The following is a 56020-nucleotide window of genomic DNA, read 5'->3' as shown; positions in this document are numbered from 1 at the left end:
CCCGAGACGGACGTGGCAGGGCCGGCCTGCGGGGCGGCCGCGTACGCGGTGCCCGCGACCGGGGCGAGGAGGGCACCGGCGAGGACGGCGGTGGCGATGGAGGCACGGAGGGCGGTACGCATAACGACTCCTGGAAGCGCTGTCTTGGGAGGGTGGAGGAGAGTCGCATGCCGCGGTTTTCTCGGTCGGTGAGAGCCGGGTGAGTGTCTGGCGGGCTGCTGAGAACAAAGTTACGGATCTTGTTCGCGCGGACGATCCCGCTCCTGTCATGGGGTTGTAACGGAGAGTGGAGGTGTCGATTCCATAGCGGATCCGGGGGCGGGGGTGACAGGTCGCTACGCGCGTAGATATGCTCATCTGGTGACCATGCCCACCACCCTCACCGCATTCGCTGACGTGACGACGTCCGACAGTGCGCTGCGCCGCTTCCTGCACGGGCTGCCCGGCGTCGACACTGTCGGCCTGGAGGCCCGCGCGGCCTCCCTCGGCACCCGTTCGATCAAGACGACGGCCAAGGCGTACGCCATCGACCTGGCCATCTCGATGATCGACCTGACGACGCTGGAAGGCGCGGACACCCCGGGCAAGGTCCGGGCGCTCTCCGCCAAGGCCGTCAATCCCGATCCGACCGACCGTACGACCCCGATGACGGCCGCCGTCTGTGTCTACCCCGACATGGTGGCCACGGCGAAGGCCGCGCTGAACGGCGCCGACGTCAAGATCGCCTCCGTCGCGACCGCCTTCCCGGCCGGCCGCGCCGCCCTGCCCGTCAAGCTCGCGGACACCCGTGACGCCGTCGCCGCCGGCGCCGACGAGATCGACATGGTCATCGACCGTGGCGCCTTCCTCGCCGGCCGCTACCTGGAGACGTACGAGCTGATCAAGGTCATCAAGGCGGCCTGCGTCCGTGAGGACGGCAGCGCCGCGCGCCTGAAGGTCATCTTCGAGACCGGTGAGCTGTCGACCTACGACAACATCCGCCGCGCCTCCTGGATCGGCATGCTCGCGGGCGCCGACTTCATCAAGACGTCGACCGGCAAGGTCGGGGTCAACGCCACTCCGGCGAACACCCTGCTCATGCTCGAAGCCGTTCGCGACTTCCGCGCGCAGACTGGAATCCAGATCGGCGTGAAGCCGGCCGGCGGCATCCGCACCACCAAGGACGCGATCAAGTTCCTGGTCCTGGTCAACGAGACCGTGGGCGAGGACTGGCTGAGCAACCACTGGTTCCGCTTCGGCGCCTCCAGCCTGCTCAACGACCTGTTGATGCAGCGCCAGAAGCTGAGCACCGGCCGTTACTCCGGTCCCGACTACGTGACGGTGGACTGATCACCATGGCATCTGCATTCGAGTACGCACCGGCTCCCGAGTCCCGCTCGGTCGTCGACATCGCCCCCTCCTACGGGCTCTTCATCGACGGTGAGTTCACCGACGCCGCCGACGGCAAGGTCTTCAAGACCGTCTCGCCGAGCAGCGAGGAGGTCCTCGCCGAGGTCGCCCAGGCGGGCGCCGCCGACGTGGACCGCGCCGTCAAGGCCGCCCGCAAGGCCTTCGCCTCCTGGTCCGCGCTGCCGGGCTCCGAGCGCGCCAAGTACCTCTTCCGCATCGCCCGGATCATCCAGGAGCGCAGCCGCGAGCTCGCCGTCCTGGAGACCCTGGACAACGGCAAGCCGATCAAGGAGACCCGCGACGCGGACCTCCCGCTGGTCGCCGCGCACTTCTTCTACTACGCGGGCTGGGCCGACAAGCTCGACCACGCGGGCTACGGGCCGAACCCGCGCCCGCTCGGCGTGGCCGGCCAGGTCATCCCGTGGAACTTCCCGCTGCTGATGCTGGCCTGGAAGATCGCCCCGGCGCTCGCCACCGGCAACACCGTCGTGCTGAAGCCCGCCGAGACGACCCCCCTCTCCGCGCTGTTCTTCGCGGACATCTGCCGCCAGGCGGGCCTGCCCAAGGGCGTCGTCAACATCCTCACCGGATACGGCGACGCGGGCGCGGCCCTCGTCGAGCACCCGGACGTCAACAAGGTCGCCTTCACCGGCTCGACCGCCGTGGGCAAGAAGATCGCCCGCCACGTCGCCGGCACCGACAAGAAGGTCACCCTGGAGCTGGGCGGCAAGGGCGCCAACATCGTCTTCGACGACGCCCCCATCGACCAGGCCGTCGAGGGCATCGTCAACGGCATCTTCTTCAACCAGGGCCAGGTCTGCTGCGCGGGCTCCCGCCTGCTGGTCCAGGAGTCGATCCACGACGAGCTGCTGGACTCCCTCAAGCGCCGCCTTTCCACGCTGCGCCTGGGCGACCCGCTCGACAAGAACACCGACATCGGCGCGATCAACTCCGCCGAGCAGCTCGCCCGGATCACCGCACTCGCGGAGACCGGCGAGGCCGAGGGCGCCGAGCGCTGGTCCCCGGCGTGCGAGCTGCCGTCCTCCGGCTACTGGTTCGCCCCGACGCTCTTCACGAACGTCACCCAGGCGCACACCGTCGCCCGCGACGAGATCTTCGGCCCGGTGCTGTCCGTGCTGACCTTCCGTACGCCGGACGAGGCCGTCGCCAAGGCCAACAACAGCCAGTACGGCCTGTCCGCCGGCATCTGGACGGAGAAGGGCTCGCGCATCCTCGCGGTCGCGAACCAGCTCCGCGCCGGAGTCGTCTGGGCCAACACGTTCAACAAGTTCGACCCGACCTCGCCCTTCGGCGGCTACAAGGAGTCGGGCTTCGGCCGCGAGGGCGGCCGCCACGGCCTGGAGGGCTACCTCGATGTCTGAGTCTTCGACGCGGCTGAGCGTCTTCAAGACCTACAAGCTGTACGTGGGCGGGAAGTTCCCGCGTTCCGAGAGCGGCCGGGTGTACGAGGTGAGCGACTCCAAGGGCAAGTGGCTGGCCAACGCCCCCCTGTCCTCCCGCAAGGACGCGCGTGACGCCGTCGTCGCGGCCCGCAAGGCCTTCGGCGGCTGGTCCGGCGCGACCGCGTACAACCGCGGCCAGATCCTCTACCGCATCGCCGAGATGCTGGAGGGCCGCCGCGAGCAGTTCGTCCGCGAGGTCGGCGAGGCCGAGGGCCTGTCCAAGTCGAAGGCCGGCGCGGTCGTCGACGCGGCCATCGACCGCTGGGTCTGGTACGCGGGCTGGACCGACAAGATCGGCCAGATCGTGGGCGGGGCCAACCCGGTCGCGGGCCCGTTCTTCAACCTCTCCACCCCGGAGCCGACCGGTGTCGTCACGGTCGTCGCCCCGCAGGACTCGTCCTTCCTGGGCCTGGTCTCGGTGATCGCCCCGGTGATCGCGACGGGCAACACCGCCGTCGTCATCGCCAGCGAGAAGTCCCCGCTGCCGGCCCTCTCCCTGGGCGAGGTGCTCGCCACCTCCGACCTGCCCGGCGGCGTGGTCAACATCCTGTCCGGCAAGGCCGGCGAGATGGGCCCGCACCTGGCGTCCCACCAGGACGTCAACGCGATCGACCTCGCCGGAGCCGATACGGCGCTGGCCAAGGAGCTGGAGATCGCGGCGGCCGACAACCTCAAGCGCGTCCTGCGTCCACAGCCTGTGGACGACTGGAGCGCCGACCCGGGCACGTCGCGCATGACGGCGTTCCTGGAGACGAAGACCGTCTGGCACCCCACCGGCTCGCTGGGCGCGGGCGGCTCGTCCTACTAGTCCTCCCGGGACAGCCCCCGTACGAGACCGGCCCCGGCAGCGTCCCCCGCGCTGCCGGGGCCTTCTCGCGCCCTTCGCCGTGCCTGCTCGCCGTGCCTGCTCGCCGTGCCTACTTCTTCGGGAGCACCGGTCCGAGCAGCGAGGAGGCGGCAGCGGTCGGCAGCTCGCCGACCGAGGGCCCCTGGGTCAGGATGCCGGTGACCACCCCGGTCCCGACGGACGGGAAGTCCGCGACCTGGGTGGCGACGCCGTTGTCCAGCGGGTCCACGCCGGTGTGGGCGAGCGGGTTCACCTTGAGGTTCGCGATCGGGTCGGTGACCCCGGCCAGGGCCGCCGGGACGTCGAGTTCACCGGCCTGCGCGCCGCCCGCGGCCATCGCCAGGGCCGCACCGGCCATCGAGACGGTCAGTCCGGCGCTGCGGAGCCGGTTCGGAAGGGAAGGGGCTGCGTGACGTGCCATGGAGATCCCGCCTGAGGTTGTGGTCGCGTGCGCACGCAGCGTAGTTGAGGTGTGTTCCTGGACACCAACCGGTCACCGGGAGGATCCCCTACCCGGGGGAATGGTTCAGACTGGTGTCCCGTGAGCTCCCCCTCTACTTCGCCGACCCGAGTCGTCCTGCTGACCGGTCCGTCGGGCTCAGGAAAATCCTCGCTGGCCGCCCGCTCAGGGCTGCCCGTGCTGCGCCTCGACGACTTCTACAAGGAGGGCGTCGACCCCACCCTCCCGCTCGTCGACGGCAGTTCCGACATCGACTGGGACTCCCCGCTGTCCTGGGACGCGGACGCGGCGGTCGCCGCGATCGCCGAACTGTGCGCGGCGGGGCGGACCGACGTCCCCGTCTACGACATAGCGACGAGCGCCCGCACGGGCACCGAGAGCCTCGACATCGCCCGCACCCCGCTGTTCATCGCGGAGGGAATCTTCGCCGCCGACGTGGCCGCCCGCTGCCAGGAGCTCGGCCTCCTCGCGGACGCCATCTGCCTGCGGGGGCGCCCCTCGACGACCTTCCGCCGCCGGCTGGCCCGTGACCTGCGGGAGGGTCGCAAGTCGGTGCCGTTCCTGCTGCGCAGGGGCCTGCGGCTGATGCGCGCCGAACGCGGCATCGTGGCCCGCCATGTGGCCCTGGGCGCGCACGCCTGCGCCGGTGACGAGGCTCTCGGCCGCCTGGCGGCCGCCGCGGCGGGCCGCCACCGCACGACGACCCCGGCGTAGGCCGGGCCGTCCTCACCGGCGGGACCAGCGGTCCGTCAGGGTGGTGATGGCGGCCGCGGCCCGGTCGAGGCCGCGGTCGTCGCCGCGGAGCGTCTTGTTCAGCTCGACGTGAAGGAAGCGGGACTGCCGGTCGGCGGCGGTCCGGCCCTGTTCGTTCTCCCGGCCGGCGAGCTTGCAGCGCGCGGAGTAGGCCGTACAGACCTCCAGGCCGTCGCGCCGCAGCGCGGCGGTCAGCCGTTCCGCGTCCGCCAGGGCGCTGTCGCCGGCCCCCGTGGAGACCACCGCGTCGCGCCCGCGGAACGACTCGTCGGCGAACCCGTGCAGCTGGACCCCCGGCAGGTTCCGCCGTGCCAGCTCCTCCACCACGCCGTGGAAGACCGAGTCGTCGCGGTGTGCCACGTCCGCCGCCCCGTCCTCGCCCGCGTCGCGGTGGGCGCCCGCGATCACCAGCACCCCGCCGGGTGCGCCGCGCAGCACCCGTGCCCCGAGGAGTTCGGTACGGCTGTCGGCGACGGGGTGGGGGACCTGGACCGACCAGCGTGCGGGCCGTTCCAGGTCGACGTACACCCGGCCCCAGCCGCGGCTGGTGTGGCCCGATTCACTCACCCCGTCCGCCACCTCGGCGTACCGGCGTCCGCCGGTGCCGTCGGTGACGGTGCGGAGGGTGAAGTCGATCTCGGAGAAGCCGGTCCGCGCCGCTTCCTGATCGCCGTCGAGCAGGTGGGCGAACGCCCGGGTGAACGCCAGTCGTTCCTGGTCCGTGGGGGTGCGGTAGCCCCCGCGTTCGCTGAAGCCGGCGGTGAAGCCGGCGATCCGCTGCTCCAGGCCGGGGTCGGCGGAGCGCTGGGGAGCGGGGCCCGCCGGGCGGTCCGGCGGTGTGCTGTCCGAGCCCGCCGAACGAAGCATCAAAACGGCACAAAGGGTGATGAAAGTGCCGCACAGAACCGCAATCGTTATTCGCCTGGTCAGTGGAGCGCTCATAGTCATACGAAAATAACGGAGTGATGCACTCCGGATCTCGTCCCTCCGCTCTTCGTCCTGGCCCGCCCGCCACCGGGCCCCGCCGACGGACCGGCCCGCGCTGACCGGACGCCCCGAGGCCCTCGCGGCACTCGCCGTGCCCCGTAAGCCCAGATCATCACATTCCCTAGGCCGCACCGGCTCCAGGACAGAACGAAGAGGAGCCCGCGTTGGCCGCGTCGCGATCGAAGCGGCGGCACCGGAACCGCCGTCGGGCCGACATGTCGCTGCTGGGCGGCATCCGTCCGCCCATCGCGGCCCTGTCCGCCCTGCTGCTGGCCCTCGCCGCCCTCACCGCGTTCCAGCTCGGACACGTGGGCAGGGAGACCGTACCGCCTGCCGTTCTCACCTCCCAGCAGTACTTCGCGGAGGACGGCGCCATCGCCCTGCGCGCCTCCCTGGACGAGAGCATCACGGACATCGGCAGGACCGCCTCCCTGTTCAGCTCCGGCGAACCGGTCTCGCCCGACTCCGTGCTCGACAAGCTCGGCAGCGTCTACCAGAAGTGGCGCGGCACGGCCGTGATCGAGATCAAGTCGGGCCGTCTGGAGGCGCAGCGCGGCGAGAACCTCCCGCTGACCGCCCTCGACCTGACCGCGCTCGACGGGGAGTCCGGCCTCGCCCCCCGCATGGTCCGGCTGGAGAACGGCGAGACCCGCCTGCTCACCCTCGCCCTGCTGTCCTGGCCCGACCGCCCCCAGCAGCTCCTGGTCGCCTCCAGCAGCCTGAAGGTCCCGGGCATCAGCCTGGGCAGATCCCGCGCCATCGCCGTCCTCGACTCCTCCGGCCAGGTCCTCGGCAGCGACGGCATCGGCAGTTCCGGGCAGGAGAAGAAGCAGCTCGCGAAGTTCGCGAAGACCGCCGCCCAGAAGGCCGGGCAGCACCCCCTCCAGGCCAAGGAGCCCGGCTCCGGCGGCTTCGCAGGCGTCAGCGGCAGCCTCCTCGGGGACTCCAGGAGCGGTCACCGCTCCGTGGCCGGCTACGCGAAGCTCACCGGTTCGCAGCCCGGCGTGGGCACCGACGCGACCGCCCTCGGCCTCACCGTCCTCTCGTTCGTCGGCGTCGCGGAGGAACGTTCCGCCGCCGTCGACTCCTTCTTCTGGATCGCCGCGTCCGCCGCCCTGCTCGTGCTCGGGGCACTGGCCGTGGCCCTGCTCGTGACCACCGTGCAGCGCCCGCTGCTCCGGCTGTTCCTGGAGAGCCGCCGGATCGGCCGCGGCGACCTGAACCGGCCGGTCACCGTGCCGAAGTACGGCGAGGCCGCCCGCATCGGCGCCGCCCTCGACCGGCTGCGCCGACAGCTCCTCGGCGAGCCCGCAGCGGAAACCGAGGGCCCTCGCCGGGGCCGCCGCGCCCGGATCGGGACCCGCGCCCTCCTCGGGGTGTGCGGGATCCTGCTCCTGGTGTGGTCGGCGCCGCTCCTGCTGACGCTCAACCGCGCGGGCGCCTCCGTCGCCGTCCCCAAGACGATCGTCGACGACCAGCGCGAACGCACCGACACCCTCGCCGACCGGGTACGCCGGGCCCTCAACGAAGGACACGCCGACCTCACCTCCGTCGCCTCCGTCATCAGCGACAAGACCACCCCCGCCGACCTGACGAAGCTGCTGGAGCGCACCCGGAACCAGCACGGGCGCTACGAATCCCTCTACGTCCTGAACGCCGACGGCACCGTCCTGGCCCTTGCCGGCGGCAAGCCCCACCACCCCGCCGGCAAGGGCCCCTCGAAGCAGCCCGTGACCCTGGTCGACAGCGGCAACCGGCCCGTCATCACCGAATACGCCGAGGCAACCGGCCTGGCCGGCGCCGCCGTGGTCGGCGAGCTGCGCATCGACTTCCTCAACGCCCTGCTCAAGCGGCCCGGCCTGGGCGAGGTCCGCGTCGTCGACGCCGAGCACCGGGTGGTCGGCGGCAACAACGGCTACCTGGCCTTCGAGCCGCTGTCGGACGCCAAGCTCGACGCCCTGGTGAGCGCCGCCAACGAGAAGAGCGGCGCGAACGAGACGGCCGAGAAGGGCCCGCGCGCCAAGAGCGCCCTGCTCCGCGACGGCGGCGTCTCCATCGCCGCCGCGGCACCGATGACCGGCGGAGGCGTGGCCCAGCCCCTGAACTGGACCGTCGTCACCTGGCAGCCGGCCAAGGGCCTGGAGATCCCCGCGTACACCGCGCAGAACCGCACCGTCCTGGCCGGACTGCTCGGCCTCACGGGCGCCGTGGCCTGCCTCGGCTGGATCCACATCATCGTGGTGCGGCCGCTGCGCGACCTCGCCCTGCGTGCGGAGGCGCTGGCCGACGGCGACCGCCGCACCGTCGTCTACCCGACCCACCACGACGAGGTCGGCGCCGTCACCCGCAGCCTCGAAGTCATCCGCCTGCAGCTGCTGGAGCAGCGCAAGCGGGACGCCGCCGGCGGCACCACCGGCCGGACGCCCGGCCGTCCCACCCCGGCCGGAAGGAACTGATCCGCCGTGCTCTTCCTCTACTGCGTGCTGCTCTTCTGCTGCCTGGTCATGCTCGTCGCGGGCGTCGTCGAGCAGCGCCGGCACTACGCCAACCTCGCGCAGATACCGAACCGGGTGCTGGTCAACGGCATCCGCGGCAAGAGCTCCATCACCCGGCTGTGCGCGGGCGCCCTGCGCGGCGGCGGGCTGCTGACGGTCGCCAAGACCACCGGCACCGCGGCCCGCTTCATCCACCCGGACGCCACCGAGGAGCCCGTCTACCGGAAGTTCGGCATCGCCAACGTCGTCGAACAGATCGGCATCGTCCGGCGCGCCGCCGCCTACCGGCCGCACGCCCTGGTCATGGAGTGCATGGCGGTCATGCCCGCACTCCAGGAGATCAACCAGTCCAAGCTGATCCAGTCGACCATCGGCGTGCTGTGCAACGTCCGCGAGGACCACGTCGCCGAGATGGGCCCCACCCTCGACGACATCGCCCGCTCCCTGTCACGCTCGATGCCGCACGGCGGAATCTGTGTCACCGCCGAGAAGGAGCGCTTCCACGTGCTCCAGGAGGAGGCCGACGCGAGGAACTGCACGCTCGTCTACGCCGACCCCGACACGGTCAGCGACGACGAGCTGCGCGGCTTCAGCTGGTTCACCTTCAAGGAGAACGTCGCCATCGCGCTCACCGTCGCCGAGCTCCTCGGCGTGGACCGCGAGACCGCCCTCCAGGGGATGTACGACGCCCCGCCGGACCCCGGCGTGCTCTCCGTCGAGCGGTACGTGGCCCCCGGCGACAAGCGGGTGCGCTTCGCCAACGTCTTCGCCGCGAACGACCCCGAGTCGACGCTGATGAACATCAACCAGCTCCTCGACCTCGGCGCCGTCGACCGCCCCCTCAACGTCGTGATCAACTGCCGCCCGGACCGCGTCGAGCGCAACGGCCAGATGGGCGCGATCGTCCCGGACCTGATGCCCGACAAGGTCTTCGTGATCGGGCACCCGGCCAAGAGCGCCATCGACGCGATCCCGGCCGAGTGGCGCGGACGCGCCGTCGACCTCGGCGGCGACCAGCGCGACGGCGAGGAGTTCATGAACGAGCTGCTCGGCCACCTGGGCGAGAGCTCCTCGCTGGTCGCCATCGGCAACATCCACGGCCAGGGCGAGATCCTCCTGGAACACCTGGCGGAACTCCCCGGCTTCGAGGACGAGCCCGACCGGGAGGAGCCCCACGCGGTGGCCCCCGACCGCGAGCCCGCCGTACCGCGGCAGGCCGCCCCCGCCCAGCCGCGCTACGTTCCGCACCTCGACCCGTACGCCGACCTCACCGCCGCCCAGGAAGCCAGGTTCGCGCAGCCCCCCGTGCCGCGGCAGTACGTCCACCCGCCGCAGCAGCACGCTCTGCCCGCCCCCCAGGGCCGACCGCCGTACGAGGCGCAGGGCCCGTACCCGCAGCAGCCGGACGGACCGTGGCACCAGGGCCCTTACCCGCCGCCGCAGCAGCAGCAACCGCACGGGCAGCCCTGGCCGCCCCACCCGTACGAGCCCCACCCGTACGAGCCCGACCCGAACCCGCAGTGGCAGAGCCCAGGAGACCCCCGTTGATCCCCGCAGTCCTCACCCCCGAGATCGCCGCGATCGGCATCGCGCTGGGCCTGCTGTTCTCCCTGCTGTGCTACCTGACGACGAACCTCTCGCCCGGCGGCATGATCACCCCCGGCTGGCTCGCGCTCACCCTCATCGAGGACCTGCAGCGCGCCGCGCTCGTCGTCGGCATCACCGCCCTGACCTACACGCTCACCCTCGTCACCCAGAAGTTCGTCATCCTCTACGGCAAGCGCCTGTTCGCGGCCGTCGTCCTCATCGGAGTGCTCCTCCAGGCCACGGTGGTGATCGTGCTCCAGATGAAGTTCCCCCTGCTGTACGCGAACCAGACCCTCGGCTTCATCGTCCCCGGACTGATCGCCTATCAGCTCGTCCGCCAGCCCAAGGGAGCCACCCTGCTCGCCACCGGCTCCGCGACCCTCATGACGTACGTCGTCCTGACCTCGGGCATCCTGCTCGGCTTCATGCCGCACGCCTGACCGACGCCGGCCCGACCACCCGCACCGTCCGGAGCACACCGATGACCGCCAAGCCCGCCCGCCGCACCCGCCCCGTCCTGCACGCCGCCGTCGTGGGGCTCCTGCTGGCCGGCAGCGCGTACTTCACCTACGAGCTGCGCAAGGAGGAACAGGCCAAGGCCCCCGAGGTCCTGCGCGTCACCGACCAGGTGCAGAAGGGCGGCGCCCAGGAGGGCGCCCAGAAGTGGGAGCGGCTGAAGAACCCGGAGCGCTCGGTCCTCCGCGGCGCCGACGGTGCCGTCCTCGCCACCTTCACGGACGGCGCCCGCACCGCGTCGCTCACCGGCAAGAGCCGTACCTTCACCGAGCCGGCCACCACCAAGACCCGCGTCGTCACCGACAACTGGGTCCGCCTGCTGCCCGAGAGCTGGCGCAGCGGCGCGGAGCGCGAGCAGTGGTTCCAGGACTGGTTCAAGAAGTACCACGGGAGCGAGGAGGACGACCTCTTCGCCATCGCCTTCCAGTACGGGGACCAGGCACCGGTCAAGAAGGACGCGGCCGGCATCCAGTACGCGGGCGACGCGGCCTTCGGACCGCTCAACCCGAAGGGCTCCGAGGGCAACGACCTCCGCCTGGAGCAGTCGGACTTCTACGACTACCTCGGTATCCCGTACACCTTCCGCAACGGCACCACGGAACAGCCGGAGAAGGCCAAGCACCGGGCCCTGGACTGCTCCGGCTTCATCCGCACGGTCTTCGGCTACCGCGGCCGCTTCCCCCTGATGGCCTCCGACACCGGCGGCAACGGACTCCCGCGCACCGCCAACGGAATGGCCCGCTCGAAGGCCGGCGTGGACATCCTGGCCCTCAAGGGCGTCGGCCCGCAGGACCGGCCGGCCTCCGTCGACGTCCTCCAGCCGGGCGACCTGGTGTTCTTCAAGCTCGACGCGCGCACCGGCGACCGTCTGGACCACACCGGCATGTACCTCGGCAACGACACCGACGGGCACAAGATCTTCCTATCGAGCCGTGAAGAGGCCAACGGCCCCACCATCGGTGACAAGGGCGGCGCCTCCCGGCTCGACGGCAACGGCTACTACGCCGCCGCCCTGCGCAGCGCCAAGCGCCTGTGACCCGCCCGTCCGCCCGTCCGCCCGTCCGCGCGGCCGCGGGCGCACCGGACATGTGAAAAGGCGGGATCAGGCGGACCCCCGTCCGCTTGATCCCGCCTTTTCCCCCCGCGGCCCCCGCCCCACCCCCGTAGGACGGGCCCCCTGGCCCGATGGCTTCTGTGTGTGCCGCGTTACGCGACGAGCTCCTCGAAGGACTCCGCCTCGTCACGGCCGAAGCTGAGCGCCTCGTCCTCCCGCAGGCGGCGCAGCGAGCGCCAGATGCTCGACTTCACCGTGCCGACGCTGATGCCGAGGATCTCCGCGATCTCCGGGTCCGTGCGGCCCTCGTAGTAGCGGAGCACCAGCATGGTGCGCTGCGGCTCCGGGATACGGGTCAGGGCCTGCCACAGCACCGCGCGCAGCTCCGTACCGCGCATCGCGTCCGTGTCGGAGGCCGTCTCCGGCAGCTCCTCCGTCGGGTACTCGTTCAGCTTCCGCCGACGCCACGCGCTGATGTGCAGGTTCGTCATCGTGCGGCGCAGGTAGCCGCCGACGGCCGCCTTGTCGCTGATCCGGTCCCAGGCGCGGTACGTGGAGAACAGCGCGCTCTGCAGCAGGTCCTCGGCCTCGTACCGGTCGCCGGTGAGGTGGAAGGCCGTCGCGTACAGGGCGGCACGCCGCTCCTGGACGTACGCGGTGAACTCGGCCTCCGAGGTGGAGGAAGGAGTCTGCTCGGCGGCGGGAACCGCCTGGTACTGGTTTGCGTCAATGGCTACGACGTGGGCCGGCCGGGGACGGGCGACCGCCACCGTACGGACACCCGCCCGGCGGTTCACATCGTGCAGCCGCGTGACAACCGCGCTGGTCGTGGTGCTGTGCAGCGTGTTCATCTCGCGCCCCCCGTCGTGGAGTGTGTCTGCTTCGGTCCGTTGTGCGTTGATAGAAGATTGCCCCGCCGACTTAACCGGGGTGTCCGTCGACTGTCACAGCCGTGTCACAGCGACTTCTGACAGGACCGCGACAGGATCACGTCGCGCGACGGTCGAACTCCCGACTGCCGATGGGACAGAATGAGCCCGTGCCTTTCCTGTTGCTGATCGAGGACGACGACGCCATCCGCACGGCCCTCGAACTCTCCCTGTCTCGCCAGGGCCACCGTGTGGCCACTGCGGCGACGGGCGAGGACGGCCTGAAACTGCTGCGCGAGCAGCGGCCGGATCTGATCGTGCTGGACGTGATGCTGCCCGGGATCGACGGCTTCGAGGTGTGCCGGCGGATCCGCCGCACCGACCAGCTGCCGATCATCCTGCTCACCGCGCGCAGCGATGACATCGACGTGGTCGTCGGCCTGGAGTCCGGGGCCGACGACTACGTGGTCAAGCCCGTCCAGGGCCGGGTCCTCGACGCCCGGATCCGGGCCGTACTGCGCCGCGGCGAGCGCGAGTCGAGCGATTCGGCGAGCTTCGGCTCCCTGGTCATCGACCGGGCCGCCATGACCGTGACGAAGAACGGCGAGGACCTGCAGCTCACCCCGACCGAGCTGCGGCTGCTGCTCGAACTGAGCCGCCGGCCCGGCCAGGCGCTCTCCCGCCAGCAGCTGCTGCGGCTGGTCTGGGAGCACGACTACCTCGGTGACTCGCGGCTCGTCGACGCCTGCGTGCAGCGGCTGCGCGCCAAGGTCGAGGACGTGCCGTCCTCGCCCACCCTGATCCGTACCGTCCGGGGCGTCGGATACCGCCTGGACTCCCCACAGTGATCCGGGCGTTGCTCGCGGGCCGGCGCTGGACCAGCCTGCGGCTGCGGCTCCTCATGGTGTTCTGCCTGGTCGCGCTCACGGCCGCGGTCTCGGCCTCCGGGATCGCCTACTGGCTCAACCGCGAGGCCGTCCTCACCCGCGTCCAGGACGCGGCCCTCGGCGACTTCCGGCAGGAGATGCAGAACCGGGCCGCCGCGCTGCCCGCCGATCCCACCGCCGACGAGCTGCAGCGCACCGCCGAACTGATGGCGGGCAGCAGCCCCGGATACAGCGTGCTGCTGGTGCAGGTGGGCAAGGACAACCGGCAGATCTTCGGCGCGGCGGGGCCCGACTCCTTCGGGCTGGCCAACGTACCGAAGTCCCTGCAGAACGCGGTGAACGACCGGCAGAAGACCACCGCCGCGAACGACTCCGAGTACCACGTGTACTGGCAGCGGACGAAGCCGCGCGGCAATCCGTACCTGGTCGGCGGAACGCGGATCGTGGGCGGCGGGCTCACCGGCTACATGTACAAGTCCCTCGCGCAGGAGCGGGACGACCTGAACGCGCTCGGCTGGTCGCTCACCATCGCCACCGGCCTCGCGCTGCTCGGCTCCGCCCTGCTGGCGCAGGCCGCGGCCCGTACCGTGCTCAAGCCCGTGCAGCGGCTCGGGGACGCGGCGCGGCGGCTCGGCGAGGGCGAGCTCGACCACCGCCTCGACGTGTCGGGCACGGACGAACTCGCCGACCTGTCGCACACCTTCAACAAGACGGCCGAGGCGCTGGAGAAGAAGGTCGCCGACATGAGCGCGCGGGAGGAGTCGAGCCGGCGCTTCGTCGCCGACATGTCGCACGAGCTGCGGACGCCGCTGACCGCGCTGACGGCGGTGGCCGAGGTGCTGGAGGAGGAGGTCGACGACCTCGATCCGATGATCGCACCGGCCGTGGCGCTCGTCGTCAGCGAGACGCGCCGCCTCAACGACCTGGTGGAGAACCTGATGGAGGTCACCCGCTTCGACGCGGGTACGGCCAGGCTGGTGCTGGACGACGTGAACGTCGCCGACCAGGTCACCGCCTGCATCGACGCCCGGGCCTGGCTCGACGCGGTCGAACTCGACGCCGAGCGGGGCATCGTGGCCCGCCTCGACCCGCGCCGCCTCGACGTGATCCTCGCCAACCTGATCGGCAACGCGCTCAAGCACGGCGGCTCGCCGGTACGGGTGTCGGTGACGGTGGAGGGGGAGTGGCTGGTGATCGCGGTGCAGGACAACGGTCCGGGCATTCCCGAGGAGGTCCTGCCGCACGTCTTCGACCGGTTCTACAAGGCGAGCGCGTCGCGGCCGAAGTCGGACGGCAGCGGGCTCGGCCTGTCGATCGCCATGGAGAACGCGCACATCCACGGCGGCGACATCACGGCCGCCAACGTGGCGGGCGGCGGGGCGCTGTTCACGCTGCGGCTGCCGGTGGACGTGGGAAAGGTGATCGCGGGTGACGAGGATGCGTAGGACTCTGCCGGTGGTACCGGTGGTGCTGGTCCCGTTCGTCGGGGCCCTGCTGCTCGCGACGTCGGCCTGCGGGATCCGGGCGACGACCGTGCCGGTGGACGTGGGCGCGGCGCCGTCCCGGGTGTCGTGCGACACGCAGGAGCAGCCGAGCGGGGTGCAGGGCTTCCGGGCCACGGTGGAACTGGTCTGCGGATCGCAGCTGGTGGGCGTGGAGCGAGTCGTTCCGGTGCCCGAGAAGAAGCCCGTACGGGACCCCCTGGCGCTGGTCGCGCAGGCACTGCTGGAAGCGCTGGAGCGGACGCCGACCACGGAGGAGCGGGACGCCGGCTTCACGAGCGAGGTCCCCGTCGGGCTGTCGGCGGGAGCGCCGAGGGCGGGCGACCCGGCGGGCACGGTGCGGCTCAGCCGCAAGCCGGAGGACCTGCCGCCGGTCGCGCTCTCGCAGATCGTGTGCACGCTCGCGGGCAGCGAGGCCCTGAAGGCGACCCCGGGCCCGGTGATCCTCGGCGGGCCGGACGCGGATCCGCCGCGGACGTGGGAGTGCACGGACGCGGTCCGCTCGCGGCCGGAGTCGGTCCCGACCCTGGGCGAACTGGTCCGCCCGACCTCTTCTTGACGCGCCGCTCGCGCGGCTCGGCCCTGGCGGGCCTCCCCGGCTTCGCTCCGCTGCGCCGGACTCCGTCCGTCGGGCCGTAAAGCTGCGCGGGCGCGGTGCCGCTGCGTCGGGGCCGTGCCCGGCTCGGGGCCGTACCGGTGCGCGGGCGCGACGCCGCTGCTGGGGCGCTGTCCCTGACCCCGCGCCTCAAGCGCCGGCGGGGCTGAAGATCCGGGCAGAGCCCGTCGGGCAACATCTCGTGCCGGGGTCGGCCGAGCGCCTGCGTCTCACCGCGTAGTCAGGATCTGAGGGGTGCTCATAGTCACTGGGCGGGGGTGCTCGCCGTGCGGCGCTCGGCGAGGAGGAGAGCGAGGGGGCCGCCGGGGAGGAGGAAACGGCCCTCCGTGGCGGCGTCGAGGGCGTCGGCCATGGGCCACCACATCAGCTTGAAGTCCTCTTCGCCTTCGGCGAGCTGCTGGGGTCCGATCGTCAGTCCTTCGGCGAGGTGGAGGGACATGCGGGCCCGGGAGTTGAGGGTGATGGTGTAGGTGCCGAGGTGCTGCCAGGAGGAGGCGGTGATACCTGCCTCCTCCTGGAGTTCGCGTCGTGCGGCTTCCTCATGGGTCTCGCCGGGTTCGAGGCGGCCGCCGGGCAGGAACAGGTAGTCGCCGCCGTGCTTCGGGAAGCGGGTGGTCAGGATGGCGACGAGCCCGGAGGCGTCGCGGGCGACGATGACGGCTGCGTCACGCGTGTTTTCAGGGTGTGGGTCCATGGCTGGGGAGCCTAGACCCGGCTGGTACGAGCATGGCGGCGAACGGCACGTTCATCACTGCAGGGTGTGCAATACCGCGCCCGTGGTAGCCGTCTTCCCCGAACGCATCGCCGTGGTCGGCACACATGATGGCCAGCCACGGCCGGTCTGCCACTAGCCCCTCCACCAGTCGGCCGAGGTGTTCATCGGCGTAGGTGAGCGCGGCCGCCTGCGACTGCCACGTGTCGGCGCTGTCGCCGAGGTAGTGCCCGTGGGGGACGTGGGTGGCGGAGACGTTCACGAACAGGAACAGCGGCCGCCCGGCGTGCTGGTCGGCGACAGTCAGCGCATGGTCGGCCTGGTGGCGGGTGGAATCCGGCTCGGGCGAGCAGAACTCCGGCCGCCAGTGGTCCTCATCGAACATGTCCGGCAGGACCGACCCGAGCGGCGTCTCACGCGAGAAGTACGTGACACCGCCCACGCACACGGTGCGGTATCCGTGCTGTCCGAGACCGGTCAGGAGGTTCGGGGCATCGAAGACGAACGTGCCCTCGTCCACGGTCTTGAAGGCGGGAGGCCGGCACTCCCACAGGCGGGGCGGCTGGTCGGGGGTGGGGAGTTTGGGCAGGAAGCCGGAGAAGAACGCCATGTGTGCGGGGAGGGTGAACGTGCCGGGGGTGCGGCGTTCCTCCCACTGTCCGCCGGGCAGCAGCGCGGCGAGGCGCGGGGTGTGCCCGGCGTGCATAGTGGCGCGGGCGACGTCGTGGCGCAGGGAGTCCAGAGTGACGAACAGGATGTTCGTGCCGGACTCGATGACCTGGCGGGCATTGATCACCGGTCTGCTCCGACCAGGTCGGCCAGGGCGACAATGCGGCCCTTGCAGGTGGCATTGACGGGGATGGGGACACGATCGGCGGCGATCATGGCGCGGATCGCAGCGAGCCCGGTGTCCTCCTGCACCTGGCGGCCGTCCGCGCCGTAGAGGCGGATGGTCACTGTGTGCGGGCCGTCTCCGCTGGTGGTGATTAATGCGCCGGGGATGCCACCGAGGGCGCTCATGGCGTGCAGCAGCCCGGTTTCGTCGGTGGCGCCGGCGTCGGCGACCTCGCATGCGAAGTGGTGAGCGTTGATCGCGCCCTGGAGGAAGCTGTGGTGGAGGCGGCCGGTGGCCGAGCGTCCGTCGTGGGCGACGGCGAGCGCGCCGGTTCGGGTCACCGTCACGAAGCAGGCGGCGACCCACCAGGGCACGCCTTCATGAATCTGCCCGGGGACGCTCCCGTGAATCTGCCCGCCTGTGATCACCGCATCGAGGTCAATGGGGTTAAGCACGCTGCTCCTTGAGGCGGTCGGTGATGAAGTCGGCGAGCTGGTCGGGGGTGCGGCCGTCGGTGTCCAGGAGAACGGCGGTGGGGTCGGTGGCGGCGACCTCTTCGAAGTTGGCCCACAGGGCGGCCAGACGGCCGGGGACGGCGAACAGCTCGGTGTCGTCCTCCTTCGTGTCCGGCTTGATCCCCATGCGCTCCTTCAGCGTCGCCTCCGAGCTGCGCAGGTAGAACGTTGCGTCCGGGACGACCAGGTAGGGGCGGAAGGGAGCCAGGAGCCAGGCCACGTCGTCGGTGGTGGCGCCGCTGACGGCGGCCTGGCAGGCGATCACGGAGGACGTGTACCGGTCGGCGATGACCGGCCGGTGCGCGAGGTCGACGCGGATGGTGTCGGAGGCGTGGAGGAGTCCGGAGAGGTAGAACGCGAGGGCGGGCAGCCGCCGCAGCTCGGCGTGCACCGTTCGCGACCACCCGTCATGCGGGGCGGGCAGGGTGTGCAGGCACATCGCGCCGAGCCGGTCTGCGAGGAGGCGGGCGAGCGTGGACTTGCCGACGGCGGAGACGCCTTCGAGTACGACGAACGGGCCCATCCGTACACCCGTTTCGGCAAGCGGCGCGTACGGGCCGCTGGGGGCGTTCACAGCGTTCCCTCGGTGAACGCGGCGACGTGCGCGGCGACCGCGTCCGGGATCCTCTCCGGGGTGTCCAGCAGAGGCAGGAGGCTGAGGCGCAGGTCATCACGCAGCAGACAAGGTTGCAGGCCCCCGGCGTGGTCCAGGCGCAGCGCCCAGAATCCTTCGATGCACTTGGGGCGGAGGGAGCAGGTGCCGCACTGTCCGACGTGGTGGCGGCCGAGATCGCGGTGGATGACGTCGATCTCGACATCGTCCACGGTGAAGATGCGCCGCCCCTGCCCGACGCCGTACGCCTCGACCCGCTCATGGCGGGTCAGGGTCCGAAGGTGGCGGATGATTCCGTCGGCGCTGATGGCGGAGGATTTCCGGGAGGTGTTGTGCTCGGTCTCTACCAGCTCGATGAACTGGACGGGCATCCGCCGGTCCAAGGCGAAGTCCAGGATGCGCGTCAGTTCGTGTTCGTTCTCCTTCTGCATCAGCGTGTTGAGTTCGACCGCGGGGAACATCCCACGGGCCGCGTCGATGCCGTCGAGGACCACGTCCAGGCTCATGCGGGTGCCCGCGATGGCCCGGAACGTGTCGTCCGAGAAGTAGTGCAGCGACACCTTCACCTTGTCGAGGCCGGTATAGGGCAGCCAGTCCTCGTTCGCCCGGATCAGCGTCCCGTTCGTGATCAGCGTGTACGACACGTCGGGTTCACGTACGGGCAGTCGGGTGAGGACGTCGTGGGCGATCGGGGACAGCAGGGGGTCGCCGCCGGTGAAGTACACACGGCGCAGTCCGGCCCCGATCAGCTCTCGCATGATGGTGATGAAGCCGGCGGCGTCCAGCTCGCCGGGCCGGGGGCGTGCGCTGCGGTTGATGCGGGTCAGCGGCGGGGGGACGTCGCCCTCGTTGTGGCAGAACCAGCAGGCCACGTTGCACTTGGGGGTCAGGGACACGCGGAACTGTCCGCGCAGGTGTGCGAAGTTCCGCAGCGCCGTCCAGCCGTGGTCGGGCGGTGGGCTGATGAGTGGGATGAGCTGGGATGTCACGGTGGTGCCCCTCTCGCTTGAACGGGTGGGCAGGAAGTCGTGAGCGTGGTCGGGGTGTCTGTGCGGATCCGCACCACGTCCGGACGCGGTGCGGGCCCTGCGGCCCGGCTACATGAAGCCCGGAGACTCGGCGTGGAGTTCTTTCCTGGTCTTGATGACCCGAAGCCCGTTGGGGTGGTCGGCTTCCCGGGTGTTTCCGGTGCCCCCGAACACGGGGCGCAGGATCGGTGTTCCGCCGCGCCGGTCGGTGTAGATCCACCGGCCGCCGCCGGGGCCGTCTTCGACCAGGTCCCCGATCTGGGCGTCGCTCACCGGGTACCGCCGGCGTGGGAGATGTTGGAGGCCGCGGTGGTCCACTCGATTCCTCCGCCGGTGGGGCGGATGTGGGCGATCTCCAGCAGACGGCCGCCGTGGCGTTCCTCGGTGACGCAGGTCAGGGTGCCGGTGAGGCCGTTGGCGATGTCGCGGACGGTCTCGCCGGTCAGCGGGTGGTCGATGGTGTGCCACTCGCCGCCGGAGACCGGGCCCGAGATGCGGCCGGTCACCGGGCCCACCCCTGGATGCGTGCGGCGGAGATTTCCATGGGGTGTGCCGGTCTCAGGTATTCGGGGGTGGCGACCCACTCGCGGCCGCCTTCGAGTGGACGTACGTATCCGTAGCCGGGGAACGCGTCGGTCGGAGTGCCGTAGCGGGCGAGGACGCCCACGGCCAGGTGCTCGGGGGCTTCCATCGCACGGACGGTGGTGCCGGGCGTCGGCCGGAGGTGGCGGGGCAGTGCGATGGCGCGCGGGAATCGGCGCTGATGGTCCTGGATCTGCGTCGTGATCGTCATCGCCGCCGCCCTGGGGGTCGTGGTGGGTTGTCGGGGGTGTGCGGGTGGCCGTCTCTCGGCTGTGGCTGGTGCAGAGAGGGCCACCGCGCACCAGGACCGGGAAGGGGGAAGTCCCCGGCCTTTGGAGGGAATTGGTGCTGCGCTCAGTCAACGGTCACTCTGCGGCGTGCGACCATCACCGATGCGGCACCCGCATACGGATATGCGCAAAGCGGGTAAGGGCATGTACCTGGGGCCGTGTGAGCTCGTAGCGTGGGGGTAGCGGGTGAATTTGCAGTCGGCGCCGGTGCGGGATGCGTCCCGGGCAGGCGATTACGGCCGCGTGATCGAACTGGTCCGCAAAGACCAGCGGATGACGCAAGGCCAGTTAGGGGAGGCGCTGCGCCTGTCGCAGTCTGCGGTGTCCCGGCTGGAAAAACGCGGGCCGGGCGCGTACAGCACGGATGTCCTGACCGCCGTGGCTGCGCACCTGGGGATCCCTCCGGCTCTGCTGGGGCTCGCCGGTGCGGGCGGCGGTGTGCAGGCGGAAGACGGATCAGATGTGAAACGCAGGAACTTCCTGGGCGGCGCGGCCGCGGCTGTTGCCGCGCCGACCCTCTCGTTGCTCCCTGACGGGGACAGCAGGAGCGGGCAGGCGGCCGCGTTGAGGCTGTCGACCAGCGCATATCGGCGGCTGGACGGGATGACTCCATCGCGGGACCTGACGGAGGCCGTGCACGGGCACATGCGGCTTATCCGGACCATCAGCAGTACCGCCGGCGCAGCGGATCGGGCGCGGCTGGCAGCAGTGGGCAGTGAGGCGGCGAGCCTGGCCGGGTGGCTGGCCTGGGACATGGGCGACAACGGGTCCGCGCGGGCCTGGTACGGGTCGGCGATCAAGGCGGCGCAGGCGGCCGCTGACCCGCTGCTGGCCGCCTATCAGATGGGAAGCCTGGCACAGTTCGAGGCGCACGCCGGTAACGGGATCCAAGCCCTGAACCTTGCCCAGCGGGCCCGGCGTGCTCTCGGGGAGGAATGTCCTCCAGTCGCGGATGCGTGGCTGTCTTCGGTGGAAGCTCTCGGATATGCGGCGTCCGGTGACCGGCGCAGCACGGACAAGGCGCTCGCCGCTTCCCGTGGGCGAGCGCAAACGCTGCCGGAAGAGCTGCCGCCGTGGCCGTGGGTTTTCGCGTTCGGCCCGGCGAAGGTCGCGGCCTGCCGGGTGACGTGCGGGGCCTGGCTCGGTATCTCGGACTGGGTGGCGGAAGGCGATGTGGAAGCCCTCACGACCGGGCACGCGAAACAGCGCGCGCTCCTGGTGCTCGACATCGCGGCCGGGCATCTGGCCGGTGGGCGGGTTGAGGCCGCGTTCGCTCTGGCTGGGCGGTCCCTGGACACGGCCTTGCAGTACCGGTCCGGGCGGATCGTGGAACGGGCCCGCGATGTGCGCCGGTCTCTGACCAGCGTCTCACCACCGAAGATCGTGCGTGAGTTCGATGAGCGCCTTCACGGCGTCTACCTCTAGAGCGAAAGAAATGGAGATGGGGATGCGGGTAGGGATTACCGGGCACCGCGGACTGAGTCTGCTGGTCGAAAGAGAAGTCCGAGTGCTGATGGCCGAAGCTGTCGCCCGCCATGACCTGGCGGAGCTGGTAGGCATCTCCTGCATCGCGGACGGGCCGGACGCCTGGTTCGCTGACGCGGTCCTGGACGCCGGCGGACGCCTCGAAGTCGTCGTTCCCGCCACCAAGTACCGCGAGAGCCTGCCCGACTGGCACCACCCCGTCTACGACCGGCTGATCGCGCAGGCCGCGGATGTGCACCACACGGGCATGACGGTCTCGGACTCGGCGGCGCACATGGCGGGCAGTGAGATCCTCGTGGGCCTGGCGGACGAACTCCTCGCCGTCTGGGACGGAGAACCGTCATGGGGACCTGGGGGCACGGCGGACGTGGTCGCCTACGCCGAGCGCAGTGGTGTCCCCGTACGCGTGCTGTGGCCCGCAGGAGCCTCCCGGTGACCAGTCAGCCTGAGCTGCTCCACTACACCCACGATGATCTGCTCGATACGGCAAACCCTCCTGGACGTCCACGCCGACGCCTATGCGGACTGCATGAACGAGGAGCTCGTCCAACGCTTTCCGTGGCCCGTGGACCACTGGGGCGGCAATCCCGGCTTCACCTGGCGATCGCGCGGGAGGGAGATGTGCCGGTCGGGTTCTCCTACGGGGCCCTGCCGCCGAAGCCGCCAGTGGTGGCAAGGGCACCTCGACACCCAGCCCGCCGACCCTGCCACCTTCCACGTCTCCGAGCTGATGGTGCACCCGAAATGGCGCAAGACCGGCCTCGGTCCGCGCCTGCACGATTCGCTCCTCGAAGGCCGCGGCGAGGCATCCGCAGTCTTGACCGTGGACACGAAGCGGCCCTGATCGCAGGCCATGTACGAGGGTGGGGCTACCGGAAGGTCGGCGAGAACCAGCCCTTCGCCGACTCGCCGGTGTATGCGGTGATGCTGCTGGAGCGGAGCGACCGTTGACTGCAAGGAGCGTCGACATGACGAGCGATGCCCCGCCGGGTTCATCCGGCGGCGCCCCGAACGCCGGCGGAGCTTTCGCCCGGGTACGGCGACGGCCCCCCGAGCAGGAGCTCGGGGGGCCGTCGGCCCTGACCGGACGGGGTCAGGCGTAGGGGGCCTCAGATGCCCATGGCCGCCGAGAGGTCCTTCTTGATCGCGTCCAGGACCTCCTGGCCGCGGGCGCGGGCCGCCGCCAGGTCGGAGGCCTCGGCCACCGGGACCACGACCTCCAGGTAGCACTTCAGCTTGGGCTCGGTACCCGACGGGCGGGCGATGACCCGGGCCTTGTACGTGCCGTCCAGGTAGTAGCGCAGGCCGTCCGTGGGCGGGAGGGTCTCCGTGCCCTTGGACAGGTCCTCCGCCGAGACCACCCGCAGACCCGCCAGCGAGACCGGCGGCTGCGCGCGCAGCGCCGCCATCGCGTCGGCGATGATCGACAGGTCCGAGACGCGCACCGACAGCTGGTCCGTGGCGTGCAGGCCGTGGGCCATCGCCAGGTCGTCCAGCAGGTCGGTCAGGGTGCGGCCCTGCTCCTTGAGCACCGAGGCCAGCTCCGCCACGAGCAGGGCGGCGGTGACGCCGTCCTTGTCGCGGACGCCCTCGGGGTCCACGCAGTAGCCGAGCGCCTCCTCGTAGCCGTAGCGCAGGCCCTCGACGCGGGCGATCCACTTGAAGCCGGTGAGGGTCTCCTCGTAGCCGACGCCCGCCGCCTCCGCGATCCGGCCCAGGAGGCTGGAGGAGACGATGGACTCGGCGAAGACGCCGCGAGCGCCCTTGTGGACCAGGTGGGCCGCCAGCAGCGCGCCGACCTCGTCGCCGCGCAGCATCCGCCAGCCGTCCACGGTGGGCACGGCCACGGCGCAGCGGTCCGCGTCCGGGTCGTTGGCGATCACGATGTCGGGCTGGACCCCGGCGGCCTTCGCGAAGGCCAGGTCCATCGCGCCCGGCTCCTCCGGGTTCGGGAACGCCACGGTCGGGAAGGCCGGGTCGGGCTCGGCCTGCTCGGCGACGAGCACCGGCTCGGGGAAGCCGTGCCGGGCGAAGGCCGCCATGACGACGTCCTTGCCGACGCCGTGCATGGCCGTGTAGACGGTCCGCACACCCCGGGGCGAGCCGGGGGTCAGGACGGCGTCCGTGCGCGCCAGGTAGGCCTCCAGGACCTCGTCGCCGAGCTCCTGCCAGCCCGCCTCGGGGCGCGGTACGTCGGCCAGCTTCTCGACCGCCGCGATCTGCGCCGCGATCTCGGTGTCGGCCGGGGAGACGATCTGCGAGCCGTCGCCGAGGTAGACCTTGTAGCCGTTGTCCCGGGGAGGGTTGTGGCTCGCGGTCACCTCGACGCCGGCGACGGCGCCGAGGTGCCTTATCGCGTACGCGAGGACGGGCGTCGGCAGTGGGCGGGGCAGGAGGGCCGCGCGCAGCCCGGCGCCGGTCATGACGGCCGCGGTGTCGCGGGCGAAGTCCGCCGACTTGAAGCGGGCGTCGTAGCCGACGACGACCAGGCCGCCGTCGTGGCCCTGGGCCTTCAGGTAGGCCGCGAGGCCCGCCGCGGCCCGGATGACCACGCCGCGGTTCATCCGCATCGGACCGGCGCCGATCTCACCGCGCAGTCCGGCGGTGCCGAACTGCAGGGTGCCCGAGAAACGGTCCGCGAGCTCCGCGGTGTCGCCCGCCTCGATGAGCGCGGCCAGTTCCGCGGCCGTCTCCGGGTCCGGGTCCTCGGCCAGCCAGGCCTGCGCCCGGATGATCAGGTCGTCCTGTGCCTGTGCCTGTTCCTGCACTGCTTCCGCCTTAGCTCTCGTACGTCGATCAGATGCGGGCGAGGACCTGCGTCAGCAGCGTGCCCATGCGGGCGGCCGAGTCGCGGCCGGCCTGGAGGACCTCTTCGTGGTTCAGCGGCTCGCCGGACAGGCCCGCCGCCAGGTTGGTGACCAGGGAGATGCCGAGCACCTCGGCGCCGGCCTCACGGGCGGCGATGGCCTCCAGGACGGTGGACATGCCGACCAGGTCGGCACCCATGACGCGGATCATGTTGATCTCGGCCGGGGTCTCGTAGTGCGGGCCGGGGAACTGGACGTAGACGCCCTCTTCGAGGCTCGCGTCGATCTCCTTGCACATCGCGCGCAGGCGCGGCGAGTACAGGTCGGTGAGGTCGACGAAGTTCGCGCCGACGATCGGCGAGGTGGCCGTCAGGTTGAGGTGGTCGCTGATCAGGACGGGCTGGCCGGGCTTCATGCCCTCGCGCAGACCGCCGCAGCCGTTGGTCAGCACGACGGTCTTGCAGCCGGCGGCGACGGCGGTGCGCACGCCGTGGGCGACGGCGGCGACGCCGCGGCCCTCGTAGTAGTGGGTCCGGCCGAGGAAGACCAGGGCGCGCTTGTCGCCGATCTTGTACGAGCGGATCTTGCCGCCGTGGCCCTCGACGGCGGCGGGCGGGAAGCCGGGCAGCTCGGTGACGAGGAACTCGGCCTCGGGGGCGCCGAGCGCCTCTGCGGCGGGGGCCCATCCGGAGCCCATGACGAGGGCGACATCGTGGGTGTCCACGCCGGTCAGCTCACGCAGGCGGGCGGCTGCGGCGTCGGCGGCGGCGAAGGGGTCGGTAACAGATGCGTTCACGCGGACGAGCGTAACTCCTTCGGGCCTACGCGCGTAGATGGCACAGCTCACGGTGTTCGGATCGTTGCCTTGTCGTTTCCGCCGAAACGTCCCCGGAGGGGTGGCGGGGGCCGTGCGGTGGCGCTGCCGCCGGGGTGCCGGGGGCTTCGCGCCGCGGCGTCGGCGGGGCCGAAAGATCGGGGCTCCGCCCCGGACCCCGCGCCTCGATCTCCCCCAGCTACCGCTGGGAGGTGCCCCCTGGCGGGGCTGGGGTGGGGGCGCCGCCCCGAACCCCGCGCCTCAAGCGCCGGCGGGGCTGGAACAGCGGGGCCTCTGCCCCGGGCACCGTGCCTCAGGCGCGGGCTGGGCCGGAACAGCGGGCGGAGGCCCGGGTCCCGCGCCGTGGCGGGGCTGGAATGCCGAGCGGCCCCGCAGGGGGGTCAGCAGGGGCGCTTGCGGATTTCCATCACGTAGTCGTGGGGGGCGCCCGCGGACTCGGCGGCATCCGCGATCTCGCCGAGGTAGCGCGCCGAGGGCAGGCCGCCCTCGTAGCCGTTCAGGACGTACACCCAGGCCGCCTCCTCGCCGTCCAGCGTGTGCACGCGCACCCGCATCCGGCGGTAGATGTCGAGTCCGACACCCTCCCAGCGGTCCATCGAGTCCTCGTCCAGCGGCGCGATGTCGTACAGCGCGACGAAGACCTGGTGGCGCGGGGCTTCGACGATCGTGGCGAGAGCGCCCTCCCAGCCCATCTGCTCGCCGCCGAAGGTCAGCCGCCAGTCGTTGATCCAGCCCGTGCCGCGCAGCGGCGAATGCGGAGCGCGGCGCGTCATCAGCCGCGGGTCGAGGTTGCCGGCGTACGCGGCGTAGAGCGACATGTGGTCGAGAGTACGGGAGGGGTGCCCGTGCACGCGTGCCCGGATGGCGGGACCGGGCGCGAAGCACCTTGAAGCGTGCGGGACAATGGGGCACGGAATGCATCCCCCGGGGAGACCCCCCGGAACACCGGCCGGGGCGGCAGCCGGCCGGGTAGACGTGAGGCGGACTTTTCGTGACCCGGATCGTGATCATCGGCGGCGGACCCGGCGGGTATGAGGCAGCCCTGGTGGGGGCCCAGCTCGGCGCGGAGGTGACCGTCGTCGACTGCGACGGTCTGGGCGGGGCCTCGGTCCTGACCGACTGCGTACCTTCCAAGACTCTGATCGCGACCGCCGAGGTGATGACGACCTTCGACTCCTCGTACGAGGAGCTCGGCATCGTCGTCGCGGACGACACCCCGCACATCGAGCAGGCCGCGCGCGTCGTCGGCGTGGACCTCGGCAAGGTGAACCGGCGCGTCAAGCGCCTCGCGCTCGCCCAGTCGCACGACATCACCGCCTCCGTCACCCGGGCCGGCGCCCGCGTGGTGCGCGGCCGCGGCAAGCTCGGCGGGCCGCAGGGCATCGACGGCACCCGGGACGTCATCGTCACCGCCGCCGACGGGTCCGAGACGATCCTGACGGCGGACGCCGTCCTGATCGCGACCGGCGGCACCCCCCGCGAGATCCCCGACGCCATGCCCGACGGCGAGCGGATCCTGAACTGGACCCAGGTCTACGACCTCGACGAGCTCCCCGAGGAGCTCATCGTGGTCGGCTCCGGTGTGACCGGCGCCGAGTTCGCCGGGGCGTACCAGGCCCTCGGTTCCCGGGTGACCCTCGTGTCCTCCCGCGACCGCGTGCTGCCCGGCGAGGACCCGGACGCCGCCGCCGTGCTGGAGGACGTCTTCCGGCGCCGCGGCATGAACGTCGTGGGGCGCTCGCGCGCCGAATCCGCCAAGCGGGTGGGCGACCGGGTCGAGGTCACCCTCTCCGACGGCCGCGTGCTGACCGGTACGCACTGCCTGATGGCGGTCGGCGCGATCCCCAACACCAAGAACATGAACCTGGAGGAGTCCGGGGTCCGACTCAAGGACTCCGGGCACATCTGGACCGACAAGGTCTCGCGGACCTCCGCGCCCGGCGTGTACGCCGCCGGTGACGTCACGGGCGTCTTCGCGCTCGCGTCGGTCGCGGCGATGCAGGGCCGCATCGCGATGTACCACTTCCTCGGTGACGCGGTGGCCCCGCTGAACCTCAAGACGGTCTCCTCGAACGTCTTCACCGACCCCGAGATCGCCACCGTCGGCTACACCCAGGCGGACGTGGACGCCGGCAAGATCGACGCCCGCATGGTGAAGCTCCCGCTGCTGCGCAACCCGCGGGCCAAGATGCAGGGCATCCGGGACGGCTTCGTGAAGCTGTTCTGCCGCCCGGGCACCGGCATCGTCGTCGGCGGCGTGGTCGTCTCCCCGCGCGCGAGCGAGCTGATCCACCCCATCTCGATCGCTGTCGACAACAACCTGACGGTCGAGCAGATCGCAAACGCGTTCACCGTGTACCCCTCGCTCTCGGGCTCGATCGCCGAGGTGGCTCGCCAGCTGCACACGCGGAAGGCCGCCGGGGAGGCCTGATCCCGGCTAACCGCCGCATGCCGTAAGGGGTTTGGGGCGGGGCGCGGATTCGTGGCAAGAAGTTCACGCAACTCTCGGGCTGCGTATACCACTAGTCGCCCCGCCTTACGGACAACTTCGGTATTCCGGCGTAAAGAGCTGAAAGCAGACGGTCGTTGGGGTTACTGTCAGTTTCGTGTTCGCTGCAGAACGTCGCCAATTGATCCTCGAAATGGTGCGGGCCAACGGAGCGGTATCGCTCCGGGAGCTCGCCCGCGTCGTCCAGACCTCCGAAGTGACCGTACGGCGGGACGTGCGGGCACTGGAGGCAGAAGGACTCCTCGACCGCCGACACGGCGGTGCGGTCTTGCCGGGCGGTTTCACGCGGGAGTCCGGCTTTCCGCAAAAGTCCCATCTCGCGACGGCGGAGAAGACCGCCATTGCCGATGTCGCGGCCTCCCTCGTCGAAGAGGGCGAGGCCGTCGTCGTCGGCGCGGGCACCACGACCCAGGAGCTGGCCCGTCGGCTCGCCCGCGTGCCCGGACTGACCGTCGTCACCAACTCGCTGCTCGTCGCCCAGGCCCTGGCCCACGCGAACCGGGTGGAGGTGGTCATGACCGGCGGCACCCTGCGCGGGTCCAACTACGCCCTCGTGGGCAGCGGAGCCGAGCAGTCCCTCCAGGGGCTTCGGGTCTCCCGGGCCTTCCTGTCGGGCAGCGGTCTGACCGCCGAGCGCGGGCTGTCCACGTCCAACATGCTGTCCGCCAGCGTGGACCGGGCGCTGGTGCAGGCGGCGGCGGAGGTGGTGGTGCTGGCCGACCACACGAAGCTCGGTACCGACACCATGTTCCAGACCGTGCCCACCGATGTGATGACGCGGCTGGTGACGGACGAGCCGCCACCGCACGACGACCGGGCGGGTGCGGAGCTGCAGGCGCTGGCGGACCAGGGCGTGCAGATCACCGTGGCCGGCGGGGCCGTGGCCTCCGGCGGTGTGGACGGGATGCAGGGGCGGCGGCCGCGCCGCGAGTCGCCGTTGCCGGTGCAGCGGCGGGGCGGGCCGACGGGGCAGCTGCGGAGTGCGGCCGGCGGGATGCTGGAGCCGCAGGCGGAGCGGGCGCGCGTGGCGGACATGCGCCGCCGCTAGTCCCGGCGGGCCGTGTGCCGGGGGCGCTGCCCCCAGACCTCCGCGGCGCAAAAGCCGGCGGGGCTGGGGGTTCCGCCCCCCCGCCGGGTTTGGGGCGGGGGGGCCGCCCCCCCGACCGCGCCCCCCCAGCCAAAACGGGGCCCCCGGGCGGGGCCCCCGCTTGGCCGGGGGGGCGGGGGGGGGGGGGCGCGCCCCCACGACCGCCGCCCCACACCCGCGGGGGGGGCGTTAGGACCCCCCCCGCCGGCGTTTGAGGCGCGGAGGCAGCGCCCCCGGAACGGCGCCGCACATGCGAAACGGGGCCCCCGGGGCGGGAAGCCCCGGGAACCCCGTCGAAGGACGTCAGTCCTTGATCTCGCAGATCGTGGCACCCGAGGTGACGGACGCGCCGACCTCGGCGCTGAGGCCGACGACGGTGCCGGAGCGGTGCGCGTTCAGCGGCTGCTCCATCTTCATGGCTTCGAGTACGACGACCAGGTCGCCCTCGTTGACCTGCTGGCCCTCCTCGACCGCGACCTTGACGATCGTGCCCTGCATCGGGGAGGCGAGCGTGTCGCCGGAGGCGGCCGGGCCGGACTTCTTGGCCGCGCGGCGCTTCGGCTTCGCGCCACCGGCGGCGGCCGTGCGGGCCAGGGTCATGCCCAGGGACGACGGGAGCGAGACCTCCAGGCGCTTGCCGCCGACCTCGACGACCACCGTCTCGCGGCCCGGCTCGTCCTCGGTGTCCTCCGGGGCCGGAGCCGTGAACGCCGGGATCTCGTTGACGAACTCGGTCTCGATCCACCGGGTGAAGACGGTGAAGGGGCTGCCGTCCGTGGGGGCGAACGCCGGGTCGGCGACGACCGCACGGTGGAAGGGGATGGCCGTGGCCATGCCCTCGATCTCGAACTCGGCGAGCGCGCGGGCGGCGCGCTGCAGGGCCTGCTCGCGGGTGGCACCGGTGACGATCAGCTTGGCCAGGAGCGAGTCCCAGGCCGGGCCGATCACGGAGCCGGACTCGACGCCCGCGTCGAGGCGGACGCCCGGGCCCGACGGAGCGGCGAACTTCGTCACCGTGCCGGGCGCCGGGAGGAAGCCGCGGCCCGGGTCCTCGCCGTTGATGCGGAACTCGATGGAGTGACCGCGCAGGACCGGGTCGCCGTAGCCGAGCTCCTCGCCGTCGGCGATGCGGAACATCTCACGGACCAGGTCGATGCCGGAGACCTCTTCGGTGACCGGGTGCTCCACCTGGAGGCGGGTGTTGACCTCCAGGAAGGAGATCAGGCCGTCGGCGGAGACGAGGAACTCGACGGTGCCGGCGCCGACGTAGCCGGCTTCCTTCAGGATGGCCTTGGAAGCGGCGTACAGCTCCGCGTTCTGAGCCTCGGTCAGGAACGGCGCCGGGGCCTCCTCCACGAGCTTCTGGTGGCGGCGCTGGAGCGAGCAGTCACGGGTCGACACGACGACGACGTTGCCGTGCGAGTCGGCCAGGCACTGGGTCTCGACGTGGCGGGGCTTGTCGAGGTAGCGCTCGACGAAGCACTCGCCGCGGCCGAAGGCGGCGACGGCCTCACGGACGGCGGAGTCGTAGAGCTCCGGTACCTCTTCGAGGGTGCGGGCGACCTTCAGACCGCGACCGCCACCACCGAAGGCCGCCTTGATGGCGATCGGCAGGCCGTGCTCCTTGGCGAAGGCGACGACCTCGTCGGATCCGGAGACCGGGTCCGGCGTACCGGCGACCAGCGGAGCCCCGGCGCGCTGGGCGATGTGACGGGCGGCCACCTTGTCGCCGAGGTCACGGATGGCCTGCGGCGGCGGGCCGATCCAGGTCAGGCCGGCGTCGATCACGGCCTGGGCGAAGTCGGCGTTCTCGGAGAGGAAGCCGTATCCGGGATGGATGGCGTCCGCACCGGAGTCGGCTGCGGCCTGGAGGACCTTGGAGATGTCCAGGTAGCTGGCGGCCGGGGTGTCACCGCCCAACGCGAAAGCTTCGTCGGCCGCGCGGACGTGCAGAGCGTCCCGGTCCGGATCGGCGTAGACGGCTACGCTCCCGATCCCGGCGTCCCGGCAGGCCCGAGCAACGCGGACAGCGATTTCGCCACGGTTGGCGATGAGCACCTTGCGCACGATGGCTCCCTCCTTGAAACAAGCTGAGTTTAGGGACAGCCCACACGGCCTTTCGACCCTTCCCCGGTGGTGACCTTGCCCACACAGAGTGTGATGCGAGGGCCGAACCGCCGGGGAACCCTTGTGGCGCCCCAGGTCAGGGGGATCCCCGACTGCACAGTAACCCCGTCGTGTATCCAAGGTCTCTGTCCCCCCGGTCAGCGGCCCCGGGTGATTCTTTGTCGAGTCCCTACGAACGGCCCACAGTTTCTTTGCGGTCGTGAGAGGAGTTGTCCCCTTGTTTACTGATTGGTAGCCCGGTCGTCCCGCAGGGCGAACAGGGACAACACCGTACCCACAGCGATGTGGCCCGCACGGGCCCGGGCGGGCGGCAGCGCGCCGGGCGTGTCCTACGGATGGACGACACCGGGGCCCCCGACCGCGCGGCGGCGGCGATACCGGCGAGTTGACAACCCGGGCGGGCCGGACGGCGTCTTACGGACGGCGCGCGAACGGCGACGCCGGGACGGCGATGAGACGACGGCGAGACGAGGACGAGGCACATGGCGTTAGAGGACTCCTTCCGGGAGCCCGTTCCCACCCGGTCCGACGCAGCGGAGGCCGGGTGCTGCTCACCGGCTGCCGAAGCGTGAGCGCCGGGACGGAGGCGTCCACGGATCCGGCCGGGCGCCGGGTCCTGTCGGCGGCGCTGTTCGCGAGCGCCCCGGCGGAGGTCCTCGATTTCCTGCTGCCGCTGTGGGCGGGGTCGACGCTGGGCGCCGGGGCCTCCGCGGTCGGCGCGCTGATCGCCTTCGAGGCGGTGCTGTCGCTGATCGTGCGCCCACTGGCCGGGGAACTGGCCGACCGCTTCGACCAGCGGCGGGTGGCCGCGGCAGGTGCGGGTCTGTACGCCCTGTCGTTCGCGGGCTACGCGCTCGCCGACTCGCTGGTGGTGGCCTTCGTCACGGCGGGCCTGGGCGGCGCCGGGGGCGCCCTGTTCTGGGTCGCGCTGCGGGCCTGGACCGGGCAGCGGGCGCAGAACGGTGACGGCACCTCGGCGTACGGCACGTTGCTGTCGGCGGAGGGTCAGGGCGCCTTCGTCGGCTACCTGGTGGCGTTCTCCCTGCTGGAACGCGGCGGCTATCCGCTGCTGTTCTGGCTGGGCAGCGCCGCCTGCGCGATGGCCATGGCCTCGCTGCTGCGCGGGCCCCGCCAGGAGCGGGCCCGCGCCGCGACCGGGCGCGGGGAGCGGTGGGGTGCGGCGGAGCGCCGGCTGCTGCCGCTGATGGTGGTGTCCGCGGTGACGGCCGCCGCCGAGGCGGGGCTGTGGATGCTCCTGCTGCTCCGGATGCAGGCGGACCTGGGGCTCTCCCCGAACGAGATCGCGCTGGTCTTCACCCCCGGCTTCGTGGTGTTCGTCCTGCTGCCGGCGCACGCGCACCACCTCACCGACCGGCTGGGCCGTACGCCGGCCATGGTCGCCTCGTTCGCGGCGAGCGCCCTGTTCGCCGCGGGGCTCGCGGTGCTCTCCACGCCACCGGCCATCGCCGTCTTGTGGACCGTGGCCGCCGCCTGTTTCGCCGCGCAGATCCCGGTGGAGCAGGCGACCGTGGCCGCCGCCTCCGGGGGGCGGATCGGCCGGGCCATGGGCCTGTACGAGAGCGCCCGCCTGGCCGGTGTGGTGGTCGGCCCACTGGTGATGGGCCTGCTCTACGAGGAGGCAGGCTGGGCGGCCGCCTGCGGGGCGGCCGCGGCCACCTCGGTCGTGGGGGCGCTCGTGGTGCCGTACGCGGTCCGCACCCTGGGCCTGGCGGAGGAGAGGAAGAAGCCCGAGCCGCCGACCGGCGGCGTGGGAGAGGACAGAAAGGACATCGGCATCGACATGGGCAGCGACACGGACACGGACATGGACATGAGCGAGCGGGAAGCGGCGCGGCAGCCGTCGGCGGAGACCGTCCCCGGGCCGAAGGCCCACGCCCGCAAGGAGCGGCGGGACTGGTACGTCCACACGGCCGCGTTCGCGCTGGGGCAGCTGATCCTGTGGGCCCTGGACTCCAGCTGGCTGGTCTGGCAGATCACGGACGGCGGCGTGCCCGACGATCAGCGCGGACCGCTGGTCTGGGCCGGCCGGATCTGGCTGACCATCTGGGTGATCGACACCATCTGGTCCTGGTCGTACACCGTCTGGCCGCGGGAGAAGAAGCCGAAGTCGTCGTCGTAGTCCCGCCGTACGGTGCTCCGCGGGGCGGGAGGCGTCCGCAAGCCGGGTGTGCGGATGTCTTGCCCCCCGGGCTACCCGTTAGTAGCCTCCAGGGCGTCGAACGGGCTTGTGACGCGTGGGAGGTGGGGGCATCGTGCTGCGAAGACTCGTGGCCGGACTGGCCGCGATCGTGCTCGTCGTGGAAGCGGCGGTGCTCGTCCTCGTCCACATCGTGCTGGGCCGGACCACGGCGAACCAGTCGATGTCGATCGCGGGCAGCGATCCGGATGTCATGTCCAAGGCGACTTACGCCATGGGGGCGGGCATGGGCGCCTTCCTCGTCCTGTGCGCCGTGCTCGCCGCCGTCACCGCGCTGCGCGACCGCTCCCCGGGCCGCTTCGGCCGCGTCGTGCTCGTCAGCGGCGCCGTCACCCACGGAGTGCTCGGCATCCTCTCCGTCGCCCTGGTCGGCTGGGCCGCCTTCGCGACGATGATGCTGATCCTGTGCCTCCTCGTACTGACCCTGACGTCCTACGCCGCCCGGCCCGCCCGGCCCGGCGGGAGCGGCGGCGGCGAGGGCGATGCGGGCGGGGACACCCCACCACTGCCGCCACCGCCGCCGTTCGGGGAACTCAAGCCCACAAGTCCGTGATGGACACGTCCAGTTCGCCCAGCAGGGAACGCAGCAGCGGCAGCGACAGGCCGATGACGTTGCCGTGATCCCCGTCGATGCCGTCGATGAACGGCGCCGACAGCCCGTCCAGGGTGAACGCCCCCGCCACGTGCAGGGGCTCCCCGCTCGCCACGTACGCCGCCACCTCCGCGTCCGTGGGCTCACCGAACCGCACCGTCGTCGACGCCGTGGCCGAGACCTGACGGCCGTCCGCCGTGTCGATCACACAGTGCCCGGTGCGCAGCACGCCCGACCGTCCGCGCATCGACTTCCAGCGCGCGGTGGCCTCCTCGGCGTCCGCCGGCTTGCCCAGCGCCTCGCCGTCCAGCTCCAGCACCGAGTCGCAGCCGATCACCAGGGTGCCCGCGGCCTCGTCCAGCCCCGCCACGACGGCGGCCTTCGCCTCGGCGAGGGCCAGCGCCAGGGCGGCCGGCTCGTCGTGGTTCAGGGTGTCCTCGTCGAACCCGCTGACGATCACGTGCGGCGCGAGCCCGGCCTGCCGCAGCAGGTTCAGCCGGGCGGGGGAGGCGGAGGCGAGGACGAGCTTGCGCCCGGACGTCGAGGGCTCAGGTGTCGCAGTCATGGAGGCCATCGTAGGCGCGGCCCGCACCCCCCGGACAGCACTAGAAATGGCCCACACCCAGGACGTACACCACCACGAGCATGGCGAGGGCGAGCACCAGGGTCAGCCGCCGGATCATCGCCTGCGCGTCGCGCATGTCCTTGGGCGGCTCGTTCTTCGGGTCGGACCAGAGCATGTCTCGATCCTGGCCCGGGAACGGGTGCGGCGCCTGAGTACGGGTACTCAGGCGCCACCGCCCGTTCACATCAATCGGGCTACGCGGGCCAGTACGTACGGCCCCAGGCCCGCGGCCCCGGATGCGGAACCCGGCGCCGGGCCACCCGGGCCGGCGCCGACCACTCGTCCGCGACCGGCGGGGCGCCCGACGGTGCCATGGCCAGCACCGCCGCGCGCGCTTGGACCACCGCCAGTGCGGCGGCCAGCTCCTCCGGGGTCGGGTTGCCCTTGACGACCTTGATCACCACAGAGTCCTCCTGGAGGGGCTAGAGCGGGATGTTGCCGTGCTTCTTCGGGGGCAGGGACTCCCGCTTGGTGCGCAGCTGCCGCAGTCCCTTCACCACGTGCGCCCGGGTCTCGGACGGCATGGTCACCGCGTCGATGTACCCGCGCTCGGCCGCCGTGTACGGGTTGAGCAGCGCGTCCTCGTACTCGGCGATGAGCCGGGCCCGGGTCTCCTCGGCGTTGCCCGCCTCCTCCGCCTCGGCGATCGCGCGGCGGTGCAGGATGTTCACGGCGCCCTGCGCTCCCATGACGGCGATCTGCGCGGTCGGCCAGGCCAGGTTCAGGTCCGCGCCGAGGTGCTTGGAGCCCATGACGTCGTACGCACCGCCGAAGGCCTTGCGGGTGATGACGGTGATCAGCGGAACGGTGGCCTCGGCGTACGCGTAGATCAGCTTCGCGCCGCGCCTGATGATTCCGTTGTACTCCTGGTCCGTGCCCGGAAGGAAGCCCGGGACGTCCACGAAGGTCAGCACCGGGATGTTGAAGGCGTCGCAGGTCCGGACGAACCGCGCCGCCTTCTCGGAGGCGTCGATGTCCAGGCAGCCGGCGAACTGCATCGGCTGGTTGGCGACGACACCCACCGGGTGGCCCTCGACCCGGCCGAAGCCGGTCAGGATGTTCGGCGCGAAGAGCGACTGCGTCTCCAGGAACTCCGCGTCGTCGAGCACGTGCTCGATCACGGTGTGCATGTCGTACGGCTGGTTGGCGCTGTCCGGGATCAGTACGTCGAGCTCGCGGTCGGCGTCGGAGACCTCGGTGTCCGCCTCCTCCGGGAAGGCGGGCGGCTCGGAGAGGTTGTTCGACGGCAGGTACGCGAGCAGTGACTTCACGTACTCGATGGCGTCCTTCTCGTCGCCCGCCATGTGGTGCGCGACGCCGGACGTGCTGTTGTGCGTGCGCGCCCCGCCCAGCTCCTCGAAGCCGACGTCCTCGCCGGTGACCGTCTTGATGACGTCCGGGCCGGTGATGAACATGTGCGAGGTCTGGTCGACCATGACCGTGAAGTCGGTGATGGCCGGGGAGTACACGGCACCGCCCGCACAGGGCCCGACGACCAGGCTGATCTGCGGGATCACGCCGGACGCGTGGACGTTGCGGCGGAAGATCTCCCCGTACATGCCCAGCGCGCTGACGCCCTCCTGGATCCGGGCGCCGCCGGAGTCGTTGATGCCGACGAGCGGGCATCCGGTCTTCAGCGCGAAGTCCATGACCTTCATGATCTTCTGGCCGTAGGTCTCGCCGAGGGCCCCGCCGAAGACGGTGAAGTCCTGCGAGAACACGGCCACCGGGCGGCCGTCCACCGTGCCGTAGCCGGTGACGACGCCGTCGCCGTAGGGCCGGGTCTTCTCCAGCCCGAAGCTGGTGGAACGGTGCCGGGCGAACTCGTCGAGCTCGACGAAGGATCCCTCGTCCAGCAGCAGGGCAACCCGCTCACGCGCCGTCAGCTTGCCCTTGGCGTGCTGCTTCTCCACGGCACGCGCGGACCCGGCGTGGGTGGCTTCGTCGATGCGGCGCTGCAGATCCGCGATCTTGCCCGCGGTGGTGTGCATGTCGATCGGCTCTGACGGATGTGACATCGGGGTCGCGGCTCCCTGCGTGGTGTCAACTGCCTGGTCAATTGATTGACTACTGCTGGCTACTGGTGCGTAGCGTATCGGCGGGCATGGCGCTCGGCAGTGCGGCGTTTGACACACCTAATGTGGCTTGCATGACGCCATCAGATGCCTCAGCAGGTGCTTCCGCCGGTCGCTGGTCGAGCCTGGACCGGCCGCCCCTCAATGCCGCCGCCCTCCAGAGGGCCCTCGTCACCGGGGACGGGCTGTGGACCTCCGTGGAGGTCGTCGCCAGTACCGGGTCCACCAATACCGACCTTGCCACCCGGGCGGCGGAGCTGCCCGAGGGGGCCGTGCTCGTCGCCGAGGAGCAGAGTGCCGGGCGCGGGCGGCTGGACCGGAGCTGGGTCGCGCCCGCGCGGTCGGGGCTGTTCTTCTCCGTCCTGCTCAAGCCGGGCGACGCGGTGCCGCAGGAGCGGTGGGGGTGGCTGACCCTGCTGGCCGGCGTGGCCACCGCGACCGGGCTGTCCCGGGCGGCCGGCGTGGACACCGCCCTCAAGTGGCCCAACGACCTGCTGGTCAGTGTGGACGGCGAGGAGCGCAAGACCGGCGGGATCCTCGCCGAGCGGGTCGAGGACGGCGTGGTCCTCGGGATCGGGCTCAACGTCAGCCTGACCGAGGACGAGCTGCCGGTACCGGCCGCGGGGTCGCTGGCGCTGGCCAAGGCCTCCGTGACCGACCGTGACCCGCTGCTGCGGGCCGTCCTGCGGTCCCTGGAGGAGTGGTACGGGAACTGGCGCGCGGCCGGCGGCGACCCCGCGGCCAGCGGCCTCCAGGAGACCTACGCGGCGGGCTGCGCGACCCTCGGCCGGCACGTCCGCGCGGAACTGCCCGGCGGGCGCACCCTCACCGGAACGGCCGAAGCGGTGGACACCGATGGCCGCCTGGTGATCCGTACGGCCGAGGACCGGCACGAGACGGTGGGCGCGGGCGACGTCATCCACCTGCGTTCCGTGCACTGACAGGGGCGCGGGTGCCGGGTGCGGCGCCGCCCCGGGGCCGCGGCCCCGGGACCCGCACCCAGGCAGCGGTCGGTCCGGAAGCGGGGAGGGGGAGTGAGCTACGGCACACCTGCCGTATGGTTTAGGCGATCCCGGTGCTCGTGGTGATCAACCGGTTCGCAGGGCAGTGCGCACGGAATGGACAGGAGGCGGCCCTTGACCGTCGACGACCCTACGTCCAGCGCGTCCGCCGGTGGCGGCTCCGCGTCCGGCCCGGGCACCCCGATCGGCCGTGACCAGCACACTCCGCACCACGAGGTCGATCACACGGCCCAGCCGACGGCGGATCCGCTCGCCATCCGGCTGGAGCAGCTGATCCTCGGTGCCGAGCGCCGGTACACGCCCTTCCAGGCCGCCCGGAGCGCGGGCGTGTCCATGGAGCTGGCCTCGCGCTTCTGGCGGGCCATGGGCTTCGCCGACATCGGGCAGGCCCGGGCGCTCACCGAGGCCGACGTGCTGGCCCTGCGCCGGCTGGCCGGTCTGGTGGAGGCCGGGCTGCTGTCCGAGCCGATGGCCGTGCAGGTGGCGCGGTCCACCGGGCAGACCACGGCCCGGCTGGCGGAGTGGCAGATCGACTCGTTCCTGGAGGGGCTGACGGAGCCGCCGGAGCCGGGCATGACCCGTACGGAGGTCACGTACCCCCTGGTGGAGCTGTTGCTGCCCGAGCTGGAGGAGTTCCTCGTCTACGTGTGGCGGCGCCAGCTGGCGGCCGCGACCGGGCGCGTGGTGCAGGTGGCCGACGACGACGAGATGGTCGACCGCCGGCTCGCGGTGGGCTTCGCCGACCTGGTGGGCTTCACGCGCCTGACGCGGCGGCTGGAGGAGGAGGAGCTCGGCGAGCTGGTCGAGTCCTTCGAGACGACCGCGGCGGACCTGGTGGCCGCGCACGGCGGCCGGCTGATCAAGACCCTCGGTGACGAGGTGCTGTACTGCGCCGACGACGCGGCGACGGCGGCGGAGATCGCGCTGCGGCTGATCGAGACGATGGAGCTCGACGCGCAGATGCCCGAGCTGCGGGTCGGGATCGCCTTCGGCACGGTGACCACCCGGATGGGCGATGTCTTCGGGACCACGGTGAACCTGGCCAGCCGGCTCACGTCCATAGCCCCCAAGGACGCGGTGCTGGTGGACGGGGCGATGGCCGCGGAGCTCTCCCGGACCGGGGCCGCTCCGGTGTCGGAGAAGGAGGCCGAGACGGCGCCCGACGAGGGGGCGTCCTACCGGTTCGCGCTGCAGCCGATGTGGCAGCGGCCGGTGCGCGGGCTCGGCGTCGTGGAGCCCTGGTCGCTGACCCGCAGGAAGCCCAAGAACCCCGCCTGACGCGACTGCGGGCCCCGTGCGGACGGGCGGGCCCCGTGCCTCCTGCCGACGGGCCGGGGCACAGCCGTGCCCCGCAGCGGCGCAGCCTTGACCCGGTGGCCTCCCCGCGCACTAGAGTGCGGCGATAACGCTCGTTAACCGAGAGGGTCGCAGGCATGTCTGAGCAGCGCTTCGGAGAGTTCGTCGCGGTACGTCGGGAGGGCGACGGGCACGTCGCGGAGCTGGCGATGGACCGCCCCAAGGCGATGAACGCGGTGTCGACGGAGATGGCCCGGTCGATCGGCGCCGCCTGTGCGGCGCTCGCGGCCGACCGGTCGGTGCGGGTGGTGGTGCTGTCCTCCACCGCGGAGCGGGCCTTCTGCGTCGGGGCGGACCTCAAGGAGCGGAACTCGCTGTCGGACGCCGAGCTGGTGCGGCAGCGGCCGACCACGCGGGGGGCGTACGGGGGCGTGCTGGAGCTTCCGGTGCCGACGGTCGCGGCCGTGCACGGTTTCGCGCTGGGCGGCGGCTTCGAGCTGGCCCTGGCCTGCGACGTGATCGTCGCCGACGAGACCGCGGTCGTGGGCCTGCCCGAGGTGTCGGTGGGCGTGATCCCCGGCGGCGGAGGTACCCAGCTGCTGCCGCGCCGGGTGGGTGCGGCGCGGGCCGCCGAGCTGATCTTCACGGCGCGCCGGGTGGAGGCGGCCGAGGCGCTGTCCCTGGGGCTGGTGGACTCGGTGGTCCCGGCCGGTCAGGACAGGGCCGAGGCGCTGGCCCTGGCGTCCCGGATGGCGGCGAACTCCCCGGTGGGTCTGCGGGCGGCCAAGCGGGCGCTGCGGCTGGGGCACGGGATGGACCTGGCGGCCGGTCTGGAGATCGAGGACGCGGCCTGGCGGACGGTGGCCTTCTCCGGGGACCGGGCGGAGGGCGTGGCGGCGTTCAACGAGAAGCGCAAGCCGAACTGGCCGGGGGAGTAGCCCGCCGCTGTCCGCCTGTCCGCCTGTCCGCCTGTCCGCCCGTCCGGCGGGTCCCGGGCGGTGTCTCCCCAGCGGCGTCACGCGTACCAAATCGGACAAAAGTCCCTAGCCTGGTGTGATGGGAGTTGACGGGCGGCTACGAGCCGTGGTGGGACTCGCTCAGGCGATGGCCGCGGCGTGCGCGCCGCGGGACAGTGTGCGGGCGGCCGCGCGGGGGGCTCGCGTGGCGCTGGACGGCTCGTTCGCCGCGATCTCCGCGTGGGAGCGGGAGCGGGGGCGCCTGCGGGTGCTCGTGAACGAGGGCGAGCGGCGGGCGGGCGAGGAGGAGTTCCCCGAGGACGAGTCCTACCCCGTGCACGACTTCCCCGAGATCACCGAGTTCCTGCACGAGCTCTGGGTGGGCGGCGGCGGCCCGCACGCCTGGGTCGAGAGCGCGGTCGGCGACCGGCCGGGGCGGCGCGGGGAGGCCCTGCGCCGCCGCGGCCGCGGGACCTGTGTGGTCGCGCCCATCGTGCTCAGCGGCCGCGCCTGGGGCGAGCTGTACGTCGCGCGGGACGAGGGGCTGCCCGACTTCGACGAGGACGACGCCGATTTCGCCACCGTGCTCGCCGCCGTGGTCGCGGCCGGTCTCGCGCAGAACGAGCGGCTGGAGGAGGCCCGGCGGCTCGCCTTCACCGACCCGCTGACCGGGCTCGCGAACCGGCGGGCGGTTGACATGCGGCTCGACGAGGCCCTGGAGGAGCACCGGCGGACCGGGGTGGTCGTCAGCCTCGTCGTCTGCGACCTGAACGGGCTGAAGAAGGTCAACGACACCCTCGGCCACGCCATGGGCGACCGGCTCCTGGAGCGGTTCGGGTCGGTCCTGAGCCTGTGCGGGGCGATGCTGCCCGGATCGCTGGTGGCCCGGCTCGGCGGCGACGAGTTCTGCCTGGTCGGGGTCGGCCCGACGGCGGACGAGATCGTGCGCGTCACCGAGGAGGTGTGCACCCGGGCGGCCGAGCTGGAGCTGGGCGAGGGGGTGGCCTGCGGCGTGGCCTCCACCGGGGACCCGATCGGGCTGGTGAAGTCCTCCCGGCGGCTGTTCCGGCTGGCGGACGCCGCCCAGTACAAGGCGAAGGCCGCGCGCTCGCCGAAGCCCGTCGTGGCGGGCCGGGACACCGCGGTGGTCCGGCTCGCGGACGCCGCCGCCGAGGAGGCTCCCGGGGAGCGGCGCCGCTTCCGCGGCCGTCAGTGACCGGCCGCTCGCGCTACCGGCCCGTAAGGGGTCCAGCCGCGCCGCGATCGTGACAATTTCAGCTAGTGACATGAAGCGATTCAATCCGTAGGGTGCTGAATATGGATATGCACACTGTCGTGGTGGGGACGTCCGGGACCACCGCCGAGGACGTCATCGCCGTAGCCCGCGGCAACGCACGCGTCGAGCTCTCCGCGGAGGCGCTCGACGCACTCGCCCGGGCCCGCGAGATCGTCGACGCCCTCGCCGCCAAGCCCGAGCCCGTCTACGGGGTGTCCACCGGGTTCGGTGCGCTCGCCTCCCGGCACATCAGCCCCGAGCTGCGCGCTCAGCTCCAGCGCAACATCGTCCGCTCGCACGCCGCCGGCATGGGCCCGCGCGTCGAGCGGGAGGTCGTCCGCGCGCTGATGTTCCTCCGCCTCAAGACCGTCGCCTCCGGTCACACCGGCGTACGCCCCTCCGTCGCGCAGACCATGGCCGACGTGCTCAACGCGGGGATCACCCCCGTCGTCCACGAGTACGGCTCCCTGGGCTGCTCCGGCGACCTCGCGCCGCTGTCCCACTGCGCGCTCGCCCTCATGGGCGAGGGCGACGCCGAGGGCCCGGACGGCACCGTCCGCCCCGCCGGCGAACTGCTCGCCGAAGCCGGCATCGAGCCCGTCGTGCTCCGCGAGAAGGAGGGCCTCGCCCTCCTCAACGGCACCGACGGCATGCTCGGCATGCTGGTCATGGCCCTCGCCGACCTCGGCAAGCTCTACACCTCCGCCGACATCACCGCCGCCCTCACCCTGGAGGCGCTGCTCGGTACGGAGAAGGTGCTCCAGCCCGAGCTGCACGCCATCCGTCCGCACCCGGGGCAGGGTGCCTCCGCCGCGAACATGGCCGCCGTCCTCAAGGGCTCCGGGCTCGTCCGCCACTACCAGGAGGAGACCGCCCCGCGCGTGCAGGACGCCTACTCCGTGCGCTGTGCCCCGCAGGTCGCCGGCGCCGGCCGCGACACCATGGCGCACGCCGCCCTGGTGGCCTCCCGCGAGCTGGCCGCCTCCGTCGACAACCCGGTGGTGCTGCCCGATGGGCGCGTGGAGTCCAACGGCAACTTCCACGGGGCCCCGGTCGCCTACGTGCTGGACTTCCTCGCCATCGCGGCCGCCGACCTCGGTTCCATCGCCGAGCGCCGCACCGACCGGCTCCTCGACAAGAACCGCTCGCACGGCCTGCCGCCGTTCCTCGCGGACGACGCCGGCGTGGACTCCGGTCTGATGATCGCCCAGTACACGCAGGCCGCCCTGGTCAGCGAGATGAAGCGGCTCGCGGTGCCGGCCTCGGCCGACTCGATCCCCTCCTCCGCCATGCAGGAGGACCACGTCTCGATGGGCTGGTCGGCCGCGCGCAAGCTCCGTACCGCCGTCGACAACCTGACGCGGATCATCGCGATCGAGCTCTACGCGGCCACCCGCGCCATCGAGCTGCGCCACGGGCTGACCCCGGCCCCGGCCAGCCAGGCCGCGATCGCGGCCGCCCGCGCGGCGGGTGTGCAGGGTCCCGGGCCGGATCGTTTCCTCGCCCCCGACCTGGCCGCCGCCGACGAGTTCGTCCGTACGGGCGGCCTCCTGGCCGCGGTGGAGCCGGTGACGGGTCCGCTCGCCTGACGGCAGGCCGCGTACACGGCGAAGGGCCGCCCCGGGACCAGGTCCCGGGGCGACCCTTCGCCGTGTCTACAGCGCGTGCGAGCGGCGGACCGAGAAGGTCACGAAGCCCGCGCCGACGCCGAGGAAGAGGGTGCCGCCCAGGAGGTAGGGGGTGGTGTCCACGGATCCGGTGTCGGCGAGCAGGGGCTGCGGGTGCGAGGCCGGTCCGGAAGTCGTTCCGGTGACCGTCCCGGGGGCGTCGGAGCCGTCGGAACCGGTCGCGCCGGTGGCCGCCCCGGCGGTGTTCGCGCCCGCGGGCACGCCGGAACGGGTCTCCTCGGCACCGGCTGAGGTGGCGCCCGCCGAGGGTACGAACCACAGGGCGGCGAGGAGGGTGGTCGCTCCGAGAGCGGTGAGCAGCGGTCGGCGTGCGGACACGGTGCGATCCCCCTTGTGGCAGCAGCGAATTGGCCGTGTGCGGTGATGCTACGGAAAGGGGCGGGTCGTGGGAAAGTCGGGGCTTCCGCGGGCTTACTCTCCGTCGTATGAACGCTTCTGAGACATCACGTTACGTACGACTTCGGGTGGATTTGGTGCTGGAAGTGCCGGACGTCCAGGCACTCACCGGAGCCGCGCTCGACCACATCAAGGCCGACGAGTTCATGCCGGACGAGGAGCGCGGCCACGCCGAGTCCGCCGTCCGCGAGGACGAGTCGGAGGCCCTCGCCTACCTCGTCGACCCCACTGACCTGGTCGCGGACATCCCCGGCGTGGAGCTCGCCCAGGCCTCCTGGAGCAGCGAGCCCGTCGAATACGACCCCGAGTCCATGGAGTGGGACCTGGACGAGGAAGATGGGGACTTCGACGAGGAACCCGACAACGCCTGACCGTGTGGTGGACCACATCCGAACGGAATGTGGAACCGGCCGGTGCCGTTAACGCGTTGTCAGGACCAGGCAGGGGGTCTGCCCCCTGCCCGGCCAACCCCGGGGACGGCCAGCCTCCGGGGTATCCGGCAACGATGGAGTGGCGTGTGAGGACGGACAGTATGCGGCGGAGAAGGTCCCTGGTGGCCATATCCGCCGTGCTCGGTGGGGTACTGATGCTCACGGCATGCGGCGGCGGGGACGACGCGAAGCCGAAGGGCTCCGAGACCGGCAAGGCCCAGGCGGACGCCGACGCGGCAGCCGCCAAGGACACCTCCAAGGCCAAAATAACCATCACGCCGAAGGACGGGGCCACGAACGTCGGCCTCAACGACGCGGCCAACGTGGCCGTCGCCGACGGCACCCTCACCCTGGTCGAGCTGAAGACCAGCGAGGGCACGGCCGTGGCCGGCAAGATCGCCGCCGACGGCAAGAGCTGGAAGCCCGACGCCGCGCTGAAGCGCTCCACGAAGTACGCCCTGGCGGCGACTGCCAAGGACGCCGACGGCAAGGAAGCGCACGAGAACGCCTCCTTCACCACCATCTCCCCGGAGAACAGCTTCGTCGGCTCGTTCATACCGGACGAGGGCCAGACGGTCGGCGTGGGCATGCCGGTCTCGATCACCTTCAACAAGCCGATCCAGGACAAGAAGGCCGTCCAGGCGGCCATCTCGGTCAGCTCCAGCAGCGGCCAGGAAGTCGTCGGCCACTGGTTCGGCACCCAGCGCTTGGACTTCCGCCCGGAGAACTACTGGCAGGCGAACTCCACCGTCACCATGAAGCTGGCGCTGGAGGGCGTCCAGGGCGCTCCCGGCGTCCAGGGCGTCCAGAACAAGACCGTCACCTTCAAGATCGGCCGCAGCCAGGTCTCCGAGGTCGACGTGAAGAGCAAGAAGATGACGGTCACCCGGGACGGCGCGGTCATCAAGACCATCCCGATCTCGGCGGGCTCCCCGGAGAACCCGACCTACAACGGTCAGATGGTGATCTCCGAGAAGTTCAAGGAGACCCGGATGGACGGCTCCACCGTCGGCTTCAAGGACAGTGAGGGCAAGGGCGAGTACGACATCAAGGACGTCCCGCACGCCATGCGGCTGTCCCAGTCCGGCACCTTCATCCACGGCAACTACTGGGGCGCCGACTCGGTCTTCGGCAGTGCGAACACCAGCCACGGCTGTGTCGGCCTGAACGACGCCAAGGGCGCGGGCGACCCGAACCAGCCCGCCGCGTGGTTCTTCGACAACTCGCTCATCGGCGACGTGGTCACCGTGAAGAACTCCCCGGACAAGACCATCAAGCCCGACAACGGCCTCAACGGCTGGAACATGGGCTGGGCGGAGTGGAAGGCCGGCTCGGCCGCCTGACCTCCAGCACCGCGCACGCCGGACGGCGGGGACCCTTCACGGGGTCCCCGCCGTTCGTCTTGGGCGCGTGTTCCGGCGCGGCGCGGCCCAGCGCGGGCGGGGCCGTGCCGGTCAGGCCCCGGTGACGGTGACCGAAAACCGCTCAGCGACGGGCCCGGGGCACGTCTAGTGTCGGCGGCATGATGATCCACTCCCTCGACCTTCCTCCGACCGACGCCGCGATCGACGCCTGGCTGGCGGTCCTGACCGACGCAGGGGCCGCCGATCTGCCGCAGCAGCCCGTACCGTCCCGCAGGGAGGTCGCCGGGCGGCTGTGCGTCAGGCCGGCGCGCGGCCGGCCCGTGCTCTGGGCGACGGACGGGGGCGAGGGCGTAGCGGCCCTGGTCCTGTTCACGGACGAGGGCAACACGCACACCGCGTTCCTGGACGTGCTGACCGTACGGCCGCAGGAGCGGCGCCGGGGCGCGGGTACCGCCCTGTGGGAGAGGGTCCGCGAGCAACTGCTCGCGGACGGCCGGACCTCGGTCGCCACCCTGGTGGACCTGGGCGGCCCGGGGCAGGCGTTCGCGGAGTCGCTCGGCTTCGAGAACGTCCTGCCGATGGCCTGGTACGAACAGGAACTCCCCGCCGACGGGGCCGCGCAGGTCCCGGCCACCCCCGGATACGAGCTCCTGACCTGGCACGGCCTGGTCCCCGACGCCTGGGCGCCGGCCGCCGCCGCGGCCCACGAGGCGATGGAGGACGCGCCGAGCGGAGAGATGGACGAGCGGATCCCGGTCTGGACGGCGAAGTGGCTGCACGCCATGCAGCAGGTGATCATCGACCGGGGCGGGGAGCTGATCACGGTCGCAGCCGTGACCGACGCCGGCGAGGTGGCGGCGTACACCGAACTCGTCCTGCCGGACCCCTCGGGCCCGCGCGCCCTCCAGTACGACACGGTGGTCGTCCCCGGCCACCGCGGCCACGGCCTCGGCCGTGCCGTGAAACAGCGCATGGCGGCCGAAGCCGCCGCACGCCACCCGGCGCTGCGCCACATCGCCACGACGGTGGCCGACGCGAACACCCCCATGCGTACGGTGAACGAGTCCATCGGCTACCGGCGGGGGCGCGGGGCGGGCATCTTCCAGCTCAAGCTGTAGCCGGATCCGGATCCGGACCCCGGCCGCCGTCGGCCGTGCCGCCGATCGCGCCGGTCACCGGGTGGCCGAGCGTTCCGCCCCTGCTTCCGCCGAGCGCGCGGGCGCCTGCCCGGGTGCCTGCGCGGTCGCCGGCACGGCCGACGGGGCCGACCACGACGCCGGCAGACGCAGCGCGTCCGCCGACGGGGAGCCGGGGGCGGCGTGGAAGGTGACCAGCGACTGCGCCGGGTCGTCCGGAAGCTTCAGCGTCTGGAGGACGGCCTGAAGCTGGGCGCCTCCCACTTCTACGCCACCAGCGACGAGGCCACGTTCGAGGAACTGGCCGGCCGCTTCGACCTGATCCTGTCCACCGTCTCCGCGCCGCTCGCTCCTCCTTCGACCACACCTCCTGGGCCCGCCCGTACGTGACGGTCGTCTGACCCGGCTCCGGCCGGCCTCAGTACCCCTGGGGATGCGCGGACAGCCAGTCGGCGTGCCGCTCGCGCATCCGGTCCCGCTCCTGCGACGTGGGGAGGATGACATCGGCGCCGCCGTCGTACGGGTGGTACATCCGGGTGAGCCCGGCATCCGTGACGAAGGTGCCCGACAGCCTGTCGTCGGCCACCGCGCGCAGCAGCCGGTCGAGGCAGCCCCGCTGCCAGCGGCGGCGGTCGGCGTAGAAGTACCAGCGCGTGTGGAAGGCCGGATCCGGGTCGTAGGTGTCGTCCTCAGTGGTCCACAGCGTGCCCTCCGGGTGGAAGGCACGCCGCTTCACCGACCGGTCCGTGTGCTCGGACACCTCGGACCAGCCGGTGGTCACCACGTACACCTCGTCGCCCGCGAAGAGCTCGTCCAGGACCGTGTTGTACCGGTCCAGGAGCACCGCGTACTCCGCCTCGCCGTCCGGGTAGCGCTTCGACTCCGGCAGGCTGTGGAAACGCACCCACCGGTGGGCGTACACCGTCTTCAGCTCGTGCGGGAACAGCGGGCCGGGAGGCCTGTGCCCCCGCCACAGACGGGTCAGCGCTTCGTGCGCGGGGTCGACGACGGGGGCACTCACGCCCCGGGGGCCTTCGCCACACCGATCGGGCAGGACACGCCCGTGCCGCCGATGCCGCAGTAGCCGCCCGGGTTCTTGTCCAGGTACTGCTGGTGGTGCGCCTCCGCGGGCCAGAGGGGGCGCTCGGCCGCCGGCAGCACCGCCGTGGTGATCGGGCCGTAGCCCGAGGAGGCCAGGACCTGCTGGTAGGCCGTCCGGGAGGCCTCCGCCGTCGCCTGCTGGTCAGGGGAGTGGGTGTAGACCGCCGAGCGGTACTGGGTGCCGACGTCGTTGCCCTGGCGGAAGCCCTGGGTGGGGTCGTGGGACTCCCAGAACAGCTTCAGCAGCGCGGCGTAGGAGACCTGGGACGGGTCGAAGACCACGCGAACCACCTCGGTGTGGCCGGTCAGACCCGAGCAGACCTCCTCGTAGGTCGGATTCTCGGTGAAGCCGCCCTGGTAGCCGGCCAGCGTGGTCCACACCCCGGGGGTCTGCCAGAACTTGCGCTCCGCGCCCCAGAAACAGCCCAGACCGAAGTCGGCGACCTCCAGGTGCGCGGGATAGGGGCCGGACAGCGGATTGCCCAGCACGGTGTGCCGGTCGGGCACCGGGAACAGCGGCTCCGCGCGGCCCGTCAGGGCCTCCTCGCGGGTGGGGAGCTCGGGCGTACGGCGGTACGAGAACATGGATTCCCTCCTTGTGGGAGTGACAACGTGCGAAGGGCGGGCCGGGATTCCCCGACCCGCCCTCCGCGACCGCACGGGTCACAGACCCGGCGTCACCTCGCGCACCGCCCAGTCCCGCGCGTGCACGTAGCGGGACTTCGGCCAGTAGTACCAGGGCATCGCCCCGATGTGTCCGTCGATGTGGCGGAACTGCTCGACCGCCTCCGCGTCCCGGTCCTGCCAGAACAGGAACCACGCGAGCGGGTGACGCAGCCGGATCGACCGCCAGTCGCCCGGATCGGCCGCCGCCAGGTCGACGAGGGCGGCATCCACCGCCGCGACGACCTCCGGCTCCTTGAAGAAGGTCTCCGGCTTGAGGTCCGACTCGTGCAGTTCCTGCTCGACGTAGGCGATGAGCGGCAGCACGGACAGCAGCTCACCCGGCTCGGCCTTGGCGGCGCACTCACGTGCGAAGGCGAGCGCCAGCTCGTGCGAGCCGCGCCACTTCTGGCTCCAGTACTGCATGGCGTTCGTGTGGGCCGACAGGTTCTTCGGGTCACGCGTCATGATCTGCGACCACAGCTGCTGGTACTGCTCGTGCGGGTAACCCAGGCCCAGGCTGACGGACTGCTCCACCATGTACGGAACCGGGTCCGCGGGGTCCGCCAGCCGCTGGGCCTCATGCGCCAGCTCCTGCGCCTTGGCCAACAGCTCGTGGAAGATCCGGAACTGCTCCTGGGTGGTGTGGCTGGCCCGCGCGGAGCCCCGCACGTTCCACGCCACCAGGACGCCCGTGTCCGCGTTCACCAGCGCCGCGGACGCGTCCGACGGCCTGGCCGCGCGCCAGGCCAGCAGCCAGGTGTCGTCGTCGGCAGCCACCTCGGACAGGACGCGGACGCGCTGCCAGCGCTCCTCCCAGTCCTGCCCGGCCGCCTCCAGATAGGCCGCGCCCGCTTCCCAGTCGCCGGCCTTGACCGCCGCGACGGCGGCGGTCCGCTCGGGCGGCACGGGCAGTGCGTTGTCCGTGTCGAGGTCGGCCTCCGGTACGAAGCCCAGCGCGACGACCGCCGCGGCCTGCCGCGCCTTCCGCTCGGCCTTGGCGGCGGCCGTTTCGGCGTTCGTGGCGTCGGTCCGGCCCTCGATGACGGCGATCTCCGCCTCCAGCCGCTTCGCCTTGCGGATGTAGTAGACGCCGCGCAGAACCTTGAACGCGCCGAACAGCAGCACGGCGCCCAGGATGTAGAGGCCGATCACGGGGCAAGCACCAGCTTTCGCAGGGATTCGGTGTCGGGCAGGTCGGCGACGGCCGCGTCCAGGGCCGCGCCCAGGCGGTCCTCGAAGCCGTCGGCCGGGTAGCTCAGGGAGGCCGAGTCGGACCAGGACAGCTGCCAGCGGGCGGCGCCGCGGGCCGTCAGTTCGACGGTGACCAGCTGGTTCAGGGCGCGCCGGACGACCGGGCGGGCGAACTCGCGGGCCGTGCGGCCGGTGGCCGCCTCCGCCTCCTCCGACTTCGGGAAACGGTCGGCGATGCGCCAGCGCACCGCCGGGTCGGCGTCGAACGCGTCCAGCACGGCGTCGAGCCCGGGGCCGGCGCCCTCGGCGGCGAAGGCCTCGCGGATGTCTTCCGCGCCCTCGCCGACGTACTTGGTCATGGACTCGTGGACGAGGTCCTCCCAGTCGACCCGCTTGAGCGCGAGCGCCTCCGGGGTGAGGACGACCTGCTCCAGCGCGGCCAGCGCCGCGTCGGCGTCGGCCAGCAGCTCCAGGGCCGGCCGGGCGGCCTGCCCGGCGCGGCCGTCGTCGGGCAGGGCCTCGATGCGGGCCACGCGCTCGGCGAGCGCGGGGTGGGAGTCGTAGGGGGAGGTGGGCTCGGTCGACAGTTCCTGGCGCAGCTCGTCCAGGTCGGCCGAGCGCGCGGCCAGGAGCCGGCGCAGGCCGCCGAAGACCTCGCCCGGGCGCGGCAGCAGGCCGGCGCCGACACCGAGGGTGGCGTAGGAGCCCATGTAGAAGTCGTGCGCCGAGCCGAGGGCGTTCAGCTCGCGCAGCGCGGACGCGGCGGAGTCGCGGCCGGCGACCCGGACCGAGGCGAGGTCGGCGGCGAGCTCCTGGCGGCGGGAGGTGGAGCGGGTGGCGCGCATGTAGAAGTTGCCGTACGCGATGTAGATCTTGGCCATGGCGCGGTACATCGCGCCCTCGCCCGCGGTGTCGACGCCCTTGGCCTTCTTGCCCTTGGCGATCCGCTTCTCGTCCTTGCGCTCCTGCTTCGCGCGCTCCTTGGCCACCTTCTTGTCGGCGCGGTCGTGGAAGTAGCCGATGGTGCGGATCAGTTGGGCTCGGCCGCGGGCGATCAGCGGGGTGAGGCGTGTGTCGAAGTTGGCGTAGTGGCCCATCTCGTGGGCGAGCACCGCGCGCAGCTGCATCTCGTCCAGGCCCGTCATCAGCGGCAGGCCGAGGTAGAGGCGGCGGGTGCCGGGCCGCAGGCCCAGCAGCTTGGCGTCCTCGCCGACGGCCGCGTTCACCTCGTCGATCAGCACGATCTCGTCGGGGGCGCGGGTGCCGACCTGCTGCGCGATGTCGCGCACGACCGCCCACAGCTCGGGCTCCTGCGCCTCGGTGACCGTGACACCGGCCAGGGGCTCGCCCTTGGGGGTGCGCAGCATGAACATGCCGCGCACGATCGGGACGGTGAGGACCAGTGAGACGAGGACCAGCTTGGCCACGATCGGGCCGTGCAGTGTGGTGACGACGGCGTAGTCGATGCCGCCGAGCGCGGCCAGCAGGAACACGCCGAGCAGGTAGAAGCCTGCGAGCAGGACGAGAGCGCGCAAGGCGCGCAGTGAAGCGCCCATATGGACAGATCCCCCCACGGGAACGAAAAAGAATGGGTGGCAGGGCAGAAGGCCACGGCCACCGCCGCATCATGCGGCCTGTGATTACTTACAGCAACTTTATTCGCCAAGGATCCCCGCGGGCACCCGGGGTGGACACACCGGGCAGTGCGCCCACCCCACCCCGCGCAGCGCCACGGCCCCGGCCGGGCAAAGCCCCACCCCGCCGGGCCGAACCACCGCCCCGTCGGCCAAGACCGTGGATCCGTAGACCGGCCCGGAGGGCTACCGCGCCAGCGTCGCCGGCGACCCGCCGTTCGCCTCGTACCCCGCCACCGCCATCGCCCGGTACAGCGCGTACGCCGCGGCCGGGTTGTCCGCCTCCGACCACGGCAGCGCGCCCACGTACCCGTCCACGTGCCGCACCTGCTCCATGGCCTCCGCCCAGCGCTCCATGCAGACCAGGAACATCAGCAGCAGGTGCCGTACGTGCGCCACCATCGGGTCGTCCTGCCGCGCCGTGTGCACCGCGTACAGCGCGCCCTCCACCGCCCGCGTGACGACCGCGCCCCGGAAGAAGCTCGGGCTCAGCACGATGTCCGGCTGGTTCTCGCGCAGCGCGAACATCGGCAGGGCCGCCAGCAGCGAGCCCTGCGGGGCGCGCGCCGCGGCCGCGTGTGCGAAGGCGTCGGCCTTCTCCCGCGAACCGTGCCACTTCGCACCCCAGTAGTGCAGCGCGGCGAGATGGGCGCCCATGTGCTCCGGGGCCCGGTCGACGACCTTCGCCCACAGCTCGTCGAACTCCGCCTCCGGGTACGCCAATCCCCGCGCGATCGCCAGCTCCGTGATGTACGGGACCGGGTCCCCCGGGGCCAGCGGCGCGGCCTTGCGGCACGCTTCCCGGGCCTCCTCCAGGATGATCCGGTGGTCCTCGGAACCGACCCCGCCCGAGTGCCGCCACGCCTGCTGCACCAGCAGCTCCGCGTGCACCTGCGCGCCGCCCGGGTCCTTCTCCGCCTCCAGCCGCCACGCCTTCAGCCACTGCGCGCCCGTCCCGGGCTGCGCCATCAGTTCCAGGGCCGCGGCCCCGCCGAAGGCCTGCACGCGCTGCCAGCGCCGCTCGCCCTCCCGCGGGGTTCCGGCGAGCAGCTGCGAGGCCGCCTGCCACCGGCCGGTGAGCCGTACGTTGTCGAGGGCGTCCATCAGGTCCTGGTCGGGCCCGGGGATGCGGATGTCGAGTTCTTCCTGCCGGTCGAATCCGTAGTTCGCCGGATCGGCGGCGTCGGGGCTGCCCGGCGCGACCAGGCGGATACCACGGCGCCGGCGACGTATGTACGGACCGACGATGAACACGATCATGAGCATCGCGAACACGAACCACAGAATCTCCATGCCTCCAGCGAACCAGACCGAGGGGGGAGCAGGCCAATAGGGGGCCCGGCCCGGGCCGGGCATAGCATCGGACCATGAGCGACGACAGCCACGAGCACCAGAGCTTCGAGACCCGCGCGATCCACGCGGGCAATACGGCGGACCCGCTGACCGGCGCGGTCGTGCCCCCGATCTACCAGGTCTCCACCTACAAGCAGGACGGCGTCGGAGGGCTCCGCGGCGGCTACGAGTACAGCCGCAGCGCCAACCCGACCCGCACCGCGCTGGAGGAGAACCTCGCGGCCCTGGAAGGCGGCCGTCGCGGTCTCGCCTTCGCGTCCGGACTCGCCGCCGAGGACTGCCTGCTGCGTACGCTGCTCGCCCCGGGCGACCACGTGGTCATCCCGAACGACGCGTACGGCGGAACCTTTCGCCTCTTCGCGAAGGTCGTCTCCCGCTGGGGCGTGGAGTGGTCGGTAGCCGACACCTCCGATCCCGAGTCGGTACGCGCGGCCCTCACCCCGAAGACGAAGGTCATCTGGGTCGAGACCCCCTCAAACCCGCTGCTCGGCATCACCGACATCGCCGTGGTCGCCGGCATCGCGCGCTCGGCCGGCGCCAAGCTGGTCGTGGACAACACCTTCGCCTCGCCGTACCTCCAGCAGCCCCTGGCGCTGGGCGCGGACGTGGTCGTGCACTCGCTGACCAAGTACATGGGCGGGCACTCCGACGTGGTCGGCGGCGCGCTGGTCGCCGCGGACGCGGCGCTGGGCGAGGAGCTGGCCTACCACCAGAACGCGATGGGCGCGGTGGCCGGGCCGTTCGACTCCTGGGTCGTGCTGCGGGGCATCAAGACCCTGGCCGTGCGCATGGACCGGCACGCGGAGAACGCGGGCAAGATCGTGGAGCTGCTCAAGCGCCACCCGAAGGTCACCAAGGTCCTGTACCCGGGCCTGCCCGAGCACCCGGGTCACGAGGTCGCGGCCAAGCAGATGCGCAACTTCGGCGGCATGATCTCCTTCCAGGTCGCCGGCGGCGAGGAAGAGGCGGTCGCGGTCTGCGGCCGCACCAAGATCTTCACCCTGGCCGAGTCCCTGGGCGGCGTCGAGTCCCTGATCGAGCACCCGGGCCGCATGACGCACGCGTCGGTGGCCGGCTCGGCGCTGGAGGTCCCGGCGGACCTGATCCGCCTGTCGGTCGGCATCGAGAACGCCGACGACCTCGTAGCGGACCTGACCCAGGCCCTGGGCTAGCCCGCCCCCCCCGCCGGGCCCCGCCCGGGCCCGGCGGCCCCCAGCCCTTCCGGCTGCGCCGATTCCAGCCTCGCCGGCGTTTGAGGCGCGGGGTCTGGTGTAGGTCCAACACCCTGGGACCCACCGGCTAGCGGGACGTATCCGCAGGTCACATGGGGTACAACATGGCTACGGCTACCCTCGCGCGCTCTGCCCGGCAACCTTTGCCCTCTACCTATGGCATGGAAACGACAACTCATCAGGGCGTGTGCCCCTGCCACGGCCGCCCGTGGGTGGACCTGCTGCTACGTAAGTCGAAGGTTGTCCGCGAGGGTGAGCGCGCCCTGTCCATCCGTGCGCAGGAGGACAGGGGCCGCGCGTGGGCCGACGAACACGGCTACTGCGTTCGCAAGGTCTGGAAAGAGAACCTGTCCGCCTGGTCGGACGTGCGGCGCCCGCGGTACGACGCTGCCATGGCTGCCGTGATGAACGGCGAGGTTCCGTGCCTCTGGGTGTACGCGCTCGACAGGTTCAGCCGCAAGGGTGCGGAAGCGGTGGTGCCGATCCTCGGTAAGGCACGCGTGATCTTCGACTATGAGCGGCTTGACTCGATGGACGAGCGGGACCGCCGTTGGATCATCGACCGGGCCGAGAACGCGCGGGAATACTCGCAGCGGCTGAGCCACAACGTGCGCACCACGAAGGCTAAGCAGCAGCGCGAGGGACGGTGGCTGTCCAAAGCCCCGTTCGGGCTGGTTGCCGACCCCCTGACACGCAAGCTCACTCCCGACCGGAGTCCGTACCTTTGCTTGGTGGACGGACGGCGGGAAGTCACTCCATGGGAAATCGTGTGCCGCATCTTCCGCGAGATCGCCAATGGCACTCCATCGCGGGTGCTGTCTCGGATCATGAACGCTGAAGGACTCCGGACCGGTACCGGAGTGTTCTGGCGGGCTGATGCTATCCGGGCGATCATCATCCACCCCGTATACGAGGGGTGGCTCACGCACTCGCCGGGTGGTAAGGCGCATAAAGACCGGGTCCGGTTCCTGAACCAGGCGGGCGAGCCCGTACGGGTCGTCACGGCAGAGGTACTGCCCGACATGATCTCGGCAGACTTGGCCGCGCGAGCCCGCCGTGTACTCAGCGGCAACCAGATCATCCCGAACGCGCCCAAGGAAGGGCGGCTTGTTCATGCACTCAGCGGGAAATTGAGGTGCGCGGGCTGTGGAAGTTCCATGTCCATGGAAAGCCAGTCGTATAACTGCAACCGGCGAGCTGCCGAGGCAGGATGCCCCCGCCCCGCATCAGTTACCCGCACCGCTATAGAACGGTACGTAGTGCAAGCATGGTCGGCGCAACTGCACGCGGCTGGTGATGAGGACCCACTGTTGATCGCGGTTGCTGAGCGGTGGCAGGTTCTTTCCCGACCCGACGAAGGCGCAGTGCTCAAGGAAGCACGGGCGGAGCTCAAGGCGGCGCAAGCCAAGCTAGACAAGTTCATGGCGGACGACGCTGCCGACTTCTACACGGGCCGCTCTGCCAAGTACCGCATCCCCCACAAGAACGCAGCGGAGCAGCGGCTAGACGCTGCCGAGGAGCGCGTGAAAGCACTGTCAGGCAGCGGGCGAGTGGATCTCACATTCCTCATGGAGGGGCACGCCGAGACGACATGGCACGCTGCTGACCCGATCTTGAGGCGCGACTTGCTCGGCCTCGCCATCAACAGCGTGATCGTCACAAAGTCCCCCGGAAAGGGCAAGCGGTTCGACGGAGCCGAGCGCGCGACGATCGTTTGGGCGACCCCCGAGGGTGGTGAGCCCGCAGGAGACGAGTTCGAGCAAGCGGCGTAGCTCGCTGTACGGCCCGTGACAGCCCCGGTTGGTCCCCCCTTGGCCGCCGGGGCTTTCTGCTGCCCGCAGACAGGCTCCCAAGGCTGCCCCTCCGAGGACTGGGCTGCCCAGCCCTACAGCGGACGAACGGTGTTGGAGTGACGGTTACAACCGGTTTTTTAGTAACACGTAAAAAAATATAGAAGAAGAGAGACAGCCGTCTCAAACGGCACTGCGTCACTAGCCCCCCTCGCGCCCCTTGCTCTACCCAGCAGGTAGGGAAATAGAGCGGAAGCTGGCCGCCGAGCCGGCAAGGGTTGCTCTCTACAGAGACCGGAGCAAGGCAGAGCGAAAGAGTCGCGGGAAACCTCCGCCCTCCACTACTTCAGAGAGTGGGCTACGGCGTACCCGCACAACAGGGGAATCTGGCGGACCGAGTATCTGCGCAACAGTGCTGCCCGCTCACCACGTACCCCGCTAGGACGGGGGTTATTTCGTACCCGCGAACAGGAAACGGAGAGCCATGAACGACAGTCTCAGCCGGTACAACCACCTGGGCGGCAAGCGCGACAAAGATCGGAACCGGGCGGACGCCTGGGCGCGAGATGAAGCAATGGAGCGTCTGGCTCGCCTCCGGGATTCCAGTCCGGAGGCGTATGACCGCATGGGTCCCCTTGTCCGCATGAGTCTGGGTCACTACGAGAACGACAAGAAGATTGCCGCGCAGTATGGGCGCGACGTAAACAAGGGTGGTAATTGAGTATGTCTTCTGAGATCGAGAAGGCGGCGGCGCAGGTCGCCAAGCTGCGCGCGCAGACAGAAAGGCTGTCGGGTCCGCTCGCCGACGCCGAAGCGCTGCTGAGGGCAGCGGAGGACGCCGAGTCCGTTCGACGTGCTGAGCGTGCGACTGACTACAACCGTCGAGTGGTCGAGACGTGGCGGGAGCGCGCTGACACTGTGGCCAGGTCCGGTGACGCTGCCCGGGAACGGTTCCTCGATGCGCTGTCCGTTGAGCCGTGGTTCGCTGCCTACGTTGAATGCCGGGCCGCCCGGCATAAGCGTGGGCACGTTCTATTGAGCCGAAACTGATGGGTTTCCTATTGGATCGTGTAGCGGACGTGCCGGCCGTGGAAGTAGCCGGTCACGATGTGGGGTTGCCGCTGCCGG

General features: G+C 71.4%; 56 protein-coding genes and 1 pseudogene (1 of these 57 cut by a window edge). 31 read left to right on the top strand and 26 right to left on the bottom strand.

The genetic code is table 11. The features are described from left to right. On the bottom strand, positions 1-122 hold the 5' portion of the coding sequence (locus ACFY04_RS34660) for a hypothetical protein (RefSeq protein WP_389123148.1). The gene continues 1135 nt to the left of window position 1, outside the view; only the first 122 of its 1257 coding nucleotides appear in the window; it begins with the start codon at positions 120-122; its stop codon lies off the left edge, out of view. A 244-nt stretch (positions 123-366) separates the two neighbouring features. On the opposite strand from ACFY04_RS34660, the gene deoC reads away from it, so the two are divergent. The 3 genes from deoC to ACFY04_RS34645 are packed head-to-tail and all read left to right on the top strand — an operon-like array spanning position 367 to position 3660. Next, complete coding sequence (gene deoC, locus ACFY04_RS34655; protein WP_389123300.1) at positions 367-1329, top strand: deoxyribose-phosphate aldolase; 963 nt, start codon at positions 367-369, stop codon at positions 1327-1329. Positions 1330-1334: 5 nt separating this feature from the next. Further along, entirely contained in the window at positions 1335-2771 is a 1437-nt protein-coding gene (locus ACFY04_RS34650) for an aldehyde dehydrogenase family protein (RefSeq protein ID WP_030010884.1), read from the top strand. After that, entirely contained in the window at positions 2764-3660 is an 897-nt protein-coding gene (locus ACFY04_RS34645; protein WP_389123146.1) for an aldehyde dehydrogenase family protein, read from the top strand. The genes ACFY04_RS34650 and ACFY04_RS34645 overlap by 8 nt, the downstream gene beginning before the upstream one ends. Positions 3661-3769: 109 nt before the next feature. Here the strand turns inward: ACFY04_RS34645 and ACFY04_RS34640 are convergent, their stop codons facing one another. Further along, positions 3770-4120 carry a hypothetical protein gene (locus ACFY04_RS34640; protein ID WP_389123144.1) on the bottom strand — a complete coding sequence of 117 codons (351 nt, stop codon included), beginning with the start codon at positions 4118-4120 and terminating at the stop codon, positions 3770-3772. Positions 4121-4171: 51 nt separating this feature from the next. On the opposite strand from ACFY04_RS34640, the gene ACFY04_RS34635 reads away from it, so the two are divergent. After that, positions 4172-4873, top strand: coding sequence for a uridine kinase (locus ACFY04_RS34635; protein WP_301367033.1), 702 nt, complete (start codon positions 4172-4174; stop codon positions 4871-4873). Positions 4874-4885: 12 nt separating this feature from the next. Here the strand turns inward: ACFY04_RS34635 and ACFY04_RS34630 are convergent, their stop codons facing one another. After that, positions 4886-5779, bottom strand: a complete 894-nt coding sequence (locus ACFY04_RS34630; protein ID WP_389123142.1) for a hypothetical protein — start codon at positions 5777-5779, stop codon at positions 4886-4888. A gap of 335 nt (positions 5780-6114) precedes the next feature. Here ACFY04_RS34630 and ACFY04_RS34625 point away from each other — a divergent pair, with 335 nt between their 5' ends. The 4 genes from ACFY04_RS34625 to ACFY04_RS34610 are packed head-to-tail and all read left to right on the top strand — an operon-like array spanning position 6115 to position 11533. Beyond that, complete coding sequence (locus ACFY04_RS34625; RefSeq protein ID WP_389123299.1) at positions 6115-8355, top strand: HAMP domain-containing protein; 2241 nt, start codon at positions 6115-6117, stop codon at positions 8353-8355. A 6-nt stretch (positions 8356-8361) separates the two neighbouring features. Further along, complete coding sequence (gene pgsB / locus ACFY04_RS34620) at positions 8362-9942, top strand: poly-gamma-glutamate synthase PgsB (RefSeq protein WP_389123140.1); 1581 nt, start codon at positions 8362-8364, stop codon at positions 9940-9942. Continuing rightward, complete coding sequence (locus ACFY04_RS34615) at positions 9939-10421, top strand: poly-gamma-glutamate biosynthesis protein PgsC/CapC (protein ID WP_351154677.1); 483 nt, start codon at positions 9939-9941, stop codon at positions 10419-10421. Before pgsB ends, ACFY04_RS34615 begins: the two co-directional genes overlap by 4 nt. A 41-nt stretch (positions 10422-10462) precedes the next feature. Next, positions 10463-11533, top strand: coding sequence for a C40 family peptidase (locus tag ACFY04_RS34610; protein WP_389123137.1), 1071 nt, complete (start codon positions 10463-10465; stop codon positions 11531-11533). A gap of 170 nt (positions 11534-11703) precedes the next feature. Here the strand turns inward: ACFY04_RS34610 and ACFY04_RS34605 are convergent, their stop codons facing one another. Beyond that, positions 11704-12402 carry a SigE family RNA polymerase sigma factor gene (locus tag ACFY04_RS34605; protein WP_053705143.1) on the bottom strand — a complete coding sequence of 233 codons (699 nt, stop codon included), beginning with the start codon at positions 12400-12402 and terminating at the stop codon, positions 11704-11706. A 188-nt stretch (positions 12403-12590) separates the two neighbouring features. Here ACFY04_RS34605 and afsQ1 point away from each other — a divergent pair, with 188 nt between their 5' ends. Genes afsQ1 through ACFY04_RS34590 form a run of 3 tightly spaced genes read left to right on the top strand, consistent with a single transcriptional unit; the run spans position 12591 to position 15368 of the window. Next, positions 12591-13268, top strand: a complete 678-nt coding sequence (afsQ1, locus tag ACFY04_RS34600; protein WP_063754818.1) for a two-component system response regulator AfsQ1 — start codon at positions 12591-12593, stop codon at positions 13266-13268. Between the two features lie 53 nt (positions 13269-13321). Then, a complete protein-coding gene (locus tag ACFY04_RS34595) occupies positions 13322-14752 on the top strand; it encodes an ATP-binding protein (RefSeq protein ID WP_389123296.1) in 1431 nt (476 codons plus the stop codon). After that, positions 14745-15368: a hypothetical protein gene (locus ACFY04_RS34590; RefSeq protein ID WP_389123134.1), complete on the top strand. Its 624-nt coding sequence runs from the start codon at positions 14745-14747 to the stop codon at positions 15366-15368. The genes ACFY04_RS34595 and ACFY04_RS34590 overlap by 8 nt, the downstream gene beginning before the upstream one ends. Positions 15369-15669: 301 nt before the next feature. Here the strand turns inward: ACFY04_RS34590 and ACFY04_RS34585 are convergent, their stop codons facing one another. The 8 genes from ACFY04_RS34585 to ACFY04_RS34550 form a co-directional block, all read right to left on the bottom strand. Next, complete coding sequence (locus ACFY04_RS34585; RefSeq protein ID WP_389123133.1) at positions 15670-16119, bottom strand: NUDIX hydrolase; 450 nt, start codon at positions 16117-16119, stop codon at positions 15670-15672. Continuing rightward, entirely contained in the window at positions 16103-16933 is an 831-nt protein-coding gene (locus ACFY04_RS34580) for an STM4013/SEN3800 family hydrolase (RefSeq protein ID WP_389123132.1), read from the bottom strand. The genes ACFY04_RS34585 and ACFY04_RS34580 overlap by 17 nt, the downstream gene beginning before the upstream one ends. Further along, positions 16930-17427, bottom strand: a complete 498-nt coding sequence (locus ACFY04_RS34575; RefSeq protein ID WP_389123130.1) for a hypothetical protein — start codon at positions 17425-17427, stop codon at positions 16930-16932. Before ACFY04_RS34575 ends, ACFY04_RS34580 begins: the two co-directional genes overlap by 4 nt. Continuing rightward, entirely contained in the window at positions 17420-18061 is a 642-nt protein-coding gene (locus ACFY04_RS34570; RefSeq protein ID WP_389123128.1) for a dTMP kinase, read from the bottom strand. Before ACFY04_RS34570 ends, ACFY04_RS34575 begins: the two co-directional genes overlap by 8 nt. After that, entirely contained in the window at positions 18058-19089 is a 1032-nt protein-coding gene (locus tag ACFY04_RS34565) for a radical SAM protein (protein WP_389123125.1), read from the bottom strand. The genes ACFY04_RS34570 and ACFY04_RS34565 overlap by 4 nt, the downstream gene beginning before the upstream one ends. 108 nt (positions 19090-19197) lie before the next feature. Beyond that, positions 19198-19401 carry a hypothetical protein gene (locus ACFY04_RS34560; RefSeq protein ID WP_389123122.1) on the bottom strand — a complete coding sequence of 68 codons (204 nt, stop codon included), beginning with the start codon at positions 19399-19401 and terminating at the stop codon, positions 19198-19200. Beyond that, complete coding sequence (locus ACFY04_RS34555) at positions 19398-19634, bottom strand: hypothetical protein (protein WP_389123120.1); 237 nt, start codon at positions 19632-19634, stop codon at positions 19398-19400. Before ACFY04_RS34555 ends, ACFY04_RS34560 begins: the two co-directional genes overlap by 4 nt. After that, entirely contained in the window at positions 19631-19921 is a 291-nt protein-coding gene (locus tag ACFY04_RS34550) for a hypothetical protein (protein WP_389123118.1), read from the bottom strand. The genes ACFY04_RS34555 and ACFY04_RS34550 overlap by 4 nt, the downstream gene beginning before the upstream one ends. A gap of 322 nt (positions 19922-20243) precedes the next feature. On the opposite strand from ACFY04_RS34550, the gene ACFY04_RS34545 reads away from it, so the two are divergent. The 3 genes from ACFY04_RS34545 to ACFY04_RS34535 all read left to right on the top strand — a co-directional run bounded on the left by ACFY04_RS34545 (position 20244) and on the right by ACFY04_RS34535 (position 22329). After that, positions 20244-21425, top strand: a complete 1182-nt coding sequence (locus ACFY04_RS34545; protein ID WP_389123115.1) for a helix-turn-helix domain-containing protein — start codon at positions 20244-20246, stop codon at positions 21423-21425. A 22-nt stretch (positions 21426-21447) separates the two neighbouring features. Continuing rightward, the gene (locus ACFY04_RS34540; protein ID WP_389123112.1) at positions 21448-21921 is read left to right on the top strand and encodes a hypothetical protein; all 474 of its coding nucleotides are present in this window, start codon (positions 21448-21450) and stop codon (positions 21919-21921) included. A gap of 93 nt (positions 21922-22014) precedes the next feature. Then, positions 22015-22329, top strand: a complete 315-nt coding sequence (locus ACFY04_RS34535; protein ID WP_389123109.1) for a hypothetical protein — start codon at positions 22015-22017, stop codon at positions 22327-22329. Between the two features lie 265 nt (positions 22330-22594). Here the strand turns inward: ACFY04_RS34535 and ACFY04_RS34530 are convergent, their stop codons facing one another. The 3 genes from ACFY04_RS34530 to ACFY04_RS34520 form a co-directional block, all read right to left on the bottom strand. Next, complete coding sequence (locus ACFY04_RS34530) at positions 22595-24253, bottom strand: phospho-sugar mutase (protein ID WP_389123107.1); 1659 nt, start codon at positions 24251-24253, stop codon at positions 22595-22597. A 28-nt stretch (positions 24254-24281) separates the two neighbouring features. Beyond that, the gene (locus ACFY04_RS34525) at positions 24282-25088 is read right to left on the bottom strand and encodes a purine-nucleoside phosphorylase (RefSeq protein ID WP_030012483.1); all 807 of its coding nucleotides are present in this window, start codon (positions 25086-25088) and stop codon (positions 24282-24284) included. A gap of 419 nt (positions 25089-25507) precedes the next feature. Further along, complete coding sequence (locus tag ACFY04_RS34520; protein WP_030012228.1) at positions 25508-25945, bottom strand: gamma-glutamylcyclotransferase; 438 nt, start codon at positions 25943-25945, stop codon at positions 25508-25510. A gap of 173 nt (positions 25946-26118) precedes the next feature. Here ACFY04_RS34520 and ACFY04_RS34515 point away from each other — a divergent pair, with 173 nt between their 5' ends. After that, positions 26119-27558, top strand: a complete 1440-nt coding sequence (locus ACFY04_RS34515) for an NAD(P)H-quinone dehydrogenase (RefSeq protein WP_389123104.1) — start codon at positions 26119-26121, stop codon at positions 27556-27558. Between the two features lie 175 nt (positions 27559-27733). Next, positions 27734-28684: a DeoR/GlpR family DNA-binding transcription regulator gene (locus ACFY04_RS34510; protein WP_389123102.1), complete on the top strand. Its 951-nt coding sequence runs from the start codon at positions 27734-27736 to the stop codon at positions 28682-28684. Between the two features lie 342 nt (positions 28685-29026). Here ACFY04_RS34510 and ACFY04_RS34505 read toward each other — a convergent pair whose 3' ends face one another. After that, positions 29027-30790, bottom strand: coding sequence for a biotin carboxylase N-terminal domain-containing protein (locus tag ACFY04_RS34505; protein WP_389123100.1), 1764 nt, complete (start codon positions 30788-30790; stop codon positions 29027-29029). A 628-nt stretch (positions 30791-31418) separates the two neighbouring features. Between ACFY04_RS34505 and ACFY04_RS34500 the strand changes: the two genes are divergently transcribed. Then, positions 31419-32990, top strand: coding sequence for an MFS transporter (locus ACFY04_RS34500; RefSeq protein WP_389123097.1), 1572 nt, complete (start codon positions 31419-31421; stop codon positions 32988-32990). Between the two features lie 133 nt (positions 32991-33123). Next, entirely contained in the window at positions 33124-33621 is a 498-nt protein-coding gene (locus ACFY04_RS34495; RefSeq protein ID WP_389123095.1) for a hypothetical protein, read from the top strand. Here the strand turns inward: ACFY04_RS34495 and ACFY04_RS34490 are convergent. The 4 genes from ACFY04_RS34490 to ACFY04_RS34475 form a co-directional block, all read right to left on the bottom strand. After that, positions 33602-34225, bottom strand: coding sequence for a nucleoside triphosphate pyrophosphatase (locus tag ACFY04_RS34490; RefSeq protein WP_373042595.1), 624 nt, complete (start codon positions 34223-34225; stop codon positions 33602-33604). The two genes, ACFY04_RS34495 and ACFY04_RS34490, sit on opposite strands and share 20 nt — an antisense overlap. Positions 34226-34265: 40 nt before the next feature. Beyond that, complete coding sequence (gene mmpB, locus ACFY04_RS34485; RefSeq protein ID WP_263411711.1) at positions 34266-34400, bottom strand: morphogenic membrane protein MmpB; 135 nt, start codon at positions 34398-34400, stop codon at positions 34266-34268. Between the two features lie 79 nt (positions 34401-34479). Then, positions 34480-34686 (bottom strand): acyl-CoA carboxylase epsilon subunit, encoded by a 207-nt coding sequence (locus tag ACFY04_RS34480; protein ID WP_301374521.1) that lies wholly within the window; start codon positions 34684-34686, stop codon positions 34480-34482. Between the two features lie 21 nt (positions 34687-34707). Continuing rightward, positions 34708-36303: an acyl-CoA carboxylase subunit beta gene (locus ACFY04_RS34475; protein WP_389123092.1), complete on the bottom strand. Its 1596-nt coding sequence runs from the start codon at positions 36301-36303 to the stop codon at positions 34708-34710. A gap of 131 nt (positions 36304-36434) precedes the next feature. On the opposite strand from ACFY04_RS34475, the gene ACFY04_RS34470 reads away from it, so the two are divergent. From ACFY04_RS34470 to hutH, 5 genes are all read left to right on the top strand, one after another. After that, positions 36435-37301, top strand: coding sequence for a biotin--[acetyl-CoA-carboxylase] ligase (locus tag ACFY04_RS34470; RefSeq protein WP_301367020.1), 867 nt, complete (start codon positions 36435-36437; stop codon positions 37299-37301). A 195-nt stretch (positions 37302-37496) separates the two neighbouring features. Beyond that, positions 37497-38660 (top strand): adenylate/guanylate cyclase domain-containing protein, encoded by a 1164-nt coding sequence (locus ACFY04_RS34465; protein ID WP_389123089.1) that lies wholly within the window; start codon positions 37497-37499, stop codon positions 38658-38660. 155 nt (positions 38661-38815) lie between these two features. After that, positions 38816-39616 (top strand): enoyl-CoA hydratase/isomerase family protein, encoded by an 801-nt coding sequence (locus ACFY04_RS34460; RefSeq protein WP_389123086.1) that lies wholly within the window; start codon positions 38816-38818, stop codon positions 39614-39616. 118 nt (positions 39617-39734) lie between these two features. After that, positions 39735-40850 (top strand): GGDEF domain-containing protein, encoded by a 1116-nt coding sequence (locus ACFY04_RS34455; protein ID WP_301367017.1) that lies wholly within the window; start codon positions 39735-39737, stop codon positions 40848-40850. A 107-nt stretch (positions 40851-40957) separates the two neighbouring features. Further along, entirely contained in the window at positions 40958-42499 is a 1542-nt protein-coding gene (hutH, locus tag ACFY04_RS34450) for a histidine ammonia-lyase (RefSeq protein ID WP_389123292.1), read from the top strand. 66 nt (positions 42500-42565) lie between these two features. On the opposite strand, the gene ACFY04_RS34445 is transcribed toward hutH, so the two are convergent. After that, positions 42566-42916, bottom strand: coding sequence for a hypothetical protein (locus ACFY04_RS34445; protein ID WP_389123083.1), 351 nt, complete (start codon positions 42914-42916; stop codon positions 42566-42568). 107 nt (positions 42917-43023) lie between these two features. Here ACFY04_RS34445 and ACFY04_RS34440 point away from each other — a divergent pair, with 107 nt between their 5' ends. The 4 genes and pseudogenes from ACFY04_RS34440 to ACFY04_RS34425 all read left to right on the top strand — a co-directional run. After that, the gene (locus ACFY04_RS34440; RefSeq protein ID WP_382542457.1) at positions 43024-43365 is read left to right on the top strand and encodes a hypothetical protein; all 342 of its coding nucleotides are present in this window, start codon (positions 43024-43026) and stop codon (positions 43363-43365) included. 134 nt (positions 43366-43499) lie between these two features. Beyond that, a complete protein-coding gene (locus tag ACFY04_RS34435) occupies positions 43500-44768 on the top strand; it encodes an Ig-like domain-containing protein (protein ID WP_389123081.1) in 1269 nt (422 codons plus the stop codon). Positions 44769-44947: 179 nt separating this feature from the next. Further along, complete coding sequence (locus tag ACFY04_RS34430; RefSeq protein WP_389123078.1) at positions 44948-45907, top strand: GNAT family N-acetyltransferase; 960 nt, start codon at positions 44948-44950, stop codon at positions 45905-45907. A gap of 249 nt (positions 45908-46156) precedes the next feature. Beyond that, a pseudogene (locus ACFY04_RS34425) lies at positions 46157-46273 on the top strand (alcohol dehydrogenase); the annotation flags it as partial. A gap of 70 nt (positions 46274-46343) precedes the next feature. On the opposite strand, the gene ACFY04_RS34420 reads toward ACFY04_RS34425, so the two are convergent. The 5 genes from ACFY04_RS34420 to ACFY04_RS34400 form a co-directional block, all read right to left on the bottom strand. Beyond that, positions 46344-46946, bottom strand: coding sequence for a hypothetical protein (locus ACFY04_RS34420; protein WP_389123076.1), 603 nt, complete (start codon positions 46944-46946; stop codon positions 46344-46346). Further along, on the bottom strand, positions 46943-47611 hold the full coding sequence (msrA, locus tag ACFY04_RS34415; protein WP_389123074.1) for a peptide-methionine (S)-S-oxide reductase MsrA: 669 nt from the start codon (positions 47609-47611) through the stop codon (positions 46943-46945). The genes ACFY04_RS34420 and msrA overlap by 4 nt, the downstream gene beginning before the upstream one ends. Before the next feature lie 78 nt (positions 47612-47689). Beyond that, positions 47690-48844, bottom strand: a complete 1155-nt coding sequence (locus tag ACFY04_RS34410; protein WP_389123072.1) for a hypothetical protein — start codon at positions 48842-48844, stop codon at positions 47690-47692. Then, entirely contained in the window at positions 48841-50439 is a 1599-nt protein-coding gene (locus ACFY04_RS34405) for a M48 family metallopeptidase (protein WP_389123070.1), read from the bottom strand. Before ACFY04_RS34405 ends, ACFY04_RS34410 begins: the two co-directional genes overlap by 4 nt. 264 nt (positions 50440-50703) lie before the next feature. After that, positions 50704-51810 (bottom strand): hypothetical protein, encoded by a 1107-nt coding sequence (locus ACFY04_RS34400; protein WP_389123068.1) that lies wholly within the window; start codon positions 51808-51810, stop codon positions 50704-50706. Positions 51811-51884: 74 nt separating this feature from the next. On the opposite strand from ACFY04_RS34400, the gene ACFY04_RS34395 reads away from it, so the two are divergent. The 4 genes from ACFY04_RS34395 to ACFY04_RS34380 all read left to right on the top strand — a co-directional run bounded on the left by ACFY04_RS34395 (position 51885) and on the right by ACFY04_RS34380 (position 55942). Next, positions 51885-53042 (top strand): cystathionine gamma-synthase, encoded by a 1158-nt coding sequence (locus ACFY04_RS34395; RefSeq protein ID WP_389123066.1) that lies wholly within the window; start codon positions 51885-51887, stop codon positions 53040-53042. A gap of 221 nt (positions 53043-53263) precedes the next feature. Beyond that, complete coding sequence (locus ACFY04_RS34390) at positions 53264-54874, top strand: recombinase family protein (RefSeq protein ID WP_389123064.1); 1611 nt, start codon at positions 53264-53266, stop codon at positions 54872-54874. Positions 54875-55376: 502 nt separating this feature from the next. Further along, positions 55377-55613 carry a hypothetical protein gene (locus ACFY04_RS34385; RefSeq protein WP_389123062.1) on the top strand — a complete coding sequence of 79 codons (237 nt, stop codon included), beginning with the start codon at positions 55377-55379 and terminating at the stop codon, positions 55611-55613. A gap of 2 nt (positions 55614-55615) precedes the next feature. After that, complete coding sequence (locus tag ACFY04_RS34380) at positions 55616-55942, top strand: hypothetical protein (protein WP_389123060.1); 327 nt, start codon at positions 55616-55618, stop codon at positions 55940-55942. Positions 55943-56020: the final 78 nt, after the last annotated feature.

This window comes from Streptomyces sp. NPDC001549, from assembly GCF_042894025.1.
Lineage (GTDB): Bacteria > Actinomycetota > Actinomycetes > Streptomycetales > Streptomycetaceae > Streptomyces > Streptomyces kutzneri.
This window is presented reverse-complemented; position numbering and strand designations above follow the sequence as displayed.

Bases quoted from the DNA above. Each gene is read 5' to 3' on its own strand.
- deoC (WP_389123300.1), top strand. From the start codon at position 367: ATGCCCACCACCCTCACCGCATTCGCTGACGTGACGACGTCCGACAGT.
- ACFY04_RS34650 (WP_030010884.1), top strand. From the start codon at position 1,335: ATGGCATCTGCATTCGAGTACGCACCGGCTCCCGAGTCCCGCTCGGTC.
- ACFY04_RS34645 (WP_389123146.1), top strand. From the start codon at position 2,764: ATGTCTGAGTCTTCGACGCGGCTGAGCGTCTTCAAGACCTACAAGCTG.
- ACFY04_RS34640 (WP_389123144.1), bottom strand. From the start codon at position 4,120: ATGGCACGTCACGCAGCCCCTTCCCTTCCGAACCGGCTCCGCAGCGCC.
- ACFY04_RS34630 (WP_389123142.1), bottom strand. From the start codon at position 5,779: ATGCTTCGTTCGGCGGGCTCGGACAGCACACCGCCGGACCGCCCGGCG.
- ACFY04_RS34625 (WP_389123299.1), top strand. From the start codon at position 6,115: ATGTCGCTGCTGGGCGGCATCCGTCCGCCCATCGCGGCCCTGTCCGCC.
- ACFY04_RS34610 (WP_389123137.1), top strand. From the start codon at position 10,463: ATGACCGCCAAGCCCGCCCGCCGCACCCGCCCCGTCCTGCACGCCGCC.
- ACFY04_RS34605 (WP_053705143.1), bottom strand. From the start codon at position 12,402: ATGAACACGCTGCACAGCACCACGACCAGCGCGGTTGTCACGCGGCTG.
- ACFY04_RS34595 (WP_389123296.1), top strand. From the start codon at position 13,322: ATGGTGTTCTGCCTGGTCGCGCTCACGGCCGCGGTCTCGGCCTCCGGG.
- ACFY04_RS34590 (WP_389123134.1), top strand. From the start codon at position 14,745: ATGCGTAGGACTCTGCCGGTGGTACCGGTGGTGCTGGTCCCGTTCGTC.
- ACFY04_RS34585 (WP_389123133.1), bottom strand. From the start codon at position 16,119: ATGGACCCACACCCTGAAAACACGCGTGACGCAGCCGTCATCGTCGCC.
- ACFY04_RS34550 (WP_389123118.1), bottom strand. From the start codon at position 19,921: ATGACGATCACGACGCAGATCCAGGACCATCAGCGCCGATTCCCGCGC.
- ACFY04_RS34540 (WP_389123112.1), top strand. From the start codon at position 21,448: ATGCGGGTAGGGATTACCGGGCACCGCGGACTGAGTCTGCTGGTCGAA.
- ACFY04_RS34535 (WP_389123109.1), top strand. From the start codon at position 22,015: ATGAACGAGGAGCTCGTCCAACGCTTTCCGTGGCCCGTGGACCACTGG.
- ACFY04_RS34520 (WP_030012228.1), bottom strand. From the start codon at position 25,945: ATGTCGCTCTACGCCGCGTACGCCGGCAACCTCGACCCGCGGCTGATG.
- ACFY04_RS34490 (WP_373042595.1), bottom strand. From the start codon at position 34,225: ATGACTGCGACACCTGAGCCCTCGACGTCCGGGCGCAAGCTCGTCCTC.
- mmpB (WP_263411711.1), bottom strand. From the start codon at position 34,400: ATGCTCTGGTCCGACCCGAAGAACGAGCCGCCCAAGGACATGCGCGAC.
- ACFY04_RS34475 (WP_389123092.1), bottom strand. From the start codon at position 36,303: ATGTCACATCCGTCAGAGCCGATCGACATGCACACCACCGCGGGCAAG.
- ACFY04_RS34470 (WP_301367020.1), top strand. From the start codon at position 36,435: ATGACGCCATCAGATGCCTCAGCAGGTGCTTCCGCCGGTCGCTGGTCG.
- ACFY04_RS34460 (WP_389123086.1), top strand. From the start codon at position 38,816: ATGTCTGAGCAGCGCTTCGGAGAGTTCGTCGCGGTACGTCGGGAGGGC.
- ACFY04_RS34455 (WP_301367017.1), top strand. From the start codon at position 39,735: ATGGGAGTTGACGGGCGGCTACGAGCCGTGGTGGGACTCGCTCAGGCG.
- hutH (WP_389123292.1), top strand. From the start codon at position 40,958: ATGCACACTGTCGTGGTGGGGACGTCCGGGACCACCGCCGAGGACGTC.
- ACFY04_RS34440 (WP_382542457.1), top strand. From the start codon at position 43,024: ATGAACGCTTCTGAGACATCACGTTACGTACGACTTCGGGTGGATTTG.
- ACFY04_RS34435 (WP_389123081.1), top strand. From the start codon at position 43,500: ATGGAGTGGCGTGTGAGGACGGACAGTATGCGGCGGAGAAGGTCCCTG.
- ACFY04_RS34430 (WP_389123078.1), top strand. From the start codon at position 44,948: ATGATGATCCACTCCCTCGACCTTCCTCCGACCGACGCCGCGATCGAC.
- msrA (WP_389123074.1), bottom strand. From the start codon at position 47,611: ATGTTCTCGTACCGCCGTACGCCCGAGCTCCCCACCCGCGAGGAGGCC.
- ACFY04_RS34405 (WP_389123070.1), bottom strand. From the start codon at position 50,439: ATGGGCGCTTCACTGCGCGCCTTGCGCGCTCTCGTCCTGCTCGCAGGC.
- ACFY04_RS34400 (WP_389123068.1), bottom strand. From the start codon at position 51,810: ATGGAGATTCTGTGGTTCGTGTTCGCGATGCTCATGATCGTGTTCATC.
- ACFY04_RS34395 (WP_389123066.1), top strand. From the start codon at position 51,885: ATGAGCGACGACAGCCACGAGCACCAGAGCTTCGAGACCCGCGCGATC.
- ACFY04_RS34390 (WP_389123064.1), top strand. From the start codon at position 53,264: ATGGAAACGACAACTCATCAGGGCGTGTGCCCCTGCCACGGCCGCCCG.
- ACFY04_RS34385 (WP_389123062.1), top strand. From the start codon at position 55,377: ATGAACGACAGTCTCAGCCGGTACAACCACCTGGGCGGCAAGCGCGAC.
- ACFY04_RS34380 (WP_389123060.1), top strand. From the start codon at position 55,616: ATGTCTTCTGAGATCGAGAAGGCGGCGGCGCAGGTCGCCAAGCTGCGC.